This is a genomic window from Nonomuraea rhodomycinica, from assembly GCF_013363995.1.
Lineage (GTDB): Bacteria > Actinomycetota > Actinomycetes > Streptosporangiales > Streptosporangiaceae > Nonomuraea > Nonomuraea rhodomycinica.
On sequence record NZ_JABWGO010000021.1, the window covers coordinates 1 to 56,618 of the forward strand.

The following is a 56,618-nucleotide window of genomic DNA, read 5'->3' on the forward strand; positions in this document are numbered from 1 at the left end:
CGTCGGCGTCCACGACCTCGAAGGCCCGCACGCTGTCGGAGGCGAAGCCGTAGCGGCGGCTGAACCAGCCGACCCCACCGCCCAGGGTGTAGCCGGTCACGCTGACCCCCGGCGCGCTGCCCGCCAGACCCGCCAGGCCCAGCGGACCGGCCGCCGCCAGCACCTCCCCCCACCGCACACCCGCGCCCACCCGGACCACGCGCTCGTCGGCGCGTACCTCCACCTCGTTCAGCAGGCCGGTACGCAGCAGGATCAACCCGTCCACATCACCGGAGGCGCCATGCCCGCTCGGCTGCGCGCTCACCGTCAGACCCGCCCGCCGCGCGTAGCGCACGAGCGCCGCCACGTCCTCGGCGTCCGCCGCCTCCGCCACGGCAGCCACCGGCTGCCTGACGGTCAGGTTCCACGGGGTGGCCGCCTGTTCGAAGCCGTCGTCGTCGGGCAGGAGCACGCGCCCCTTGAGGACACCGCGCAGATCGTTGATCGTCATCGTCGTCTCCCTTATTTCGAGTACTCATGAATGCGTGGCGTCGCCGGTGCCATCACCGTTCGTCGTCGTCGACGAAGTGGTTGTCGTGGGCTTGGTGAAACCGGCTCTGGTCCCGCTCGTTCACGGTGGCGAGCCGCGCGAAGTACTCCTCCCGGGGCACGCCCGGTGAGAGCGCCATGAGGAGGGTGGCAGGTTCGGCGCGCTGCTTCCGGAGCGCGTGCACCTCACCCCGCGCGGCGTGCGCGGTGTCGCCGGGCCGCAGGGTGCACCACACCCGCCCGTCGAAGTAGTCCACTTCACCGTCCTCGACGACGAAGGTCTCGCTGAAGGTCGTGTGGAAGTGCGGGGCGGGTCCACGGCTGGAGGGCGACATGCGCCACCGGTAGATGCTCACCGTCCCGTTGGTCTCCGCCGGGCCGGCGAGGACTTCGATGGTCGATCCGCCGGTGCCCAGCCGGATCGTTCGGTTCTGCCGGGCTCGCTCGGGCCGTTCGCGGGAGCAGTCCATCGGCTTCGTGTCCGTCATGGCCCGAGTCTCGGGGCACTGCCGCTCCGCTCGCGCTCATTTCGGCGGTGGCCTAACAATAGGGAGGTGATCCGCTACCGATTGGGCGCTGGTGCCGCGAGCGTGCGATGGGCGATGTCGCCGATCCACGAGGTGGTCAGCCTTGCCCGGTTGTTGACCGAGCCGCAGCGTCACCCGGTGTTCCACCAGTGGCTCCGCCGTCGCCGGCACCGCCTCGCGGACCTGGATCTGAGCGCGCTCACGGTGTTCATGGCCGATGGCGCGTATCGACCCGACTTCCTCGACCCGTCGCCGATGTCCAGTGAGCCGACCTTCGAGGAGGGCATGGACGCCCTCCTCTCCACCCCGGCGGACCAGGTCCACGCCGAGCTGGTCGACGCCACGATCGGACATGGGGCGGAGGCAGGCCGCCGGCTGCTCGACGACCCCGACCGAGCCAGGCTGGAGGCCGCCGACGCGGCGCGCCGCCTGTGGAAAGCGGCCATGGAGCCGGAGTGGCCGTCCATGCGGCAGGCGCTGCGTGCCGAGATGCTCGACCGGGCCATCCAGGTCAACCGCGAGGGGCTGCGCGCCGTCCTTCCGCGTCTGCACCACTCCGCGGCGTGCGAAGGCGACACCGTCACCGTCGAGTCGGCCGTCGACATCGACGTCGACTGCCCCGAGGGACTCATCATCGTTCCGTCGCTGTTCATCACCGACCGCGTGCAGTGCACCACCTCGGAGCACTGGACTCCGGCGATCTATTACCCGGCGTCCGGGCGGTACCTCTGGGCGGCCCCTCCCACGCCGAGGTCCCTTGACCGGCTGCTGGGAACGACGCGATCGAGGATCCTGGCCGCGCTCACCACTCCGCTGCAGACGACCGTCGTGGCCGGGCTGGTGAACGTCACCGCCCCGACGGCCAGCGAACACCTGGCGATCCTGCGGGACGCCGGGTTGATCGACAGCAGCCGGGCCGGTCGCACGGCCACGCACGAGCTGACCACGGCTGGACGTGCTCTCCTGGAGGCGGCCGCGCCGCGACCATGACCGGCCTGGGAGCGGGTCACGGACGTGACCGCCCCGGGCCGCCGCGGTCCGTGACGGCGTCCGCGACGGCGTCCGCGGTGGTGCCGGTCTCGGCCAGGCCGAGGCGGACGGCCTGGTCGGCGGCGGCGGCGCGGCTGGGCGCGCCCAGCTTGGCGAGGATCGCCGAGACGTGGTGGCCGGCCGTCTTGACGGAGATGAAGAGCCTGGCGGCGATCTCGGCGTTGGTGTGCCGGGCGCACAGCAGGGCGAGCACCTCGCGCTCGCGCCGGGTCAGCCCGCAGGGATGCTCCCGCGTGGCCGCGCGCGGCCCGGCCGGCAGCGAACGCACGCCGAGCCCGCGCAGCCGCCGCCTGACGATGCGCGCCGCGGGCAGGGCGCCGAGGTCGGTCAGGACGCGCAGGGCCTCGCGCAGCTCCGGCTCGCCGCTCGCGCCGGACAGGGCCAGCGCGGCGTCGTAGCCGCAGCCCAGCTCGTTCCAGGCCCGCGCCGCCCCGGCCGGGTCGCCGTCGAGCTCCAGCCGGTACGGCCGCGGGAACGCCCCTCGCGGAGTGCGCGGGGAGCCGGTGCGCAGCAGCCAGACCGCGACCGCGCCACGGTCCCAGGCGTCGCAGGAGGCGGCCACGTCGTGGGCCAGCTCCGCCTCGCGCCGGGCCTGGCCCGTCCTGCCCTCCAGCCAGTACGCCTCGGCGCGGGTCAGCCGTACCGGCACGATCTGCTGCGGCTCGCCGGTGCGGTCGGCCAGCTCGGCCGCCTCGTCGAGGTGCCGCCACAGGCCCGCTTCGCCGCGGCGGGCCAGGACCGAGCCGATCCGGCGCATCGTGCACATGCGGTTGGACGGGGAACGGCCCACCGTGGCCAGGATGGCGGCGCTGACGGCCAGCGACTCCTTCCAGCGTCCGGTGCGCTCCATGACGGTGGCGTGCTCGCCGCGCAGGCAGGTGCCGTAGGTGGGCAGGTCGTGCTCGTCGCAGTAGGCGATGCCCTCGGCCGCGCACCGTTCCGCCTCGGCGAAGCGGCGCCGGCCGCTGTGCAGGGCGACCAGGTTGGCGTACGCGCGGCCCGCCTGGTCCTGGTGGCGGCCGGCCAGGGCGACCTCGAGCGCGCGGCGCATCTGCTCCTCCCAGGCGCCGCCGCGTAGCCAGGCGCACGCGGCCCGGGTGTTGAGGGCGTCGCTGAGCACGTCGGTGGCGCCGAGCCGCTCGGCCAGTTCCTGGGCGCGCAGCGCCAGGGGCTCGGCCAGGTGGTGCTCGTAGCGCAGCATCCGGTGGTTGGCCAGGGTGGCGTACGCCCAAGCCAGCTCGATGCCGTCGCCGAGTGGTTCCAGGACCGCCACGGCGGCCTCGGCGGCGCCGACCTCGCCGTGGCACAGGTTCCACTTGATGCGTGACAGCCGGCGCAGCGCGGTGCCCTCCCGCAGCCGCTCGCCCGCCCGGCGCCACTGCGCCAGCGCCCGCTCGCACGCCTCGGCCGCGTCCTGCCACTGGTCGAGCAGGGCCGCCTCGTCGGCCAGCTCTTCGCACAGCTCGGCCACGGTCGCGGCGTCGGCCTCGTCGGCGAAGCGCAGCGCTCTGCGGTACTGCGCCGCCGCCTCGCGGTGGGAGGCCAGCCAGGCGGCGCGGCGGGCGGCGGCGGGCGCGTGGCGCAGGACCGCGGCGGCGTCGCCGGCCGCCTCGGCGTGGAAGGCCATCCGGGCGTCGTCGTCACAGCCCAGCGCGGCCAGCGCCGCCAGGAGCAGGCCGTGGGTGACGCGTCCGCGGCGGGCGGGCAGCGCCCCCTCCACCGCCAGCCGGGCGATCTCGTGGCGGAAACGCAGCCATTCGCCGTCGCCGGTGACCAGCCCGCACGCCAGCAGCTCGTCCACGGCCGGGACCGGGCACGGGGTCACCGCCTCCAGCAGCCGCCACTCCACCCGGGTGCCCGTCAGCGCCGCGACGTCGAGCACCTGGCGGGCCGCGCCGCTCAGGCGCGCGGCGCGCGCCAGCACCGCGTCCCGGGCCGAGCCGGGAACCCCGTGCAGGCCGGCCTGGACGACCTCCGTCACGTAGAACGGGTTGCCGCCGGTCAGCCGGTGCAGCGCGCCGGCGTCGGCGTCGCTGCCGCCGGCCAGCTCACGTACCGCCCGGGTGGACAGAGGGGCCAGGCCGATGCGCCTGGTCGTGCGCTGCGAGGCCAGGTCGCCCAGCGTGACGCGCAGCGGGTCGGCGGCCGAGAGACCGTCGTCGCGGTAGGTGGCCAGCAGCAGCAGCGCGCTGCCGCGCAGCCGCCGGCCGAGGAAGCGCAGCAGGTCGAGAGTGGCCTCGTCGGCCCAGTGCACGTCCTCCACCACGACCACGTCCAGGCTCGCCGGGTCGGCGACCTCGCGCAGCAGCCCCCGGAACAGCTCCTCGCGTCCGGCGCCGGCCCGGCACAGCTCCAGCAGCGGGCCGCCGAGCTGCTCGGCCACGTCGAACAGCGGCCCCAGCGGGCGTGGGGTGAACAGCCCGTCACAGGCCCCCCACGACCAGCGCGCCGCCGGCAGGTCCTGCTGGAACCGCTCGACCAGCGCCGACTTGCCGACCCCGGCCTCACCCGCGACCAGGACCAGCCGCCCCTCGCCCCGCCGGGCCTCGGCCGCGTACTCGGCCAGCGACGCCAACGACGTCTCCCGCTCCAGCAAGCGCATCCCCGTAGTATCCGCCACCGCCGGGCGGCTGGTAAGGGATCTCCTCGACGGGGCGGTGGCCGTGTGCCGGCCCGCCGGACGGCGCGTCAGAGCGCCGGTGCGGCGGCGCGTACGAAGTCGGTCAGCGGCTGGGGCGTGACCTGCGGGTACCTGGCGTTGTCGAGGGTGTCGAACTTGCCCTTGCCGCTCACCATGCACCACTGGTACTGCAGCGCCACGTAGTCGAACGGGTTCTGAGTGAGCGCCGCCCGACGGGTGATCTCCGCGCGCAGGTCGTCGGCGGTGCCGAGGTGGCGCAGCCGCAGGGTACGACCGGAGCCGCGCTGGACCGCGTCGTGGAACTGGCGCATCGACAGGACCTCACCGGCGAAGCGCAGCGTGCCGGTGGCGGCCGGGTCGAGGGCGACGGCAGCGGTGTAGGCGGCGGTGTCGGCCACCGAGGTCAGATCGAGCGGCTGGTCGGGGTCTCCCCAGTGGGACAGGGTGCCCTGCTCCCAGTCGATGAGCCCCATGAAGCCGGTCATCACCTCGTAGAAGGCCCCGTTGAGCACGGAGACCACCTCGAGGCGGGTGCCGGCGGACGCGGCGGCGGCCTGCCGGCGCCAGTCGATCATGAAGTTGTCGCCGTCGTCGAGCTTGGTCACGTCGACGGCGAAGTCGGACGGGATGAACCGCTGGGCGCCGGCCTTCTCCGCGGCGCGCACGAGGTTGGCCTGCCCGTCCACGATCACTTCGGGGCCGCCCTGCACGGCCGAGATCACGGTGGTGGCGTCGCCGACGGCCTCGGCCAGCCGCTCGGCCGGATCGGTGATGTCGCCCTCGACCAGCTCCAGGCCGTCGGCCCGCAGGGCGGTCAGTGCGCGCTTGCGTTCCTCGCCGGCGCCGGGCCGCACCAGGGCCCGCACGGGGGCGTCCTGGTCGAGAAGGGCTCGGACGATCCGGCCGCCGAGCAGTCCGGTGGCGCCGGCCACGAAGATCTTGGGGAGAGAGGACATGGTGTGTGCACTCCTTGCCGGAGGTCGAAGGGATATGGCCCGCGGGTCCCCGTGACGGGGACGCAGGGGTGTTTCGGGGAGGGAATCAGGGGATGAGCAGGGTCTTGCCGACGGTGCCGCGCGCCTCGATGGCGGCATGCGCGTCGGCTGCCCGCTCCAGCGGGAAGCTCTGGCCGATCACCGGCGTGAGGTGCCCGGCCGCGGCCAGCTCCAGGACCTCGTTCACCAGGGTGCGGGCGAGGGCGGGCCTGCCCCAGATGAGGCCCGCGCTGAACCCGGTCAGGGTCAGGCCCCGGCCGGCCAGTTCCATGGGCCCGACCTCCAGCGGCGTGCCGCTGGAGAAGCCGAACACGATCTGGCGTCCGCTGCCCGGTGTGAGCAGCTCGAACGACGCGCGTCCGAGCGCTCCGCCGACATGGTCGAAGACCACGTCGATCGAGCCGCCCACGGCGTCACGGGCCCGGGCCGTCCAGTCGGGCAGCGTGTAGTCCACCACGTGGTCGGCACGCAGCCTGCCGAGCAGGGAGAGCTTGTGCTCCCCGCGCGCCGCCGCGACGACCGTCGCCCCGGCCCGTTTGAGCAACTGCACCAGAACCGTGCCGACGGCTCCCGCGGCCGCCAGCACCAGGACCCGGTCACCGGCGCTCACGCGGGCCACCCTGACCAGGCCCTGGGCCGTGACGCCGTACCGGTAGAGGGCGACGGCCTCGGGCAGGCCGATGCCGTCGGCGAGCGGGACGAGGGTGGCGGCGGGGACGACGGCGGTCTCGGCGTACCCGCCCAGGCCCGTGGTGCTGGCCAGGACCCGCGCGCCGATCAGGGCGGTGTCACCGCCGGGACCGACCTCGGCGACCAGTCCGGCGACCTCCTTGCCGAGGATCACCGGCAGCGGCGCGCCGCCGAGCGCGCCGCGCATCGTCCCCGCCCGGACCTGCGTCTCCAGGAACTGGACGCCGACCGCGGCCACCCGCACCGCGACCTCGCCCGCCGCCGGCCTCGGTGTGGGCACGTCGGCGACCCGCAGCCGGTCCGGTGGCCCGAATTCGGGCAGCACGACAGCACGCATGGGACATCACATCCTTGGTGAAGAGACAGGGGTGGGGTGGGCGCGGCGATGGGACACGCGGACGGCCGCGCCGCGTCCGGGCACGCGAGGACCGGGAACGGCGGGAACCACGGCAGCCCTGGCCGGGGCCGGTGGCAGTCGGCCGCCGCGGGCGGTAGGGGCGGCGAGGTGCGGAGGACGGCAGGCGGCGCCTGACGTCTGCCCGTCCGCGTGGAGCCGGGTAGGTGGATGGACTTGGGTGGGCGGACTTGGGTGGGCGGACTTGGGTGGACGGAGCCCTAGGTCCCGGCGCGGGCGGCGGCGGAACCGTGGGGTCTCGTCACCCCTTCTTGATCGCTTCGCTGAGCGCGCCGAGGCTCGCGGCCAGTTGCTCGACCTCGGCCGCCTCCCAGTCCGCCAGCAGGGCGGCGACGGCGGCCGCGCGCGCCTTCCACAGCTGGCTGATGGCCAGTCTCCCGGCCCGGGTGACGCTCACCAGTTGGGCGCGGGCATCGGCCGGGTCGGGCCGGCGTTCGATGAATCCGCGCGCTTCCAGGCGTTTGGCCGGAGGTGACAGGGTGGACTTGTCCACCTCCATCAGCTCGGCCAGGGCCGACAGCCGCACCGGCGCGTGCAGCGACACCTGGGCCAGCAGGGTGTAGTCCCCCAAGGACAGCTCCAGCCCCGAGGACGCCATGATCTTACGCCGCGTGGCCGGGGAGAACATCCAGTTGCCGACGGTGGCCAGCGCCGCCGCCACTCCGTCGACGGCCTCACGCCGCGGGCGATCGAGGCCGTCGTTGCCGGCCGGCTCTTGTCCCATCCTCGCACCACTCCCGAATGGTTGGTTGTGCCAAACCAACTATCCCGCATCGGGAGACTCGATGCAAGTGCATGCACCAATCACTCCCGTGACGTCGTTCACGAAGCGAGGGTGACCTCGGCCAGCTCACGCCAGTCGCTCCGCCGCCCCTCGCCGGTCGCCTCGGCGAACGCGGCCTCGCCGAGGCGCTCGCGCGCCCGCTCGGCGATCCTGGCGACGTCCGGCTGCGAACGGTCCGGCGTGCCGCGTACGACGTCGCTGGCCGCGAGCAGCCGTACGGCCTGCTCGTGGTGGCCCTGGCGCAGCGCCAGATCGGCGATCCCGACCAGCACACCGGCGAGCGCCGGCGGATAACCGTGATCCACGGCGGCGCGGAACGCCTCGGCCCGGTACCCGCGCGACTCCTCCAGATCGTCGGCGAGGTAGCCGCGCAGGTCCATGGTCTCGGCGCGCACGGAGCCGACTCTTTGCGCGTCCTCCAGCACCGCCCGCGCCGTGGCCAGGAACTCGCGCGCCTGGCCCGGCTCGCCGCGCCAGCGCGCCAGCCCCGCCTTGCGCAGCGCCAGCTCGGCCAGCGAGTCCGGCCAGACGATGCCGCCCGCGTACCGCTGCGCCTCGGCCATGGCGCGGGCGCTGGCTCGCTCGTCGCCCGCCAGCCAGTACAGCTGAGCCAGCCGCGCCCGCACGCTGACCACGTCCTCGGTCGCGCCGACCTCGGTCAGCGCCACGGCGGCCTCCTCGTAGTGCTCGCACGCGCGGGCGAACGCGCCGCGCATGGCCAGCCGGTCGGCCAGGAAGGTCAGCGCGTACGAGATCCCCATCCGGTCGCCGATCGCGCGGAACTGCGCGAGGGCGATCTCGGCGTCGGCGTCGACGTCGGTCTCGTCGGCGCCGAGGGTGAGCCGCAGCCGGCCGCGGGTCAGCCTCGCCTGCGCGCGGACCCACGGATCGCCGTCGGCGATGAGCGGCTCACAGGCGGACAGGAAGTCCATCGGGCCCTGCAGTGTCCGCTCCAGCAGCTCCACGAACCCGAGCAGCGGGCGGCGGGACGCGCTGTGCCGGGCGAGCCGGTGCGCCTCCTGGATCCACTCGCGCGCCTGGTACTGGTCGCCGCCGATCCCGGAGGTCAGGAAGATCGTCACTATGAGGTACGCCATCGCCCGCACGTCGTCGGCGACCTCGCCGTCCAGCGACGCCGCCGCGATGGCCAGCTCGGCGCCCTCGGCCCGGTGCCCGCTGAGGTACCAGAACCAGCCCGCGGCCGCGACCAGCCGCATCGCCTCCTGGGCCCGTCCCTCGGCGATCGCCCAGCGCAGGGCCGCGCCGATGTTGTCGTACTCGGCCTCCAGCGCCGACAGCCAGGTCAGCTGCTCGGCCCGGCGCAGGTGCGGCTCGGCCTGCTCGGCCAGCTCGGTGAAGAAGGCCAGGTGGGCCCGGCGCGCCGTCTCGCTCTCCCCGGCCTCGGCGAGCCGCTGCGCCGCGTACTCCCTGATGGTGTTGAGCATGCGGTAGCGCGGCGCGCCCTCGCCGTCGGCGAACAGCAGCGACTTCTCGACCAGCGCGGTGAGCACGTCGAACACCTGCTCCCCCGCGCGCGCCTCGTCCCCGCAGACCCGTTCGGCCGCCTCCAGGCTCGCCCCGCCGGAGAAGACCGACAGCCGCCGCAGCACGCCGCGTTCGGCCTCGCTCAGCAGGTCCCAGCTCCAGTCCACGACCGCGCGCAGCGTCTTGTGGTGCGCGAGCGCCGTGCGGCTGCCCCCGGTCAGCAGCCGGAAGCGGTCATCGAGCCGGCGGGCCAGCTGATCGACGGACATGGTGCGCAGCCGTGCCGCGGCCAGTTCGATCGCCAGCGGGACGCCGTCGAGCGCCCGGCAGATCCGGGCCATGGCCGCCAAGGTGTCCGCGTCGAAGCCGATGTCCTTGCGCACCAGCTCGGCGCGGTCGCGCAGCAGCCGCATCGCGGGTGAGGAGCCGGCCTCGTCGGGACCGGCTCCCGCCGCGGGCAGCGCGAGGGGCTCGACCGCCCACAGCACTTCGCCGGTGATGCCGAGCGGTTCCCTGCTCGTGGCCAGGATCCGCAGCCTGCGGCACTCCCCCAGCAGCCGGTCGGCGAACGCCGCGGCCTCCTCGATCACGTGCTCGCAGTTGTCCAGGATCAGCAGCATCGTGCGGTCGCGGACCGCGGCGATGAGCCGGTCCATCGGCTCCCCGCCCCGCGCGCCGCCGAGCAGCCCCTGGTCGCGCAGGCCGATCGCGGTCAGCGCGGCCTGCGCGAGCTCACCGCCGGCCCGCACCGAGGCCAGCTCGACCAGCCACGCCCCGTCGGGCAGCTCGGTGAGCATGGTGCGCGCGGTCTCGGTGGCCAGCCGCGTCTTGCCGGAGCCGCCCGGCCCGGTCAGGGTGACCAGCCGGTGCCCGACGGCAAGGACGGCGACCGCGGCGACGTCGTCGTCCTTGCCGACGAAACTCGTCAGCGCGGCGCGCAGGTTCGTCCTGCGGGTGTCGGCCCGCTCGCCCAGCTCGCCCCGCAGCAGCGCGGTGTGCAGCGCGGACAGCTCGGCCGACGGATCTGCGCCCAGCTCCTCGGCGAGGCGCTCGCGCGTGCGCTGGTAGAGGGTCAACGCCTCGTTCCCGCGTCCCGCCTCGGCCAGCGCCCGCATCAGCGCCGCCACGAACCCCTCCCGCAGCGGATGCGTGGCGACCAGCTCGGTCAGCTCGGAGACCAGCTCCGAGCCGCGGCCGAGGCGGATGTCGGCATCCACCCGGTCCCCGAGGGCGGCGAGGTGGAGGTCGTCCAGCCGCGTCACGACGGCGTCGAAGGCGTCGCTGCCCTGCAGGGCGATGTCGGCCATGGCCGTGCCGCGCCACAGGGCCAGGGCCGCGCGCAGCAGGTCCGCCCGCGCCTCCGGCTCGGCGGCGCGGGCCTGAGCGACCAACTGCTCGAAGCGGGACACGTCCACGGCGTCGGGGGCCGCGGCCAGCCGGTAGCCGCCGGAGTCCGCCTCGATCACACCGTCCGGCAGGGCCCTGCGCAGCCGGGACACCAGCGCCTGCAGGGCGTTCACCTCGTCCGAGGGCGGCTGCTCCCCCCAGATCCAGTCCACCAGGCGCGCACGTGTGACGACGCGGCCCGGTTCGAGGGCGAGGGCGGCCAGCAGCGCGCGCAGCCGAACGCCGGGAATCTCCACCAGGGCCCCGTCGTGGTTCCTGACCTCGAACGGTCCGAGCAATCCGACTCTCACAGCAGCAATTGTGCCGTGGCGCCGGCGGCTCCCGGGACGGCCCGAGGAGCCGCGCTCACCGGCCCTTCGTGCCGCGTGGCGACCTGGGCGGCACGGGGCGGGGGTTGTGGCAGATCCCCTTGCCGCCCTGGAACTGCGGGGTCTTCCTGGATGCCCTCGGGGGCGTGATGCGCAGGTTCATGCGCGCTCCTCTCTGTCGGTGATGTTCTGTCCGTCTTGCGACACCACTGAATTTATGACAGACATAAGAATGTGTCAACACGAATCTTGGGTCGAACCTACAGAATTTTGCTACTCCCGGCGTCGTAGTCGGCGAGGTCACTGATCCCGCGGCGGTAGCGGCAGGAGACTCCACCCGCAGGACGCCCCGGAGGCCGCACCCGCACGACGATGGCCGTCATGACACCCCCACCCGGCCGGCCGGCCCCCCACGGCACAGCCCCCCAGACCCCGATCGACCTGTTCGCCTCGTTCATCCACCTGGGCCAGGACGGCACGATCCACACCGGCGGACGGTCCGGCGACCCCGACACCGGAGGCTGGCGGGTTTCCACCTTCCACGCCAGGACCGACGCCGACGTCCACGCCGGCCACTGGCAGGTCCACCCCGAGGCCGAGCAGGTCGTGTGCTGCCTCATCGGCAAGATGCGCCTCTATCTGCGGCCGCGGGGACCGGGCCGGCGGGAGGAGGAGGTCACGCTGACGGCCGGGACCGCGGCCGTCGTCCCGCGCGGACGATGGCACCGCTTGGAGCTGGACACCCCCTGCACCATCATGACCGTCACCCAGCCGCGCGGCAGCCGCCTGGAAGGCCCCCCGCTCGGGTCCGCGTCACCAGCCGCAAGGTGACGCCGTGTGACTGCCGTTGTGCGGTTTGGCCACGGACTCCTTGAGGTGCGGGCATGCGACGCGAATGGGAGATAGAGGACCTGATCGAGTGCTGGAAGCTGGATGAGGAGGAGTTCGCGCTGCTGGCGAACGAATCCGGGGCGACGCGGCTCGGCTTCGGTCTGGTGCGGAAGGTCTTCGAGCTGGAATCCAGGTTCCCTCGCCGGGAGGACATTCCTCGCCCAGCGGTGAGCCAGGTAGGTGATGGCGGCGCGGTTGCGGTTCCAGGTGGCCGGCGCGCTCTCGCCCCACAGGTCGGTGAGCGCGGCGCCGATCTCGGCGTCGGTGATGTCGGCGAGCGGCCGGTCGCAGCCGAGCCGCGCGATGGTGCGGTCGATGGCCGAGGCGTAGGCGCGGTGGGTGTGGGGGTTGGCGGTGCGCGGGGTGGCGAGGAAGGCGTCGGCGGCTGCGGCGAGGGTGACGTCCCCGCCCCGTAGCGCGGTGACCTTCGGGGCGGCGCTCATGCCGGCTGCCGGGCGGCGGCTGCGGCGATGTACCGGATAACGTGCCGGAGTCGCACACCACTCCGGTGAAGAGTCGCCCTGGTCGCCGCACCGCCGTGATCGCTCATGTACGTGATAACACCCCAGATGTTCGCGATCGCGGCACTGACCGCTCTCGGAGTTGAGGAACCTGCGGACAGCCGTTGGCGCTGAGAATGATCTTGACCTCTGAGCAGTGTTAATCGTCCCCGGCGAGGTTCTCGATTCCTCACGTTGTTGTGCCTGTTACCTGGTGATACGCGGTGGGTTTACGTTCTTAGGTCATGCCTGCGGAGTTCTTGTCTGATGAGCAGAGGGGCCGCGTACGGGAGCTTCGAGGAGCTGCCGTCGTCGGATCTGGAGAAGTTCTTCTTCTTGGACGCGTTCGATCGGAACGTGATCGCTCAGTCGCGTCAGGACGCGCATCGTCTGGGGGTGGCGATCCAGATCGGGACGCTGCGGTACAAGGGGTTGTTCTTGGAGGATCCGCTGGCAGTGCCGTGGCCGGTGGTGGACTACCTGGCGGAGCAGTTGGGGATCGCGGATCCGTCACAGGTGAAGCGGTACGGGGTGCGGCCGAAGACGGCGTATGAGCACGCGTGGATGATCCGTGACGCCTACGGCTACTGCGTGTTCGGGGATCGGGAGACGTGGGAGGCGCGGAAGCGGGCGAAGGGGTTCTTGACGTTCTTGCATGGTCGGGCGTGGACGCACGCGGAGGGGCCGACGGCGTTGTTCGACCAGTCGGTGGCGTGGTTGCGGCGCAACCGGATGCTGTAGCCGGGGGTGAGGGTGCTGGAGCGGCTGATCGACACGGTGCGGGAGCAAGCGGATGAGCCTCTGTTCGCGACGGTGGCGCGGCAGGCGTCCCGTGCGGATTCGGGTCTTCCGCGGGCGCTGATGGGGCTGCTGGAGGTTCCGGACGGGTCGCGGTTTTCGGAGTTGGAGCGGTTGCGGCAGGCGCCGAAGCGGCAGTCGGGCGCGGAGCTGGTGCGGGCGTTGAAGCGGGTGGATGACATCGCCCGGTACGGGCTGGGCCGGGTGGAGGTGTCGAAGGTGCCGATCCGGCGGATGAAGACCCTTGCCCGGTACGGGGCGGGTAGTAAGGCTCCGCTGCCGGCCAAGCTGTTGGAGCGCGGCGGACAGCGACGCTGGTGGCGGTGACCCGGTCGTTGGAGGCCGAGGCCATCGACGACTCCTTCGATCTGTTCGCGCTGCTGATGGCCACCCGGTTGATCAGCCCGGCGCGCCGCAAATGGTCGAGGCGGACGCGGATCTGGATCCGGCGGCGCTGTGGACGGCGGTCACCGACCAGGCCGGCGCGACCAAGGAGCAGGTGCTGGCGGCGCTGGACTCCGTCGAGGAGCTGGTCCCTGATGATGACGGCGCGGCGGAGGCCGCGATGCGGGCGGCGTTGGTCGACAAGTACAACACCGTCCGCCCCTTCCTGAAGCTGCTGGGCGAGTCGCAGGCGCTGGGCGCCGCGGCGGGAGGCCGGAAGATCCTGGCGGCGGTGCGGCGGCTTCCGGAACTGGCCCGCCGGCACGTGTCCCGCAAGCCCCTGCTGTCCCAGGAGATCGACACCTTGCTGGTGACGCCGGCGTGGAAGCGGGCGGTGTTCGCCAACCCCGACCTCCCGCAGGGCGCGGTGGACCGTGACGCCTACGTGGTGTGCGTGCTGGAGGCACTGCATCGGGCGCTGGGGGTGCGGGATGTGTTCGCGACGCCGTCACTGCGGTGGGCCGACCCGCGCGCACATCTGCTGAACGGACGGACGTGGGAGGCGATCAGCGAAGACGTGCTGGCATCGCTGTCGCTGACCGACCCGGTCAACGACCATCTGGACGGCAAGCTGCTGGCGTTGGACGCGGCCTGGAAGCAGATGAAGGCGCGGCTGGAGGAGGCGGGCGAGGACGCCCGGATGCGGGTGATCACGCCCGCCGACGGGCGGGCCCGGTTGTCGGTGGACAAGCTCGGCGCGCTTGGGGAGAGCCCGTCCCTGGTGTGGCTGCGCGGCGCGTGCCAGGCGATGCTGCCGAGGATCGACCTGCCCGAACTGCTGCTGGAGGTCCATGCCTGGACCGGGTTCCTGGACGCGTACGTGCATCTGGCCGACATCTCGACTCGGATGCACGGCCTGCCCCGCTCGCTGGTGGCGTTGCTGGTCGCCGAGGCCTGCAACGTCGGCATGGTCCCGGTGATCAAGGACGGGGACGAGGCCCTCACTCGCGGCCGCCTGTCACACGTCGACCAGAACTACGCGCGGACCGACACCCACGCGGCGGCGAACGCGATCCTCATCGAGCACCAGCGGTCCATCACGATCGTGGCGCAGTGGGGCGGCGGGCTTCTGGCCTCGGTCGACGGGCTACGGTTCGTCGTCCCGGTCCAGACCGTCAACGCCTGCCCCTCGCTGCCGGCCCGAAGCCGGAGGTTGTCACGACTGACCAGGCGTCGGATTCGGACATGGTGTTCGGGATCTTCTCCATGCCCGGCTACCGGTTCGCGCCCGCTTCGCCGACCTGGGTGACCAGCGGTTCTGGCGAGCCGACCTCCCCAGCACCTGCGGCACCCCGAGCGCGGGCAGCGGGCCGGACGAGAGCGCGGTGAGCGATTACGGGCCGCTGGAGGCGATCGCCCGCAACAAGATCAACCGGAAGAAGATCCAGACGCAGTGGTCGGACATGGTCCGCGTCGCGGGGTCGCTGGTCACCAACCAGGTCCGGGCCTACGACCTGCTGCGCATGTTCTCCCGAAACGGGAACCCGACCCCGCTCGGGCAGGCGTTCGCCGAGTACGGCCGCATCGACAAGACCCTGCACCTGCTGTCGATTCTCGACCCGATCGACGACCAGATCCGCCAGCCCTACCGTGATGGCCAGGAGGACCAGTTGGCCGCGCTCGGCCTGGTCGTGAACGCCGTCGCCCTGTGGAACACCCGCTACCTGTCCGCCGCGGTCGACCAGCTCCGCGCTCAGGGCGTCCCGGTCAAGGACGAGGACGTCGCCCGGCTCAGCCCGCTCGGCCACGCCCACATCAACTTCCTCGGCCGCTACGCCATCACCGCCTCCGCGCCCGCCCAGGGTTTGCGTGAACTCGGCCCAATGCCCGAGGCGCATGATGGCGGCGGCGTGTAGCCGGACACCCCTGCGTTCCAAGCGCGACATCTGTGCCGGACATTGCCCGGGGCTCAGCGCCGAGGCACCGCGGTCTCGGCTTCGGCCCTGTTCCGGCGGATCTCGTCGTGATGGTCAGATGCCCAGCCGATCAGTTGTTTGACGATGTCGAGCAGGCTGCGGCTCAGCGGGGTGAGCGCGTATTCCACCCGGGGTGGGACCTCGGCGTAGGCGGTTCGGGTGACCAGGCCGTCCTGGTGGAGCTGGCGCAGGGTGTGGCTGAGCATCCGCTGGGAGATGCCGGGGACGTCGTGCTGCAGGTCGCTGTAGCGCAGCGGGCCGTCCTCCAGGAGCGCGATGATCAGCGTGCTCCATTTGTCGCCGACGCGGTCCAAGATCTCGCGAATGAAGGCCATCTGCTCGGCCGGGATCGCCGCGCAGGGCCCCCGGCTGGCGGCGGGTTCGGTTCCGGCTGCCTGGTCCATTACGCACATTCCTCTCCGTGACGCACAGCAAAGTGCCTTTTGTAAGCCCCTCCATACTGTCCTAATCTGCCGTTACACACAAAAAGTAGGAAGTGTGGCGCACGGAAAGTAGGAATTGGAGGATTCGTGAAGGTCGAGATCTGGGCCGAGATCACCTGCCCTTGGTGCGGGCTGGGCAGCCACCGGCTGGACCGGGCCGTGGAGCGGTTCGAGCACGGCGACCAGGTGGAGGTGATCCACCACTCCTTCCCGCTCAGCTCCGGCTTCCCCACCGACCGGCTGCTGACCGTCCGGGAGGCGTTGGCGAGCAAGCACGGCATCAGCGGCCGGCAGGCCGAGGTGTCCACGCGGAAGATCGAGACGCTGGCCGCGGGCGAGGGCCTGGCCCCCTACCGGGTGCTGGACAACCACGTCGGCAACACCCTCCTGGCGCACGAGTTCCTCGCCCACGCCACCGCGAAGGGCAAGAACCGGCAGGCGTGGGACGCGATCTTCGCCGCCTACTTCGGGAAGGCCGATCCTGTGTTCGGCCTGGACGACCTGCTCCGCCTCGGGGACGAGCTGGGCCTGGACCGCGAGCAGACCCGCCAGGCGCTCACCGAGCGCCGCTACCGCCGGCAGGTCCAGCAGGACGCCGCCCGCGGCCAGCGCCTGGGCGCGACCGGCGCCCCGTTCATCGTCGTGGACGGCCGCTACGGCGTCCCCGGCGCAGGCGAGACCGACATCCTGCTGGAGGTGCTGCGCACCGCCTGGGACGAAACCCACCCGCTCACCCCGGTGACCGGCGGCGACATCCCGGCGTGCGGCCCGGACGGCTGCGCCGTCCCGCCTCGCCCCTGACCGGCACCCCCTCACCCGCAGGCCCACTTCACTTCGAAAGGATCCGACTGCCATGTCGTACCTGCTGCACATCGACTCCTCCTCGCTTGGCGAGGGTTCGGTCTCCCGCGAGGTCGCCCAGACCTTCCGGGACGCCTGGAAGGGCGAGGTGATCCACCGCGACCTCGCCGCCGCGCCGATCCCGCACCTGAGCGCCGTCGGGATCTCCGCCCGGATCACCGACCCCGCCCAGCACACCACCGAGCAGGCCGAGGCCGCCGCCCTCCAGGACGAGCTGATCGAGGAGTTCCTCGGCGCGGACGCCTACCTGTTCACCGTGCCGATGTACAACCTGACGATGCCGTCGGTGTTCAAGGCGTGGCTGGACCAGGTCATCGTCGCCGGCCGCACCCTCAGCCACGCCGGGCCCTCGCCCGTTCAGGGCCGTCCAGCGGTGCTGATCTCCGCGCGCGGCGGCGGGTACGGGCCCGGCGCTCCCAAGCACGGCCTGGACTACGTGGTTCCCGCGCTGGAAGCGGTCCTGGGCCACGACGACCTGCTCGGCCTGGACGTCACGACCGTGACGCCGGAGCTGACCATGGCCCCGCACGCGCCCGTCCTGGCGCCGCTGCTCCCGCTGCACGAGGCGTCCATGGCCAACGCCCACGCCCGGGTCCGTGACCTCGCCATGACCATCGCGACTCCCCACGCCGCCTGACCTGTTCACTTAGGGTGATCTCCCATGTCTGGACTGCTGATTCTCGGCGGCAGCGGCCGCACCGGCATCCACGTGCTCCGGCAGGCGGCCGCGCGCGGCCACCACGTGCGCGCGCTGGTCCGCAACCCCGACGCCGTCCACGCCCCAGCCGGGGTCGACCTGATCCAGGGGACGCCCGCTGACATCGCCGATCTCCGCAAGGCCGCCCATGGCACCGAGGCGGTGATCGTCGCGCTCAACAACTCCCGCGCCTCCGACAACCCCTGGTCCAAGCCGGTCAGCCCGCCAGGATTCATGACCGACGCGATCGGCAACGCCCTCGCGGTGATGGGCGAGCTGGGCATCCGGCGGATCGTCGTCACCTCCACCCAGGGCGCAGGCGACGACTGGAACCATCTCAACCCAGTGGTGAGGGCCGCCATCAGCCTGTCCAACCTCAAGGCCGGTTTCAACGACCACCATGGCGTCGACCGGGAGATCCGGGCCTCTGGCACCGACTGGACCCTCGCCCGCGCCATGGCCCTGTCCGACAAACCCGCCGCCGGGCCGGTCCGCGCCGCCGAACGCGGCACCATGAAACCCGCCGCACGCATCAACCGCGGCGACCTTGCCGACTTCCTGCTGGACGTCGTCGAGCAGGGCACCTGGATCCGCAAGGCACCGCTCGTCTGGAACACGACAGGCTGACACGCCACCCGTCTGCGGCTGTCCAATGAGCGACCCCGAGTGTCGTCCGGCGCGGAGGCTTCGTTTCCCGGTTATCTGGCAACTCGGCGGATGGGGGGTCGGCGCGATGGATCCAGTCATCGCTGAGCAGCTCGGCCGCACACACCCGCTTGCCCGCCACCTCGATGACTTCCTCACCGACCTGGCCAACGCCGGCGCCTCCGTCCACACCCGGCGCGCCTACCGGCGACCTGATCGCTTGCGCCGCCCACCACGGCGAGGAGATCGGCGCACTGACCGCCGCGCCGATCCGGGCCTTCCTGGCGCTCGCCGACCTGTCGCCGGCCAGCCGCAAGCGCAAGCGCGCCGCCGTCGCCTCCTTCGCCAAGTGGGCGGTCCGCCACGACCTCCTGGCCGCCAACCCGATGGACCGCATCGACACGGTCAAGGTGCCGAAGAGCCTGCCCCGCCCGGCCGTGGCCGCCGACGTGGCTAAAGTGCTGGCGGTGATCTGCTCGCGGCGGCCGCGTAAGGACCTGCCGCTGGACCGGCTGCGGGATCGGGTGCTGTTCGAGACCGCCTATGTGTGCGGCGCACGCGCCTCGGAGGTGTGCGGCCTGTACGTCGAAGACCTGGACCTGCGCCTGGACGACGAACACGTCCGCATCCACGGCAAGGGCGGCAGCGTCCGCACCGTCCTGCTCGACGACCGCGGCTACGTCACCCTGCTCAAGCTCTACCTGACCCGCGCCGGCTACACCGCCGGGCCACTGTTCCGCGCCTCCATCAACGGTGGCGGCGGGCCGCTGTCCTACGACGCCGCCCACCACCGCTGGCAGACCTACTGCGCCGCCGCCGGTGTCGAGATCGACATCCACCAGCTGCGTCATGCCCACGCCACCGAGCTCATCAACGCCGGGGTGTCCATCGAGGCCGTGCGCCGCCGCCTCGGTCACGCCTCCACCGAAACCACGCAGCTGTACGCCCTGCTGGCCGACGAGATCGGCGACGCAGAAATCCGCGCCGCCCGCAGACGCCGTGACCGTCGCTGAATCTCACACCAACCCAAGATCAGTCTCAGCGCCAACGGCTGTCCGCAGGTTCCTCAACCCCGGCTCTGGGCAAGCTGCCGGGTCCGTTGCTCGTGTCAAGGAGTTGTTGGTATCGCCGAATCGCCTTGTTATGGCTGCCGTGAGCGCACTTGTCCACCTCGACGGCCAGGCGCTTGGATCGGAAAGGGTGATCTTCTGCGGTACGGGCTGATGGTGGATTTCGGAGGTCGCGTCACTGGTCCCGCCGCGTGTCCGTTTGTCATGTGCGGGTCGTGTCGGCCTGCGCCGGCACAGAGAGGAGTAGCAACCCATGACCGCGCTGACCTACACCGTTCTCACCGATCCTGCGTCGTTGGAGGCCTCGGAGAACAACAGGACCCCGTCCAAGGGGACGGTGTATCTGGTCATCACCAACAACACGAAAAGGCCGGTGAACTGGTCCGAGATCGAGGTGACGGTGCCGGTCGGCACCGCCGTCGACGCCCTCACCCCGAATACCAGCGGCATCAACCCCACCGGCGTATACACCGATACCACGACAAACGTCCAGACCCCGGTGGCCTTCGGTCCGAACGGCACTAACAGCTTCCATGCCACCGCCAGCGGCCGTAGTGACACTTTCTACGTCGGCGACTGCATGATCCTGACACTGGCCGATGTCACCCTCACCGTTGGCGCCGGGCCGGTGGTGTTGCCGGTCGCCGAGACCCTCGTTCGGGCGAGCGCTCCGGCTTCGCCCACCTACGCGGCGGTGGCGGTGGTGAAGACCACTCCCCAGCCGATCCCCGCGCCGCATAGCTTCCGCTCGGACAAAGAGATGCTGGACACCGGAGACAGCCTCACACTGCGCTGGGACGGGTCCGACGAGTTCAACTACCAGATCTCCTACCCGAACGGGTCGTCGGGCACCATCGCAAAGCCCCCCACGGGCGCCTCGTATTCCTGGTCACCGCCGGCCGCCCCGACGCGGGCCACCACCTACACCCTCAAGGCGACCTCCCGCACCACCCCTGCACAGGAACACTTTCTCACCACGACCGTTCAAGTGCGTCATCCCGTCCTGGAAACCCTCACTGTCGCCACCCTCACCGCCACCGACATCACCACTGCCACCCTCAGTACGGCCACCCTCACCGCCACCACCGGCATCGACACACCCTGGGTCCAGGGAACGACGAAGGCGACCAAGGGCCAGCTCACCTTCACCGGCACCGGGGTAAAGGTCTACGACAACACCGGCGGGCAGGGAACCGTGACCGCCGAGAAAGCCGACCTCACAGGGATCAACACCGATTGGGTGCAGGGCAAGGGCACCAACGACGGGTGGATCGGCTTCCGCAAGGAAGGACTCACCGTCCATCGGGAGAACGGATCGAACCAGGGGACGGTGTACGCCGACAAGGCCGAACTCAACGGCATCAACACCAAATGGGTACAAGGCAAGGCCACCACGGATGGGTGGATCGAGTTCCCGGCCGCCGGGGTGAATGTGTTCGAAGGCGCCGGAAACCGTCAGTGGGGAACCGTCGCAGCCGGCAAGGCCGACCTGAACGACCTGATCACCCGCCGAGCTCAGGTCAAGGACCGCCTCACCCTCCAGGGCGGGCTGACCGTCGACTCCGTCTTGGAGACCCAAGACGGACCACCGCGGCTGATCGTCCACGGCCAGCTGGACGCCGAGGGAGAGGTGAACGCCAAACGGAAGGTCGATGTCGGCGGCGACCTGTCTGTCAACGGCGATGTCCGCCCCATGAAGAACCTGACAGTCGCAGGCCTGGTAACCGCGACAGACTTGACGATCGAGGACAAGCTGACGACCGTCGACGCCAAGCGCAAACTGGTCGTCCACGGGCCTGCGGTCTTCAATGGGAAGGTGGAGGCCAACCGGGAGATGGTGATCCGCGGTCCCGCCGAGAGCATCATGCACATCGACGCGGAGAAGGTGCTGGTCAGGACCGACCTACAAGTCGTCCACGGCCTCCTCTATTCGAATATCGCGAAGACCTCTGTCCCCAAACAGAACCCTTGAGGACTGGCGCACCTCCGCACAGGGACTCGCGGATGGGCCACCCTCGCAGAGGCCCTCGTTGCCTACGGCAAAGCCGGCATCAGGGGAACACGCCGCTCGGCGTTATCAGGCCAGCGAGCGCCGGACTCATCCCCGATCGTCCAGGCCGAAAACCGGCCTCGACAGGAGCCCCGGTCGCCTGCTGTGAACGGGGGCGACTCCCTACTTTGAGGCTCATCGCACAGACTCGAGCGGAAACCTTGATCACGCGTTCGTACTCCTAGAAGATGACAAATACTGGATCGCCTGGCATGGGCTGGGTTGCAACTGGAGGGACTGTGCATGGGCGAGTGGCAGCGCTATGTGGACGACAATCTGATCGGCTCCGGTAAGGTCGACCGGGCGGCAATCACCAGGCTGGACGGCGAAATCTTGGCTGCGTCCGAGGGGTACAAGCTCAGTGCCGCCGAGCAGAGTCAGCTCAGCAAGGAGTGCAGGGCCGTGTTCAGCGGCGGAGAGGGCCAGGTCGGCGGTCTTGTGCTGGCCGGCACCAAGTTCTTCACCATCGGGCGCGATGAGCGCTCCCTCTTCCTCAGGTCCGATCTCAAACACGCCGGTGCGATCGTGGCGCAGACGAACCAGTGCATCATCGTCGCGGAGTATGACTTCCCGCTCCAAGTGACGGAAGTGGTTCCCGTCGTCGAGTCTCTTGCCGACGAACTGATCAACGCCGCGTACTGATCACCGGAGTGGCCCCGGGGCGACTCTCTACTTTGGGGCTCATCGCACCGACCCGAGAGGAGGACCGTCAAGGGTTGAGCAGGAAGGTGGTGCCGGCCTCGGTGACCAAGGTCGGGCGCAGCGGCCGCCAGCCGTCGTCGAGCTTGGCGAGTTCGCCTTCGATGTCGACCTCGATGAAGCCGAAGAAGTTGATGTTTTCACGGTGGCCAGGCGCGATGAACGACAGCAGTTCGTCGGAGACTTCGCGGCCCTGGGCGCGCAGTTCCTTGATCCCCATCGCGTAGTACTCGGTCGTCCAGGTGATCACTGCGTTGGTCAGGATCGTGAGGCACCAGGCCTGTTCGGTTTGATCCTGCAGGTGTGGGCGGACGATCGCGCCTTGCTGAGCGTGGTGCAGATCGCGACGCAGGGCGTGCAGGCTCTCGCCCTTGTTGAGCTGGCGTGAAATCTTCCGCCTGTGGACCGGGTCCGACAAGTAGCGAGCAGCGTGAATGGTTCGCCGCATGCGGCCCCACTCCTTGACCGCCGCCAAGAAAGTGTTCTGGCGGGAGGCGGCCGACCACTTGCCGACGACCAGGGACGCGCTCGCCTCACCGAACTTCAGCGATCCGGCCATCCGCAGCAGGTCATCCCAGCACTCGGTGATGAGGTCTTCGTTCCACCGGTCGGCCAGTAGCGGCCCGGCGTGAGGAAACAGGGCGTTGGTCGCTGCAGGGGTGTCGACCCTCAGGAGCGTGATCCGGCCCAGGTCTCGCACCCGGGGCGTCAGAACCCTGCCGACCAGGTCGAACAGGCCGAAGTTGACCAGCGTGGCACCGTGATTATCTGTCGCGTGCTCGTGGATCGGCAGATCGGTCTCGTTCCCTAGCAATTCGTCGAGGGTGTAGTGGCCCTCGCGGGTGGTGGGGATGATCTGCTTGGTCCCGTACGTCCACCATTGATCGGAGACGTGGGTGTAGGTCGACAACACCTTCCCGCCGTGGATGTTCATGTCCCGGGCCGTCAAGCTCCTGCCGCGCACAGGGAAGCGCTGCCCGTCGGAGGTGGACATGGTGCCGCCCCCGAACTTCTTGGCCAGCTCCAGCTTGTAGTGGTGGTTGACCAGCACCGTGTTCGCCTCGCGCAGCGTCTCCTCCCGCACGTACCACTCTTGGGTCCAGGCGAGGGTGTCGTAGGAGACACCGCACGCCTCGGACATGCGGGTGAGCCCGAGGTTGGTGGCCCCCGCGATCAAGACCGCGAGGATGTTGCGCTTCTGCTCGATCGACAGCTTGGTCTTGCGGCCGCCGGCATGGGTGAAGCAGTCCAGGAAGTGGGTGCGGGCGTCCAGCTCGATCAGCAGCGAGGCGATCGGCACGAACGGCAGCATCCCCGACAACTCCTCCCGCAGCGCCTTGGCCTCGGCCGGGATGTCCTCCGCCGACAGCGGCGGAATGACGAGCTGCCGGGATCGGCATACCGCCGAGACCCGGGAACGAACACATCCCCCGAGCGGAGCCCATCCCGCAGCGCCAGCACCAGGCACAGCTCCCAGTAGTGCCGGAACGCCGTCTCATCACCTGACGTCCGGGCCTTGGCCAAGTAATCGGCGTACCGGGCGGGCACGAACGACGTTGGCGTCCCGGCCGGGACCTTGCGGCCACCGGTCCGGTTCAGCTCCTTCAAACCTCGAGGGCGTCCATCAGATCGGCGGCGCCGGGGCCACCCTGGAAGTCGATCGCCGATAGCACCTTGGGAGTGAACTTGCGCAGGTAGGTGTAGGAGGCCTCCAGCGCGGCCAGGCGGCCGTGGTCGCGCGGCAACGGCTTCCAGCTGATCGCGGAGCTTGTCCATCCCGATGCGCTCTCGCAAGATCCCGCCCACCTGCTCATCCGAGACCCCGGGTCGACCAGGATAGGGGGGATCACATTTATCAGCAGTTGGCGAGCCTCGCCCTTCTTGGCCCGCTCCGCCAAGGCCTCATCCGTTTTGGTCTTGGCGTGCGACTCGCGTGCCGACACCGCCTGATCGAACAGCGCGATGACCTCGTCCATCTGATCGACTGAGGACTGAGCGACCAGCGCGAGCAGGATCGGGTAGCGGCGCTCCTCGCGCCGTGCCAGCCCCTGAACCGTTGAGCGGCGGCCCACCGTGGCGAGGAACCGGCGCCGCTCCCGCGGCAGCATCGACAGATCCAGGTGGTGCGCATCCATCGCCCGCAGATACAGCAACTTGTCAATGGAGACGCCGATCGCCAGTGGCGTTGCCTCCACCGCCGACGTCGTCAACCACCGCAGCCGCGGCATCCCGATCTCCGGATCATGCACCAGCAGCCGGTCCAGATCCGCCCGCATCGGCCGTGTCAGCAGGTGCTCGACTCTTTGAGTGGTCAACGCCCCTGCGGCAGAACGGGCCGCGGTCACCAGTTCCATCAGTGTGACGACCCCGGGCCGTACCACCTGCGCGCTGATCAGATGCTCCACCGCCTGCTAGGCCGGTCCAGTAGGAACTGCTCCAGCTCTTTCCACTGAATGCTGCCCGGTGAGGGGTTCTTCCACGTCAGGTACTTCATCACCAGCTTCAGGTGATCACTGCGGGTCTGCGGACGTTTCTTCGTGGCTCGCGCGTACTGTTCCAACATCCCTGGGAACACTCTGCCCTGCTAACCGCACCAACGCAGCCCGCGGAACCTCCTGGAGGTTGTCGGGGATGTATCCGAGCCACGGCAGCGTGCACAGTTGTACGACAAGCCCCAAGCGCGCTTACGGTCCCCGACCCGGCGCATCCAGGAACGCGTGCTCACGCGACGTCAACGTGAAGTACTTGATCAGCTCCTCGCGCCCGATGTCCGGGAACGACCGAAGACGCTCCAACTGCTCAACAGATCATCCAGTTTGTGAACGAACCCGCAGGTCAGACCTTAATCCGTTGGATTTCCGCCGTTTGCTACGGGGAGCCCGCGTCAACGGTCCACCGACCCGACCCCGTGCTCATGCCTCCACAGTCATAACGCCATAGCAATGTTTATCTTGGACAAGATAGCTCCAGAGCCATAGCTTCGGGGGGTGAGAAGCCAAGGTTCCACCGCACGAGGAAAGGCCGGGATGACGATGTCCACGCAGCGCGAGGTTGACGAGGCCGAGATCCGCCGGTTGATCGGCAAGATCGTCGAAGGGCTCCAGGACAAGGATCTGGAGGGTCTGCGGCGGCTCTACGCGACGGACATCGTGTCCTTCGACATCGAGCCGCCGCTCCAGCACGTGGGGGTCGAGGCGAAGCTCAAGAACTGGGCGCCCGTGTTCGCCTTCTTCGAGCAGGTGCGGTACGAGGTTCGCGACCTGACGCTCACCGTGGGCGACGACCTGGCGTTCGGGCACGCCTTCGCCCGTCTCAGCGGCACGCTGAAGAACGGCACGGCGACCAGCGGCATGTGGGTCAGGGTCACGTACTGCCTGCGGAAGATCGAGGGCACCTGGTTGATCGCGCACGACCAGGTCTCGGTGCCGCTCGACATCGCCAGCGGCAAGGGAGTCGTCGACCTCCAGCCCTGAGCCCGCCACCCCGCTCCCCCGCTCCCCCCGCGCCGCGTCGCCGCGGCACCGCGTCCATGGAGAAAGCCATGAACTCCACCGAGGTCGCCTTCACCGTCCGCCACCTCGTGATCAGCAAGACGCGCGGCCGGTTCACCAGCTACGACGTCACGCTCGTCACCGCGCCGATCGCGCCGAGCCGCAGCCGGTGAAGCCCCTCGGGGCGCGGCTCCCGGCGGCGCGTCCTCAGCGCTTCTCCTGCGGTTCGCCGGTGATCCAGTTCCAGTTGGCGATCGTGGCGCGCATCAGGCGGGCGGCGGTGGACAGGTGGCCGCCGGTGCCCCAGTACAGGGTGACCGCGCGCCGGCAGTCAGGGTTGTCGACGGGAACCCAGACGCCGGCGACCCGCGCGGGGCTCATCCGGGCGAAGGCGGGCACGAGACCGACGCCGAGCCCCGCGCTGATCAGGGCCGCGATGGCGCTGGGCTCGTCGACCTCGCAGACGATCTTCGGGGTGTGGTCGCGCGCGGCGAACAGCCGGTCCAGGAGGCGGCGTTGCCAGTGCCCCTTGCGGGCGCTGACGAAGGGCAGGTCGACGAGCTCGTCGATGCTCACCGACGTACGGCCCGACAACGGGTGGTCGACCGGCGTGCCCAGCCCGACCGGCTCGTCGAGCAGCTGGACCGCCTCCAGTCCCTCGGCGGAGATCGGCTGCGAGGCCACGCACAGGTCGACGTCCTGGGCCCGCAGGTGACGGCCCATGTCCTCGGCCGCCATCCAGCGCAGCTCGATCTCGATGGTCGGGTGAGCCCGTTTGAAGGCCGCCAGCGGCCCGGTGAGCGTGAGGAACGTCTCCGACGCGAGCCGTACGGTGCCCACGCCCTCGCTGACCGCCTCGGCGACGGCTCGCCGCCCCGCGTCCAGCTCTCCCAGGGAGCGTTCGACGTGGTCGCGGAAGAGCCTGCCCGCGTCGTTCAGCCGCAGCCGACCGCTCCGCTCGAACAGCGGCGTGCCCAGCTCGCTCTCCAGGCGGGCGATGGTACGGCTCAGCGACGGCTGGGCGACGCGCAGCTCCTCGGCCGCTCCGCTGAGGTGTTCCAGCCGCGCCACCACCAGGAACTGCCTGAGCGAGTTCAACTCCATCACGCCTCCAGAGGCATAGCGCCACAGCGATATGAATCTTAGAGGAGATAACTCATAAGCCATGAAGGCGCCGGAAGTGCGGGACCGCTACAGCAGGGTTCCTCCTGAGGCGTCCAGCCAGTGGCCGGTCACCCAGCGGCTGTCGTCGGAGGCCAGGAAGGCCACCGCGTCGGCCACGTCCTCGGGGGTGCCCACGCGTCCCAGGGGAGACAGGGACGACAGCCAGGCCAGCGCGTCCCCGACGAGCCTGCCCTGGTGCATGTCGGTGTCGATGACGCCGGGCGCCACGGTGTTGACGGTGATCGCGCGTGGGCCGAGCTGCTTGGCAAGCGTCGAGGTGAGCACGTCGAGCGCGCCCTTGGACATGGCGTAGCTGATGGACTGCGGCATGGCCGAGCCGCGGGTCAGCATCGTGGAGATGTTGACGATCCGGCCGCCGTCGCGCAGCCGGGGCAGTGCGAGCTGGGTGATGAAGAACGGGGCGGTGGCGTTGATCGCGAAGATCCGCTCGTACTGCTGTCTGGTGACGTGCTCGATGCCGGGCTCGTCGTTGAGGATGCCCGCGTTGTTGACCAGGATGTCCAGCTCGTCGGCGTGTGCGTCGAAGGCGGCCCACAGGCGTTCGGCATCGCCGGGTGCGCCGAGTTCGGCCTGCAGGCAGAAGGCCTGCCCGCCTGCCGCCTGGATCGCGGCGACGGTGTCCTTGGCGGCGTGTTCGTTGCTGCCGTAGTGGACGGCGACGCGGGCGCCGTCGCGCGCCAGGCGCTGGGCGATGGCGCGGCCGATTCCCCGGCTCGCGCCGGTGACGAGGGCGGTCTTGCCGTGCAGAGTGTGCATGATGCCTTCCAGCTGTGTCTGGTGGGATGAAGTGTGCGCGCTGATGTTGGAGACTGGCCGCGGGCGATCCGCCGGGCAGGTGGTCTCGCGAGGGTCCTCGCGGGGGGGGCCGCAGCCGGGCCCGTACGGGCGCCAGGCTGGGCGCACGCAAGTCGAACAGGGACACGGGACGCCTTCGAGCGGACGGCGCGCGGCGGGCTGTCGCCTCGGAGAGTTCAGGACATCGGTTCCCCGAAGGGGTCAATGCCGAGGCCGGTCCTCCGGGGTGTCCGGCTGGAGGAAGTCGAGGGTGGCCAGTTCGTTCACAGTCGCTTGAAGCTGGGCGATGCGGGCCTGGCCGATCAGGACGAGCTGTTCACCTGCGCTGACCCACTGGTCGAGATCGCGTGAGAGGGGCGGGATGCCGGCGAGGATGTCGGCGCTCTCCTTGAGCGTGATCCCCACCCGTTGCGCGGCGAGGGCGAGTTTGATCCGGCAGATCGTGTCGACGGTGAAGCGGCGGGCGTTGCCGCTGCTCCGGTAACCGCTGACGACACCGTAGCGCTCGTAGAAGCGGACGGCGTTGGCCGTCACCCCGGCGGCCCTGGCCACCTGACCGACCGTCAGCAAGGCCTGGCTCGTCTCGAAGCCGCGGTGGTCGGTGCTGGTCATGGCACACCTCCCGCCTTCGCCGATGAGTCTCGCCGGTCCAGTATCCCCGAGGTCCGCCCCGGGGAGCGCAGCCGTACGACCAGGGCGAGCGACATGACGACGAGGGCCGCCACCTGGATGATCCGCTGGGCGTCCACGACGGTGACCACCTGAGCTGTCTTGCGTCATGGCACCGACGCTAGAAGTTCGCCTATGGGCGAACTCAAGTCCATCGGTGGCCGGCAGCCATCTCCGCATCTCCCTCGCCCGTCGCGGTGCGCGCCACAGAGCCACGAGGCAAGGCGGGCGAACGAACAGTCACGCCAAGGAGGGCGGGTGGGGTCGGCTTGGCGTGACTGGTCGTTCCAGAGCTGCTGGCCGGGTGTTGCCCAGGTGGTCGCTCGTGAAGACGGGCGGCCGCGACGACGGCCCCGCCGATGGCCGGCAGCGTGGTCTATTTCGGCGCGTGGAAGCCGCCGATCTCCTGCTCGAGCAGTTCGGCCAGCCGCAGCGGGGTGCGGTCCTCGAACATCGGACCGATGAGCTGCACCCCCACCGGCAGGCCCTCGGGGGACCGGCCCGTTGGTACGGCGGTGGCGGGCAGGCCGGGCATGGTGGCCAGGCCAGCCCAGACGAGCTGGTCGAAGTACGGGTACTCGACGCCGTCGATGTCGATGCGCCGTTCCAACGGATTGGGGTTGTGGTCGTGCGGGAACGCGGGCGTCGGCGTGATCGGGCACACCACGGCGTCGAACTCGGCGAACAGCTGCCGCCAGCCGTGGCGGTGGACCTCGCGGCGGTTGTTCGCGTCCATCCAGTCGCGGTGGCTGAACACCATGGCGCGCAGCCGCACGGCGTCAAGACTCTGGTCGTCCGCGCCCAGTCCGGCGGCGCGGGCCCGCAGCTGCTCCTCCGAGTCGATGGGAAAACGCGCAACGGAGCCTGAAATCAGCAACTGCATGTAGAGCGTCGCGGCTTCGGTCAGATCGGGCAGCAGCGGACTGTGCCGTTCGACGCGGGCGCCGCCGTCGACGAGCGCGGCGGCCACCCGGTTCACGCCCGCCCGCACGGCGGACCCGGTCGCGATGAGCGGATGCTCGTCGAGGACCAGGACCCGGAAATCGCCGAGCCGCTCGTGACGGGCGGGCGGCAGCGCCAGACGGTGCGCCACACCGTACGTCAGCGGGTCCGGTCCGGCCATGACGTCGAGCAGGAGCGTGAGGTCGCGGGCGGTGCGCGCCATCGGACCGACGACGGCGAGGTCGAGGTCGACCGGCAATGCCGGCTCGGACGGCGCGACCATGCCGCGGTTGGCCGCCAGCCCGAGCGTCGGCTTGTGCGCGTAGACGCCGCAGAAATGCGCGGGGGTGCGCAGCGAGCCGGCGATGTCGGAGCCGATGGACAGCGCGCCGAACCCGGACGCCAGGGCCGCCGCCGACCCGCCGGAGGATCCGCCCGACGTGCGACCGTGATCCCACGGGTTGGTGGTGGTGCCGTAGATCTCGTTGAAGCTCTGGATGTCCTGCAGCCCCAACGGCACGTTCGTCTTGCCGAGCACCACCGCGCCCGCGTCCTTGAGTCGCGACACCTGTACCGCGTCCTCGGCCGGCATGTGGTTCCGGTGCGGCGGCATGCCCCAGGTCGTGGGCAGCCCGGCGACGTCGTACGACTCCTTGACCGTCACCGGAATGCCGAGCAGCGGCCGGTCCTCGCCGCGGGCGCGCGCCCGGTCGGCAGCGCGTGCGGCGGCCCGGGCACGGTCGAAGTCCGGCACACAGATCGCGTTGATCGCTTCGTCGTCCCGCTCGATACGGGCGATCGTCTCGTCGGTCAGTTCCACGGAGGTCACTTCACCGGCGCGCAATGCGGCTGCGAGGTCCTCGGCCGCCTGAAAACTCCATTCCATGGAGGTTGACTCTAAGGGCGTTCCGTAAATGCTTGTCCCCACACGCGTCGCCCGCGTTCACCCGGAAAGTCGAAACAGCCATCTTCACTGGCCGAAGCCATGCACCCTTTATGCAGTCAAAGATGTTTCACCGCAGGTCAGAGTGGTTGGCGGCAGATGGAATCCACTGGCAAGGGCATGAAATGCCGCTTCGCGCAACGAGACAGACATCTCAATCATCATCATGGATCTATCCGGCCACCGACTATGCGCTGGACTGGTGGCCATAGCGTGCGGGGATTGTCAAGTAAGCGGGATAAGTCATTGTGAAGTGGTTCTATCGAGATGGCTCGAGTCGGGCGCCGCTCGACGAGCGGCGCCCGATCCCGCGTTCACCCGCTACCCGAAGGTCGCGTGGCTACGGATGGCCGGGCAGGTCCGCCAGGCGCCACGTCGGGCCGGCCGAACACGACACCTGCTCGACGACGGCTCCGGCGGCGGTGCTCCCGTCCGCGACCCCGACGCACTTGTAGGTGCGGACGGACACCAGCTGATGTCCCTGACCCGAGGGGCGCAGCTCGAACCGCTGGTCGGTGCTGTCGAGGGCGCACGTCCGCCGTACCAGGGCGCTCCCGCTCCCCGTCGTGAGGCACAGCGTCCCGGAGGAGTCGACGATCTGGTAGATCTTGGGCGCCGCGCGCCGGAACAGCAACCGCTGGTCCGCCCCGCTGCCGCACACCGCCTGGACGAACTGAGCGCCGCCGCTCGGAGCGGCCAGGCACTTGCCGGAGTGGCTCGCGACGGCGGTGGAGGTGAAGTTCCGGTCCGCCAGGACGGCCTGCATCTGGTCGTAGGCGGGCTTCCTGGCCAGGGCCGCGTCCAGCGGGTGGGCCGCGCCCCAGCCGGGAACCACGGCCGGCACCCAGGAGTACCTGTCGGTCAGGCTCCAGACCGTCAGCGACACGCAGCGGGCGACGGCGACGCACGCCGCGGTGACGCGGCGGTAGATCTCGGCCTGGGCGGCCAGCTTGCGCTCGTCCACCGGCAGCTTGAGCCGGACGTCCAGCTCCGTGACGGCCACGTCGACCCCGAGCCCCGCGAACAGCTCCAAGGTGCTCCTGAGCTGCGTCGGCGGGATCGTCTCCGGTGTCGGGTCCTTGATCAGGGAGTGGGTCTGGAACCCGACGCCGTCGATCGGCACGCCCTGGGCCCGCAGGTCGCGTACGAGGTTGTAGAGGGCGGTCCGCTTGGGGTTGCTCCACTCGGCGTTGTAGTCGTTGATGTAGAGCTTGGCGGAGGGGTCGGCGGCCCTGGCCCACCGGAAGGCGTCGGCGATGTAGCCGGGGCCCAGGCGCTTGAGCCAGATGGTCTGCTTGAGGGTTCCGTCCTCGGCGAGGACCTCGTTGACGACGTCCCAAACGGCGACGCGTCCGGCGTAGCGCTTGACGGTGGTCTCGACATGCCGCTGGAGCGCGGCGCGCAGTTCCTGGTCGCTGAGCGAGCCGTCGCTGACCCAGGTGGGCAGGGCGCTGTGCCAGACCAAGGTGTGACCGCGGACCATCTGGTTGTTCTGCTGGGCGAAGGACACGACGGCGTCCGCCTTGCCCCAGGTGTACACGCCCGGTTCGGGCTCCAGGTTGACCCATTTCATGGCGGTCTCGGGCGTCACGCTGTTGAACTCGTACCGGAGCTTGTCGCGGTAGCCGTTGTCGCTGTCCAGGCCGCGGTCGTTGACCGCCGCCCCGACGCGCAGGTTGCGGGCCGCCGCCAGGGTGCGCAGGGTCACCTCGGCCGCGGTGGCGGGGGTGACGGCCGTCGCCACGGCGGCGAGCAGGACGGTGCTCACGGCGACGAGGGAGACAAATAGGCGTTTCATATCTTCTTTCGCAATTGAGGGCGAGTGGGATGCTCGGTGCGTGGGTCAAAGCGGTCGTGGGGCAGGCGATCGTGGGTCAACCGGTCGGGGAGGTCCTCGCCCGGCGGTGGCGCGGGCGGCGGAGCAGGAAGAAGGCGCCGAGCCAGCAGCCGAGCCCGAACACGGCGCCGGCGCCGCCCGCCGCCAGGTACACCGGGTCGACGGGAGGATGATCGACCCGGTCGTCCACGGGCTCCATGGCGAAACGCTCGCCGCCCTCCCAAGGCGCGGCGGCCGTCTCGGCGGGTCTGGTGCGGGCCGCGGCGCGTACCGCGGCCTCGGCGTCGATCAGGCCGTGGCCCAGGAAGGGGGTGTAACCCCGCGAGGGCTTGATCGCCGTGTCGACGAGGATGCGGCGCACCTGACGCGGGCTCAGGCCGGGGGCGCGCGACACCATCAGGGCCACCGCCCCCGCGGCGAGCGCGCAGGCCGGAGAGGTGCCGTTCACCAGGCGGTACCCTCCCGTGTTCGAGGCGCTGGCGATGTCGACGCCCGGAGCGGCGATCGTCGTGTACGTGTGCACCTGCGAGAACTCCGCCCGCCTGCCGTCCGGGCCCATCGCGGCGACGGCGATGACACCGGGATAGGCGGCCGGGTAGGACACGACGTTGTTGGCATCGGGGTCGGCGAGGTCGCTCGACCCTCCGTTGCCGGAGCTGGCGAGCAGGACCACGCCCTTGCCCACGGCGTGGCCGACGGCGGCGGCGACGTCCTCCTCGTACGGCTGGAAGGCGCCCCATTCGTCGGTGCCGAGCGACATCGAGATCACCTTGGCGCCGTGGGCCACCGCGTACCGGATGCCCCTGGCCAGTGCCTGCTGCGACTTCTTGACCTCCGGGGCGATCTCGCGGGTCCTGGCCCACTTCTTCACGGCCTCGTCGAACCTGTCCCTCGCCGGGTCCTCGCGGTCCCAGATGACCCGGACCGACAGCACCCGGGCGCGCGGCGCCACGGACAGCACGTCGGAGGCCATCGCGGTGCCGTGCGCCCCCCAGTACGGCTGCCCCGGCCGGGCGCCGCCGCCGATGAGGTCGGGACCGGTGCTCACCCGTCCCCGGAAGGCGGGATGGCCGGCCACCACGCCGCTGTCGAGCACCGCGACCGTGACGCCCTCGCCCTCGGCCATCGTCCGCGCGGCCGGCACGCGCATGGCCGCGAGGTGCCAGTCGCGGCCCGCGCCGGCCTGGGCGGGCCGCGCGGCGAGGAGGAGCAGGACGGCGGCCACGCCCACGATCTTGCCTGCCGGTCTCACGAGCGGACCTTGCCGATCTCGTCCGAGAGCCGCAGGACGACGCTCTCGGCCAGGCCCACGGACGTCTCGGCCCAGGGTGAGCGGTCCTGCTGCTGCTGAATCTCCCCGCGCCCCCAGGGCGGGGGGAGCCGGCCGGGCCGGCGGCCGTCGACGGGGCCGGAGGTGACCGCGACCAGCAGCGGCGTGTCCGGGTCGGGCACCGCCCAGGCGCCGCTGCCCGCGCGGGCGCCGTCGGCCCAGGCGAGGCCGGGCGCGCTCAGGACGCGGACGCCGTAGTCGCGTTCGTCCCGCCGGCTCTCGCGCAGGACGCTGTCGAGGTCGTCGGTGTCGTCGCGCTCGCCGAAGGCGACGATGGCGATCGTCGCGGCGCTTCCCCCGGTGTCGTCCACGTAGCTGGCGCGTACCGCCGCCACGCAGCCCCGCGCGCCCGCCTCGCGGGCCAGGTCACCGGAGAGCGCCTTGCCGCAGGAGGTCTCCGGCGAGACCGCGGCGCGGGTCCACCCCCGTCCGGCGCCCGGCCCGGCCTCGCGCGCGCCGGGGTCCGGCAGGCCGATCGTGGCGGGGAACAGCGTCTCCACCGGCAGGTTGCGCCACAGGTTGCGCAGGTACCGCTTGCTGGGGATCTGCTGGCGGCTGTCGGCGACCGCGTGCGCGACCAAGCCGCCACCCGCCAGGACGGCGGGCAGGCCGAGGCAGACGGCGACGACGCCCGCCACGACCCGCCACGCCTTCCTCCCGGGCCGCGGCCGAAGGGGCGCGCCGTGCTGCGGCGGCGGCCCCTGCCAGGGCTGCGGCCGCAGGGGCGTGCCGTGCTGCGGTGGCGGCGCCTGCCAGGGCTGCGGGTGTCCCTGCGCGGGCGGGCGCCCTTGCGAGGGGTGGACCATCGTGGCTCCTGTCGGATCATGGTGACGAGCGGTGGAGGTCCGTCTCCCCCACCGGGTTCGTCACGCTAGGGCGTGCGATCCTCGATCCGCCCTCGTCCGGTCCTCGATCCGTACGCACCGGCGGACCCGCCGGATGTCTACACTTGCGCTCGCAGATCAAGGGGGAACGCGTGATGGCCACGGCCTGGTTCGGCATCTTGGGGCCGATGGACGTCAGGGTGGACGGCCGCCCGGTGGCGCTGCACGGGCCGCGGCAGGAACGGACGCTCGCGGCGCTGCTGCTCGACGCCGACCGGGTCGTCACCGTGGACCAGCTCGTGGACGTCGTGTGGGAGGAGCCGCCCGCCTCGGCCCGGCGGCAGATCCAGGACCTGGTCACGCGGCTGCGCCGGACGCTGGTCGACGCCGGCGCCCCCGCCGACCTGATCACCACCCGGCGGGCGGGCTACCTGCTGCGACCCGGCGAACGCGGCCTGGACGCCCGCGCCTTCGAGAGCGCGGCCGCGCTGGCGCGCCGGACGGCCCGCCAGGACCCGGCCGGGGCCGTCGCCGGTTACCGCGAGGCGCTGTCGTTGTGGCGCGGCGCCTTCCTGGCCGGCATCAGCGGCCGGACCTTCGAGGCCGCGGCCAGGATCTGGCAGGAGCGGCGGATCGCCGCCGTGGAGGAGTGCCTGGCGCTGGAGCTCTCGCTGGGCCGCCATCACGAGGTCACCGCCGAGGCCCTGGAGCTGGTGGAGCAGCATCCCTTCCGGGAGTCCCTGGTCGAGCTCCTGATGCGCGCGTTGCACGGCGCCGGCAGGCTGGCCGACGCGTTGGACGTCTACCGGCTCCTGCGGAAGCGGCTGGCCGACGAACTGGGGCTCGACCCGGGTCCCGGCCTGCGAGGGCTGCACGACACGCTGCTGCGCTCCCAGGCCGAGCCCGCCGTCGCCTCCGTCCGCGCCGCCGGGCCCGTCGCGGCGATGCTGCCCCCGGACGTGTACGGCTTCACCGGCCGCGACCGTGAACTGGCCAGGCTCGACGCCCTGCTCGCCACGGCCGCCGAGCAGCCCACGGCGCTGGTCATCGCCGCCGTGACGGGCGCCCCGGGCGTGGGCAAGACCGCGCTCGCCGTGCACTGGGCCCACCGCGTACGCGACCGGTTCCCCGACGGCCAGCTCTACGTGAACCTGCGCGGCTTCGACCAGAGCGGCCGGCCGATGACCCCGGTCGAGGCCATGCGCGCCTTCCTGGACGCCCTGGGAGTGGCGGCCGACCGCGTCCCCGCCGCGATCGAGGCCCAGACCGGGCTGTACCGCAGCCTGCTGGCCGGGCGCAGGATGCTGGTCGTGCTGGACAACGCGCGCGACGCCGAGCAGGTCCGTCCACTGCTGCCCGGCGCGCCCGGCTGCCTGGTGCTGGTGACCAGCCGCGACCAGCTCCCCGGCCTGATCGCCGCCGAGGGCGCCCACCCGCTCCGTCTCGACCTGCTGTCCGACACCGAGGCGCGGGACCTGCTCGCCCGCCGGCTGGGCGGCGAACGGGTGGCCGCGGACCCCGGCGCGACAGCGGAGATCATCGAACGGTGCGCGCGGCTGCCGCTGGCGCTGGCCGTCATCGCGGCCCGGGCGGCCACGCACCCCGACTTCCCGCTGGCCGCCATCGCCGGCGAGCTGCCCGCCGTGCACGACAACCTGGACGCCTTCCACGCCGGTGGTCCCGGCACGCAGGTGCGTTGTGTGTTCTCCTGGTCGCACCAGGCGCTGAGCGCCGAGGCGGCGCGCGTGTTCCGGCTGCTCGGCCTGCATCCCGGGCCCGATCTCGGCGTGCCGTCCGCGGCCGCGCTGGCGGGCCTGCCGGTCGAGCGGGCACGCCCGCTGATGGCCGAGCTGTGCCGCGCCCACCTCCTCACCCAGCCCTCCCCCGGCCGCTACACCTTCCACGACCTGCTGCGCGCCCACGCCGTCGAACTCACCCAGGCGTTCACCCCGGAGGCCGAACGCCGCGCCGCGGAGCACCGGCTGCTGGAACACTACCTGCGCACCGCCCACGCGGCGGCGCTGCTGCTGAACCCGCACCGCCACCCGGTCCTCCCTGCGCCATCAGGGGCGGAGGCGGCCGGTGAGCGGCCGCGTGACCGCGAGACGGCGCTGGCCTGGTTCACCGCCGAGTCGGCGGTGCTCGTCGCCGCGATCGCCCAGGCCGCCGACCACGGGTTCGACAGTCACGCCTGGCAGCTCGCCTGGGCCGTCGCGGACTTCCTCGACCGTCGCGGGATGCGGCACGAGCACCTCGCCGTCCACACCACCGCGCTGGCCGCCGCGCGACGAGCCGGCGACCTGCGCGGGATGGCCTGCGCTCACGGCCACCTCGGCCGGGCCGGCGCCGCGGCCGACCGCCTCGAGGAGGCCCGCAGCCACTTCGAGCTCGCCCTCGACCTGCACCAGCGGCTCGGGGACCTTCTCGGGCAGGCCGGCGCGTGCGACGGTCTCGGCCACGTCTGCCATCGCCTCGGCCGCCACGAGGAGGCCGCCTCCTGGTACGAGCGCGCCGCCGAGCTGCACCAGGAGCACTCTCAGCGCGGAGGCCGGCGGTAGCGAGGGTGACGGCCGGCGCATTCTTCTTCGAAGAAGTCCGGGAGGCGGTGTCGGATCGGGGTGGTGGCGTTCGTCGCAGGGTTGAGGCCGCCCGCAAGGGGGCGGCGCCAAGGCGAAGGAACCACGGCCATGAAGCTGACGACCATGACTCAGGTCACCGTCGATGGAGTGATGCAGGGAAACGGCGCCGCGTCGGACGACCGCACGAACGGATTCGAGCGCGGCGGATGGGCCCTGGGGAAGGGTGACGACGAGACCAGGACGTTCATCACGCGGACCTACCAGCGCGCCGAGGCGTTCCTGTTCGGCCGCCGCACCTATGAGCTGTTCGCCGGCTCCTGGGGATCGAGCGACCAGATGCGCGCACATCCCATCGGCGTGGCCCTGAACCAGGCCCCCAAGTACGTCGCCTCGACCACGCTCACCGCGCCGCGCTGGGAGGAGACGACCGTTCTGCTCGGTGACCTCGCGGCGGCCATCCGTGAGCTGCAGGCCAAGCCCGGAGGTGAGCTGCAGGTGCACGGCAGTGGCATCCTGACCCAGTGGCTGCTGGCGAACGACCTGGTCGACGAGATGACTCTGATCGTGATCCCGGTGATCCTCGGCCAGGGCGCGAGACTGTTCCCGGAGACCGGCCCGGATCTCGCGCTTGACCTGGTCGAGTCGCGGGTGGACGCAAAGGGGGTGACGATCCAGGTCTACCGGCCGGCCGGGCGCCCGCGGTATGCGACGGCCTGACGTCCCTTGACACCACAGGAGATGATCTTCAGATGCGCTATCTGGTTTCCGTGATCGACGACAAGAGCAATCCCGGCAGCACGGACAGGCAGCCTGCCATCAGCGCGTTCAACGAACGCCTGATCGCCGAGGGCTACTGGGTCTTCGCGGGCGGCCTGGCGGACACCGACGCGGCCACGGTCGTCGACAACCGGGGCGAGCAGGCGGTGTTCAGCGACGGGCCTTTCGTGGAGTCGAAGGAGTACCTCGCCGGCGTCTGGGTGTGGGAGGCCCCGGATCTGGACGTGGCGCTCAAGCTCGCCGCCGAGGCGTCGAAGGTCTGCGACCGGAAGATCGAGGTGCGGCCGTTCCTGTGAGCGACGTGGAGCAGGCGATCACCCGGGCCCACCACGACGAGTGGGCGCGGGTGGTGGCCGCCCTGACCAGGCGCTTCGGTGACCTCGACATCGCCGAGGAGGCGGCGGCCGAGGCCTTCGCGACCGCCGTCGAGCGGTGGCGGGCCGACGGCCTGCCGCCCAACCCCGGCGCGTGGCTGACCACCACCGCCAACCGCAAGGCCATCGACCGGATCCGGCGCGAGAACAAACGCGACGACAAGCACAAGGAGGCCCTGATGCTGCACGTCGACGACCCGCCCGAGCCGCTGGGCGCCATCGACGACGACCGGCTCCGGCTGATCTTCACCTGCTGCCACCCGGCGCTGGCGGTGGAGGCGCGCGTGGCGTTGACGCTGCGCATGGTCGGCGGTCTGACCGTGCCCGAGATCGCCCGTGCCTTCCTGGTGCGGGGCACCACCATGGAGCAGCGCATCACCCGGGCGAAGGCCAAGATCAAGGCGGCGGGCATCCCCTATCGGATGCCGTCGGCCGACGATCTGCCGGCTCGTGTCTCCGGCGTCCTGGCCGTCCTGTTCCTCGTCTTCAACGAGGGCTACCTGGCCAGCGGCCCCGGCACCGATCCCGTACGGCACGACCTGACCACCGAGGCGATCCGGCTCACCCGCCTGATCCGCGCGCTCCTGCCGCGGGACGGAGAGGTGGCCGGCCTGCTGGCGCTGATGCTGCTCATCGAGGCCCGCCGCCCCGCCCGGGTCTCGGCCGGCGGCGAACTGGTCCCGCTGGCCGAGCAGGACCGCGCCGCCTGGGACACGGAACTGATCGCCGAAGGTCATCGGCTGGTGCGCGAGCGCCTGGCCGCCGCCGCTGCCGGGGTGGCTCCGGGCCGCTACCAGATCCTCGCCGCGATCAACGCGGTGCACACCTCCGCCCGCGACATCCGCGACACCGACTGGTCGCAGGTCCTCGCCCTCTACGACCAGCTCGTCCGCCTCGACCCCTCGCCGATCATCGCCCTCAACCGGGCCGTCGCCGTGGCCGAGCTCGACGGGCCGGAGGTGGCGCTGGCCGTCGTCGACCGCCTCGAAGAGGCGCTGGCCGGCTATCACGCCTACCACGCCGCCCGCGCCGACCTGCTGCGCCGGCTGGGGCGAAGCCGGCAGTCACGCGCGGCCTACGACCGGGCGATCGAGCTGGCCGGCAACACCGGCGAGACCGCCTACCTCACCCGCCGCCGCGACCAGCTGCGGTAGCGCCCGCGGCGGCGCGGCGTCCGGGGGCGCGGCGTTCGGGAGGCGCTGCGTAGTACTGGCAGGGCCAGCTACGCCCTTGGTGATCGGCTGGGGCAAGAGCAGACTTGGGGCATGGGCAACAACGACCTGGGCGACTTCCTGCGGGCCCGCCGTGCCGGACTCACGCCGGATGAGATCGGCCTGCCGGTCGAGTTCGGCGCCGGTCGCCGGGTCGCCGGTCTGCGGCGCAGTGAGGTCGCGCAGCTGGCCGGGGTGAGTACCGAGTACTACACCCGTCTGGAACAGGGCCGCGCCCGGCAGCCGTCCGAACAGGTGCTGCACGCCCTGTGCGACGCGCTGCGCTTCGATGACGTCGAGCGGCGGCATCTGTTCGCCCTCGCGGGCACCACAGCCGGGCGCAAGGACCAGGGCGAGCACGCGTCACGGCTGCGACCGGCGCTGCGGCAGGTGCTGGAGTCGATGGATCTGGCTGCTGCGTTCGTCAGCGACCGGAACCTCACCGTCGCCGGCGGGAACACGTTGTGGGCGTTGCTGTTTCCCGAGGTGGCCGAGCTGCCGCGCCGGGAACGCAGCATGGCGCGCTGGACGCTGCTGGACCCGCGTGCTCGCCTGGTGTGGCGCGACTGGGAACGCGTCGCCCGCGACTACGTGCACGGGTTGCGGCTGGCCGCCGCCGCCCAGCCGCGCAACCAGCGCATCGCCAACCTGATCGGTGAGCTGATGATGCGCTCACCCGAGTTCCCGGCGTGGTGGTCGGAACACCGCGTCCAGGAACGCAGCACCGGCCTCAAACGCCTCCACCACCCTGTCGCCGGTGACCTGGAACTGCAGTACGAGATCTTCACCTCGGTCGCCGACCCGGGCCAGACGCTCGTCGTCTACTGCGCGCCGTCCGGCTCGCCCTCTCAGGAGCGCCTGCGACTGCTGGCCAGCTGGGGCAGCGAACCCGCCACCGCGACCACCCGGGACACCGCCGCCGAGTTCTGACCGGCGCCCCGAACCGGGCGATCCAGCACCGAAACCACCCAGACACGACCCCGCCGTACCCGCGGGGTCGATGCCGCCGTGCCCACGCACGCCGGCGGCCTGACACTCCTCCACGAAGGGACACCCGTAGTGAGCAAGACATTCCTGATCACCGGCGTCAGCACCGGCCTCGGACTGGCCATCGCCCGACGCGCCCTGGCGGCCGGGCACCGGGTCGCGGGCACCGTGCGCACCGAGCGGCACGCGGCCGCCTTCCGGGCGCTGGACCCCGACCGGGCCCGGGCCTTCATCCTCGACCTGTCCGACGCGGACCGGATCGAGCCCACGGTGCGGGCCGCCGAAGCGGAACTGGGCCCGATCGACGTGCTCGTGGCCAACGCCGGCTACGGGCTCGAAGGCACCTTCGAGGAGTCGTCGATGGCCGATCTGCGCCTCCAGTTCGAGGTCAACGTCTTCGGCACGGTGGCGACCGTGAAAGCCGTCCTGCCCGGCATGCGGGAACGGCGCGGCGGCCACATCTTCGTCATCACCTCGATGGGCGGGCACACCACCTTCCCGGGACTGGCGTTCTACGAAGGCAGTAAGCACGCCTTGGAAGGCATCACCGACGCTCTCGCCCAAGAGGTCGCCCAGTTCGGCGTGCGGGTCACCGCCGTGGCTCCCGGCGCGTTCAAGACCGACTGGGCGGGCCGGTCACTGGTACGCGCACCCCGCAGCATCGCCGACTACGACGCGCTGTTCGACCCGATCCGGACGCGCCGCCAGGCGCTCGCGGGTCAGGGCATCGGTGACCCCGATCGCGCGGGCGACGCCATCCTGACCCTCCTGGACGCGGAGCAGCCACCCGTGCACGTCCTGCTCGGCTCGGACGCGCTACGCCTGGTCAGCGCCGGCCGCCGGCGCGTCCAGGACGACTTCGACGCCTGGGAGGAACTCAGCCGCTCCACCGACTCCGCCGAAGGCGGGGTGACAGTCGCCTGACACCGGACGACTCACCGAGACAGCCGCGCGACTCGGTGGCGACGGCGGAGGCGGACAGGAGCGTCGCGGCGGCGAGGCCGCCCCACAGGGCTGCCGAGCCGCGAGCGGCGAGAGCGGTGATGACCGCCGGGGAGACGGCGAGCCCGAAGCCCGTGGAGAGCTGGAAGCGGGCGAGGGCGCGTCCCAGGAGACGGGCCGGGGCCAGGGCGGTGACGAGCGCGGTGGCGCTGCCGGCATAGATGATCTCGCCGATGGTGCAGACCACGGACACCATGGCGACGGCCGGGGCGCCCCAGCCGTGTCCCAGCGAGGTGGCCGCGAGGAAGCCGAGGTAGGACGCGGCGAGTACCACGCCGGCGAGAGCCAGCACGGTCCGCCGGGCGAAGCGGGACATCAGGACCGTGATCGGAACCTGCAGGGTGACCACCAGCACCGTGTTGGCCACGAAGACGGCCGCCGGCCACACCGGGGCCGCGTGCAGCTGGGTCACCAGGACCAGCGGGAGCGCGATCTCGGGAACGTTGAGGCAGAAGACGTAGACCACGTTGGCGGCCAGCAGCGCGCGCATCCGGGGCGCGGGCCCGCCGGGCCCGTCCTCGGCCGGGGTGGTTGCCGGATGCGCGCGCAGGCGGACCGACCACGCCAGGGCCGCCGCGGCGAGATAGGCCGGCCCGGTGACAGCCGCCAGCGCCTGCAATGCGGTGGTGCCGCCCGCCAGGCACGCGGTGGCGAGGAGCGCGCCCACGCCCAGGCCGGCGTTGCGCAGGGCGCGGCCTGCCGAGAGGGCGGCGTCGCGCTCCCGGCCGTGCGCGACCGTCGCCACGAGAGCCGCGTGGGCGGCCGGCCATGCCTGGTTGCCGATGCCGAGGAAGAGCGCCGCCGTCGCGAACAGCCAGACGTTCCCCGCCGGGGTGGCCTGCAGCAGCGCCACGCCCAGCACCCGCACCAGCATCGACGCCGCCACGACCGTGCTGCGTGCGCCCCGGTCCAGCCACCGGCCCACCGCGGGCATGCACACCAGACCCACGACGACGCCGGCCGTCATGGCGATGCCGGTGGCCGGCGCGGACAGCCCCAGCACCGTCACCCCGTAGAGCAGCAGGAAGGGCCGCAGCAGGCCGGTGCCGAGCGCGTCCACGCCCAGGGCGACGGCATAGCGGGGGCCTCCGGAGGCACGGACGAGGGCGCGGGGCCGGATCTCGGTGGTGGTTGCCATGGCGTCAACTGTGCGTTCGGCCGCCGTACCGACCGCGTCGGTTGACCGACACCGTCAACCGACGCGGTCGCCGGCCGTCCGAGCAGCGATGATGTGGGGATGACGTTGAGGATCGACATCGGCGGCCTGCCGTCCGGGCGGCTGCGGTTCGCCGCCTCCCCGCTGGCCGAGCTGACCGCGATGCTGCACGTGCTGGCCGAACCAGGGCATCACCCGCGGTTCGCCGGCTGGGCCGGGGACGTCTGGGCCGGGCTGCGGCCGGAGCTGGCCGAGCGGCTGCGGGAGGCGGAGTTCCTCTGGCGTTCCTCACGAGCCGACTTCCTAGTCCCCGCCCGTCCCCGGCCGACCCTCGCCGAGGAGCTGGACGATGTCGACCGGATCGACGACGAGACCTATGTGACCGCCGCCCTCATCACCACGTGCGGCAGCAACCGGGTCCACTTCGCCGCGCCGTCGCCGCTCACCGACGCGACGGCGCGCGAACGGGCCCTGGACCTGGCCCAGGCCCGCGGCGCGCTCCAGGAGGCCTTCGCGGAGCGGCTGCTCGCGGACCCGGCCGCCGTGCGGGCGCGGGTGCGCCGCACCCTCGAACTCTGCGCCGAGGCCTTCTTCGACGCCGCCTGGACGGGCGTCGCCGGGCAGCTCGCCGGCGACCTGCGCGTGAAGAACGACCTGCTGAAGCGCCAGGGCCTCGCGACGGCACTCGCGTCGATCTCCAGCGCCGTCACCCTGGCGCCGGACGGCACCTGCATCGTCGTGGACAAGCTGCAGGACAATGCGACCGCCGCCCACGGTGCCGGCGTCACCTTCCTCCCCAGCGTCTTCGGCCGCCCGCACCTGGTGGTGGTCCACGCGCCCGGGTGGCAGCCGGTGGTGCAGTACCCCGTGGCCGAGGCGGATCCATCGGAGCCGGTGTCGCTGGAGACGGTCACGCTACGGCTGGAGGCACTGGCGCATCCGGTGCGGCTGCGGCTGTTGCGCACCCTGGCCCGCGGCCCGCACACCACCGGTGAGCTGGCCCACGCCTGGGAACTCTCACCCCCGGAGGTCTCCCGTCACCTCGCTGTCCTGCGCCGCGCGGGCCTGCTCACGGCCCGGCGGCAGGGTCGTTACGTCCGTCACTCCCTCAACGTCCCCGATCTGACGGCGCTGGGCGCCGACCTGCTGGCGGCCGTACTGCGCTGAGGCCGCCGAGCAGGAGCCCATGCCGACATCAGTGCTAGGGCCGGTACGGTTCGGCGAACAACTGCGCGACCAGCTCACCGCGGCTGGAGATCCCCGCCTTGCCGAAGACGGCCTTGAGGTGACCGCGAACGGTGTGAGGAGAGATGAACAGGGCCGCGGCGATCTCGGCGGTGGACAGGCCCCGTGCCACGAGCTGAGCGACCTCGAACTCCCGGGGCGTCAGCCCGTACGCCTGCGCGACGATGACCGCCAGATCGGCGTGGGGCGCGGGCTCGATGACGAGCGCCGTCGGACCCGGCCGCCCGCCGGGGCCGCTCAGGCATGAGGCGTGGCAGGTCAGCCACCGCTGGTCGCGGGTTCGGATGCGAACCCTGGCGCTGCCTCGATCGTGGCCTCGGGCGACGGCCCGCGCCTGCAGGGTCGTGCCGATCAGCCAGATGGGCAGCCGCAGCCCGAGCGCCGTGGGCATGGACGGCCCGTCCGGCAGCAGCGCGAGATAGCGCCGAGCCTCCTCGTTGATCGACGTGGCCTCGCCGTGCTCGTCGAACAGCAGCAGGCCAGGGGCGGACGCGCCGGGCCCGCCGTCCGACGCGGAGGGACGGGCGAAACGGCGCAGCCGGTCGGCGAGCGGTCCGGACAGGTCGGCCAGCAACGCGATCTCGTGCGTGCCGAACGCCGGCCCTCCCCGCATGCGGAACAGGCTCACCGCCCCCCACGGCCGGTCGCCGATCCGCAGCACGGCCCGCAGCTCGTCGTCCACCCCCTGGTGGCCGAGCAGACGGCGGTAGCGGGCGCTGCGGGCGGGCAGGTCGCCGGTGGCCGCGCGCAGACCGGCCACGGGGACGGCCGCGCGGGCGAGGTCACGGAACGGCAGGACGTTCTCCTCCAGGAGCTCGCTCTCCCAGTACGCCGCGCATCCTTCGCCCGAGCCGAGATTCTCCACCAGCATGGGGGCGGTGACCAGGCCCGTTTCCGGGTCGGTGGCCGTCCACACCGCGGCGTCGAACGGCATGTGCCGCCGCAGGCCGGCCGAGGCGCCGCTGAAGAGCTCCAGCGCGTCGGCGGCCCGCGCGGCGGCCGACAGGATCTCGGTGTGGCGGGGCGGCTGGGTCATCGACCTTCCTTCAGATGCCGGCATGTGCCAAGGGTGGACGCGGGTCAGCTTGCCCGCTCGTCCGGTCTTCGCCAATCCCCCGTTTGAGGGGGTCGTCTCTCGCCGATCCCCCGCAAGCGGGGAATGGAGCGCGGTCACGGCGTCCACGAGGCTCGAAACGACCTTCTGGACGAACAGGGAGAAACGTCGTTGCGTATCGCGATCGTCGGAGCCGGCGCCGCAGCCGTCGGCCTGCTGGACGCGCTGGCCACCAGCGAGGCGGAGATCGGGGCCGGAGAGGTCACCGTGTTCGAGCCGTCCGCGCACCTGTGGCGGGGACGCCCGTACGGGCCGGATCTCGACAGTGTTCTGGTCAACGCCCCGCCCGCCATCATGTCGATCCGTCATCCGGACCCCGGGCACTACGCCGCCTGGCTGGGCCCGGAGCGCGCCGCCGCCCACCTGGACGACCTGCTGGGGCAACCGCTGGTGCCGCGCGCGCTCTTCGGCGCGTACCTGGCCGACACCGCCGAGGCGGCGCTGGCCGCGCTGCGCGAGCGCGGGTGGCGGACGCGGGTCGCCGCCGCCCGGGTCGTCGCGGCGGCCCGCTCCGGTGACGGCCTCCGGCTGACGCTGCGCACCGAGGACGGGCACGACCATCCGGCCGACCGGGTGGCTCTGTGCGTGGGCGGCGGGACGCCGCGGGACCACTACGGCCTGGGCGGCGCTCCAGGGTTCGTGGGTGATCCGTATCCGCTGGCGTCCACGCTCGGCCAGGTCCCGGCCACGGCCGACGTCGCGGTGATCGGCAGCGGGCTGACCGCCGTGGACGTGGTGGTGTCACTCGCCGCGCGCGGCCACGCCGGCCGGATCACGCTGGTGTCGCGCAGCGGCATGCTGCCCCACGTCTGGCAGCGTCCCCTCGGCCACCGGCCCGTGCACGTGACCGTCGAGCGGGTGGAGGCACTGTGCCGCGAGCACGGCGGCGTCACCCTCGACGGCCTCGCCGGGCTGCTCCGCGCCGAGCTGGCCGAGGTGGGCGAGGACTTCGCGCGCTTCGCGGCCGAGTTGCTGGCCGCGGGGTCGGAGGAGCCGGTAGGGCGGTTGCGGCGGCAACTGGCCGCCGTCGACGACCCGCGGATCGGGCGGCGGGTGCTGCAGGAGACCGCGCACACCGTCGGCCCGTACGCCTGGCGGCTGCTGCCCGAGCCCGACCGCGAACGGCTGCGCGGGCACTTCCGTCTGGCCACCAGCGCGGCTTCGCCCATGGTGCCGGTGAACGCCGCCGCCCTGCTGCGGCTGTTCGAATGCGGGCAGCTCACCATGGTGGCAGGCGTACGCAAGATCGAGGCTGTGGAGGGAGGGTTCCGGGTCAGCGGCGACGACGGCGACCTGGACGCCGGCGTCGTCGTCAACGCCGTGAACCCGCCGCCCCGGGCGCTGCCCCGCGCGGCCCAGCCGCTGGTCACGTGCCTGCTCGCCGACGGGCTGGCCGCGCTGCACCCGTCGGGCGGGCTGGTCCCCGCCGACCCGCGCCTGCACGTGGTGGGCGACCTGGCCGGCGGCGGTCCGTTCATCACCTCGGGCATCCCGGGAGTGGCCGCGGCGGGCGCCCGTACCGTCCGCGGCCTGCTGGGGGTCTCTGAACTGGATTGATGCGGTCTTCTATGGCCAAGGTCTCGATCCGCTTGCGGTGTTGACCATGAGCGGCGACAGGCCGGAGTTCGGGTACGCCGGAGCGGTCGCCCGTTGTGGACGGCGCCAATGCGGAATCCCAGCATCCGTCGTCCCCGTCGTCCTGGTGCGGACGCGGACGCGGTAGACGGTGGCGCGACCGATGGAGCTGGCGGGCGGTGAGCTTGGATTGTTCGCCCTTCGCACTTCATGGTGGCTGGCAACATCCGTCACTGCAGGTAGCCGTGTCAGCGATCGGCGGGTGCTCCTCCTACTGGTTGTCGTCGAGGAGTTGTCGTGTGCGGGTGAGGAATGCCTGCCGGACCTCCTCCGGGTGCAGGATCTGGAGTGGTCGGCCGAGGCTGAGCAGGTAGCGGGCCAGGCCGTCGGCGTCCGGCCCGCCGATGTCGATGATCGTCGCGTCATCGCCGTCCGGGCGGTGGACGCCGACCGTTGGTGGCACCAGCCTGCGGGCCTCATCGGCCGGTACGGCCAGGCGGATGGTCACCCGCACCGGGTAGGGCCTCAGCGCGATGCCCGTGCTGACCATCTGTGCCGGATCCGGCGGGTCGGGCAGGGCAGCGGCCTGCCCGGTGGCTGTGGCATCGATGATGCGATCGGTACGGAAGGTCCGCCAGTCCTGCCGCGTCACGTCGTAGGCGAGGAGATACCAGCGGCGGCCGGTGTAGATGAGCCGGTAGGGGTCCACTCGGCGGGTGGACGGCGTTCCGGCCTGGTCGCGGTAGGTCACCTGGATGCGTTCACCTCGCCGGCACGCGGTGGCCAGGTCGAGCAGCAGCGCGGGGGCGATCTGGCTGTCGTCGGGTCGTGCGGTGTGGGTGAACGCGGCGTCCAGCTCGCCGAGCCGGTGGGCGATCCTGGCCGGCAGCACCTGGCGTAGCTTCAGCAGCGCCGACAGGGCTGCCTGGTCGCTGCCGGAGACTCCGCTGAAGGCGGCGGTGCGCAGCCCGACAGCGACCGCCAGGGCCTCCTCCTCGTCAAGGATCAGTGGCGGAATGCTGGTTCCGGGCCCGAGGTGGTAACCGCCCCAAGGGCCCATCTCCGATTCGATGCCGTAGCCGAGTTCACGTAGCCGGGCGATGTCCCGGCGAACCGTCCGTTCGGTGATCTCCAGTTGGGTGGCCAGCTCAGCGCACGTCCAGGACCGCCGCGTTGACAGCAAAGACAGCAGCCGCAGCAGCCGCGCCGAGGTGTTGACCATGGCTGACAGTCTGCTCGATGACCAGGACCGTTCCTGACCGGGTCATACCGTAACGTCGCCGGCATGTCCGAGAACTCCTCGGCCGAAGAGTCCATGACGACGATGACCTCCGCCAAGGTGCGTCAGATGACGGAACCGGACGGGCCGAGGTAACCGATGAAGGAGCAACGCTGATGGAAGCACGCATGAAGAGCGTGGCTAATGCCGACGTGATCACAGCGATCCAGCATCTGCAGAAGGCGATTCACGCCGGTGGCGTCGACCCGCTCGTGCTCGAACTGGTCCATCTTCGGGCCAGCCAGATCAACGGCTGCAGCCCGTGTGTGTTCGCCGGCGTCCAGACGGCGAAGAAGCACGGAGAGACCGACGAGCGGCTGCACAGCGTGGTCACCTGGCGCGAGACCCCGTTCTTCGCCGAGGAGGAGCGGGCAGCGCTCGCGCTGACCGAGGCCGCCACCCGGATCCAGGACGGCGCGCCGGGCGTGACCGACGAGATCTGGGACGCCGCTGCCACCCACTTCGACGAGAAGCAGATGTCCGCGATCATCTTGAACATCGCGATCACCAACTTCTTCAACCGGATCAACCACACGATCCGGGAGCAGGCCGGCAAGGCCTGGTAGAGGCGGGCGGCCGTCAGCCGTCCAGAGGCCACGGTGGCGACGTGGCGGAGGACGAGATCGGCCGGCTCCACCGCTTGCCGATCCAGCGCCGCTTCCGGCAGGCCCCCGTCCTGGGCTCTCCCCTTCGGGTGACCGCCGACAACCATCCCTTAGATGATCATCAGGGGCACATGACGATGAGCAACGAACTACTGGAACTGACCGTTGCCGATGCCCGAGCCTGGCGGGAGTGGCTCAGCGGGCACCACGACAGCTCGGCAGGGGTGTGGCTGGTCCTCGCCAAGCAGAACACGACCCGGCCCACCAGCCTGACCTACGATGAGGCGCTTGACGAAGCCCTGTGCCACGGCTGGATCGATGGTCGGCTACGACGGCGGGATGAGATCACCTTCTGCCGGCGCTTCACCCCTCGCGGAAGGCGAAGTCCCTGGTCAGCGCGGAACGTTTCCATCGTCACCCGTCTGATCAGTGAGGGCCGGATGCATCCGGCCGGAATGACCGAGGTCGAACGCGCCAAGGCCGACGGCCGCTGGGACACGGCCTACGCGGGACAAGCCGGCATCGAGGTACCAGCCGACCTGGCCGCCGCATTGGCCGCGAAGCCCCAGGCACTAGCGATGTTCGACATCCTCACCTCCCAGAACCGCTACGCCGTTCTCTATCGGATCACGAACGCCAAACGCGCCGAGACCCGAGCCCGCCGTATCACCCAGTTCGTGGACATGCTGGCCCGCGGCGAGACGATCCACCCGCAAAAACGCGTCCTCGGCAGTTGAACGCCGGACCGCTCGTCCTCTGCCCGTCTCGCTCCTCCAAGCCCCCGCACACGGCGGCGCGGCGTTCGGCCCGAGCCGGATCCTTACCCAGCCTCCACGAACCTGTCATGGGCGCAGGCTCGGCGAGCCGGCCATCCGCAGTCAACGGCACGGTTCCCTCCGGAGGCCCACCGCCCGCCGTACGCACGATCGAGGTCACCCACCGCCGCCCTTCTCCCCCAAGCCGGCCTCGCTCCTCGATCCGCCTAGCGCCTTCCCGAATACCTCGAATCGAGTTGCATCTTTTCGAGGTATTGGGTTGAATCCTGCACCATGGACAACAGTGAGCGGAACGCAGACGACGGTGTCATGGCGGGATCAACGGCGCCGGGACAGATCGAGACGTTCAGGTACGGGCCGCATCCCGACCAGATCGCCGACGTCACGCTGCCGACGCGCGCCACCGGTGCGGCACCGCTGGTGATGCTGTTGCACGGCGGCTTCTGGCGGGCCGCCCACGACCGGCTGCACGTACGCGTGGTGGCCGATGCCCTCACGTCCGAGGGATACGCCGTGGCCAACGTCGAGTACCGGCGGGTCGGCGGCGGTGGCGGCTGGCCGGCCACGTTCATGGACGTCGCGCAGGCGGCCGACACGCTCCCCGCCCTGATCGAGCGGAGCCGGCCGGGCCGCCTCGACCTCGACCGGACCGTCTATCTCGGGCACTCGGCGGGCGGGCAGCTCGCTGTCTGGGCCGCGCTCCGCGACCGCCTCCCCCAGGCCGCGCCCGGGCGCACCGCCGTCCCGCCGCGGGTGGCCGGCGTGGTCGCGCTGGCTCCGGTCGTGGACCTGGCCGGAACGTACGCGCTGGGTGACGGAGGCGGTCCCGTGGCCGATCTGCTCGGCGGCGGCCCCGGCGACGTGCCCGAGCGGTACGCGGCGGCCGACCCGGCCGCGCTCGGCGCTTCGCCGGCCCCGGTCATCGTCGTCCACGGCGACCTGGACGAGGTGCTGCCGGTGGACCTCTCCCGCCGCTACCACGCCTCGTGCGGGGGAAAGCTGATCGAGGTCCCCGGCGCGGGCCACTTCGACCTCATCGACCCCCGCTCGGCCGCCTGGCCGTCCGTCCTGGAGGCGCTGCGCCTGCTGGCGAACGCGTGACCCGGGCGCTCCTGAGGAGAACTGTCCGGGGGGACAGCGCCACGTCCTGGTAGCGCCTCCACCATGAAGCGCGCTGACAGATGTCTTGACCGAAGCCGCGGGGCTTCGCCTTGCGGTCACCCGCCCGATGTCCCGAGGAGACCGCCATGCACGACCACCGCAAGCGGCGCGACCGTACGGCACACCCTTCTCGTCCGTTGGCCTGGTGTGCCCGGAGGTGTGTGCGGTGACGTCGGTGGAGCGGACCGCGTATCAGGCCATCCAGGTCGACACTGCGCATCACCGTGATCCAGCAGCAGACGCAGTCGGCAAACGGCAACAGTGAGATCGGGCCGAGGCAGTGTGTGCGATCGCGCTGTCCCTATTCTGCGGGGATGCGCGCATGGATCATTGTTTTGGCTCTTGGTTTGACCGCCTGCTCCGCGGTTGGATCCGGCTCTCGGAGTCAATCGGCCTCACCGACGCCGGGCTGTCCGGCGCAGGCGCAGGCGCCACGCCTCGCGCCCAAGGACGGCTGGCGGCTGGCCGAGGCCCTCCCCGACGAATACCTTACCGACGTGGCGGTGTCGAAGGACGGGTCGGTGTGGACGGTGGGGGGCCGCCACCTGCCCGGCCCCCCAGAAGTCGTGGACGGCTGCGAGTACAAGACGATCGCGGGCAGTGAGACAGTGGTCAGGCGCATGGATGCGGCCGGATGGCGGGAACTGCCCCTGCCTCGCTGTGCCTACGACCTGAGGATGGTGGACATCTCCCCCGAAGGGGACGTGTGGGTGCTCGGCTGGGCGAAGACCAGCTAGGACAGGTCCGGCAAGGGCACCGACCGCTCCTGCGTGGCCCGATGGACCATCAACGGCTGGAAAGAGCACACGCTCGCCAACGAGGTCGTCGACCTGGCCGCCGCCGGCGACGAGTCCTGGACCGTCATGGACGACAGCGTCTACCAGCTCGCCAGGAAGCATCGGCTCACCACGCGACCGCGGGCGATCGACGCCCTGGGACCCGATCAGGTATGGGTGGCCGGCGACGGGCTACGTCTGTCGCGCTGGGACGGCGGCCGGTGGCACACCGTCCCCTCGCCCCGGATCAACCTGCGCGACGAGGTCAAGCCCAAGGTACTGGGCGACGTCATGGTCGACGACCTGTGCGTGCTCGGGCCACATGATGTCTGGATGAGTGCCACCGTCACGGCGCACAGCTTCGGCGCCATATGGACGAACGCCCCGATGGGTTCCGCGCCACACGAAGATCCCGCACCATCGCCGGCGACGCCAACTCCGGCCCCCTCGCCGTCACTTGTACCGCAAGACGAACGACCAGGAGGATAGACGTTCAAAATCCCCAGAGGGGGCTGAAGGTAGCCCACTACCGCCGGTTCCGGCCCGAGGTGTCGTGGCCAAGCTCGAGCAGTTCTTCCGGCTGGACGCCAAGGCGCTGCAGGCGCTGGCGAGTAAGCGCGGTCCGGCGACGAAGCTTGGGTGGGCGGTGCAGTGGAGCATCGTGCGGATGCTCGGCACCTTCCTTGCCGAAGGCCGCCATGTCGTCGTCGAACATCTTGGGGCGGCCGCCGTGGCGGCCGCGCTCGCGCGCCGAGGCCTGGCCCTCCAGCGACTTCTCCCGGATGTACTCGCGTTCGGACTCGGCCATCCCGGCGAGGAACGCGAACAGCGCGGCCGCGCCGCGGCCCAGGCGCTTCATCACGGGCACCGTGAAAATCACCCGCTGGTGCGGGACGGCCGCCTTGATGGTGCGGGCGAAGTCCATCGCCTTGGTGAACTCCGGCTGCTCCTTGATGCGGGTGCTGATCTTCTCCGAGAAGACCGGCTCGCAGCCCGCTGCCGCCAGGGCGTCGAGTTGGCTCTGCAGCTCCTGCTGTTCGGTGGGCATCGGGCGTAGCCGACCCGGGTCGGTCTGGCCCCGGCGTCTGCGAGGGCGGCCTCGCGTGCGGGGCCCGCGCTCCAGGCCCGGCCCGGACCGCGATCGACGGGCGTGCGCACCTCCAGCTCGGCCCGTAGCTGGGGTGCCAGCATGAAGCGCGGCGTGTGGTACTTCGGCGCGACCTTCCCACGCGGGTCCGGCAGGCGCTGCCCGCCGGTGCCTGGCACATGGGACAGTCGAACGCCTCGACCGCGGCGGCCGGGTCGGCAAGATCACTCAAATGTCAGAACTCCTCATTTCTGAGAACGAGATCAGCCTGGCGCGCATCCGTGCGGCGCTCGTTGGGTACCGCTCTCCACTTGCCAGCCATTAAACATACGTTTAAGCTCCTAAACATGTGTTCAGCATCGTCGGACTTGACCGCCCAGGCCAAGATCCGCAACGCGGCCATCGCACACTTCGCCCGGGACGGCTTCCAGAAGACCAACCTGCGCGCCATCGCAGCCACCGCCGGAGTGAGCCCCGGCCTGGTCATCCATCACTTCGGCAGTAAGGAAAAGCTTCGGAGCGTCTGTGACGACCATGTCCTGCGCATCTTGATCCAGCGGGCCGACAACGCCCGGCCCAGCGGCATGCAGGACCTCTTTCGCGAATACCTGTCCAACCCGGAGGAATACCGCCTCCAGGTGCAGTACATGCTGCGCGCGATCGAGGAGGACACCCCCGCCGCGGCCACGTTCGTCGACACGCTGGTGGCGGAGTCCGAGGAGATCCTGCGGGCCGGTATCGCCGACGGCTCGATGCGACCGTCCTCGGACGTGCGGGCGCTGGCGGTGCTGACCGTGCTCAACAGCGTGGCCACGCTGACCATGCCGCCGCCCCTGGCGCGGGCGCTGGGCTACGAGCGGTTCGGCCCCGACGTGCTGCGCCGCCTCGCGCTGCCCACGTTGGAGCTCTACACCCACGGGCTGTTCACCAACGACACCGCGCTGAAGGCAGCCCGGACCGCGCTGGACGAGTCACCACAGAAAAGGGACTGACACGATGGCCATCACCCTCCCCGACCTCACCCCGCTGGAGAACACGCTCTGGCTGACCCTGGCCGGCAAGGCGCTCGACTACCAGGCCAAACACTCGATCCTGCACGACAAGACCGCATACGACATCGTCAGGAAGCTCGACTACGACGCCGGGCAGTTCAAGCTCTCCGCCAGCCCCGTCGTGGGCATCGCGCACCGCTCCCTGGTCATGGACAACATCGTGCGCCAGTTCATCGCCAAAAATCCCGACGCCGTCGGGCTCGACCTGGGCGCCGGGCTCGACACCCGCGTCTACCGCGTCGACCCGCCCACCACCGTCGAGTGGTACGACGTCGACCTGCCCGGCGTGGCCAAGACCAGGCAACTAGTGCTCCCCGACCGCCCCCACTCCCACACCATCGGCTCCGACCTCAACGACCCCCGATGGCTCAGCGAAGTCCCCGCCGACCGCCCCGCCGTGATCGTCGCCGACGGCCTGATCGGGTTCCTGTCCAAGGAGGAACTGGCCACCCTCCTCGACCGCCTCATCCGCCACTTCCCCACAGGTGAGATCTGCTTCAACGGCTACACGCGCTTTCACGTCTGGGCCGCCAGGAAGTACCCCGGCACCCAGTCCGTCGCCCCCTACCTGAGATCTCCCGGCTTCGACACCCCGCAGGACATCGAGCGCCTGGAACCCCGCCTGAAGCTGGTACGCGAGATCTTCCTGGGCCGCGAGCCCGAAGTCGCCGACTATCCGTGGACGACCCGCCTGGCCAGCTTCCTGACCGCCTGGAGCACCTCCATCTCGCGCAAGGGCACCGCCATCCAGCACTACCGCTTCTAGGGACTCCAGAGGCACCGAGGTGACCGCCGAGGACCGGCGGCTGCTGGAGGATCGTGTGCGCTTCCCGGCGGGCTCAGTCGGGTCGGGGCAGGGCGCGGTGCTGGTCTTGCGATCAGTCCGTTTCCCTGACCCACCCGCCTAACCAGGCATGTATGTTTCCAGGCACCGAGCTCTCCGCGGGTCTTGCCGGGGGTCGACCGCCTGCGGTGGTGGTGTCCACGGCGTCGGAATCGTGGTTCCGCGACAGCCGCTGACGCGAACTTCTCCCCCGAAGGCCCCCCATCAGCGGTCTCATCGCGGCCACAGCACCGAACTGTGGGCGCCGGATGAGGGTCGGAAGGACAAGTAGCGGCGGACCGGCGGCACAGCTGAGGGGACCCGCATGCCTCAGGGGCGGCGCGGTTCTATCGGGGGCGGACGTTGTGGTTGCGGGCGAACAGGTTGCCCGGGTCGTAGTGACGCTTGACCGCGGCGAGCCGCTCGTACGTCGGCACCGGATAGACCGCCGCGACGTCCTCCTCCGTGGCCGAGGCGAGGAAGTTGGCGTAAGCGCCGTCGACGTGGGGCGCGAGCCTGGCCCACAGCGCGTCCAGCGCGGGCCGGGCCGCCTCCACGACCGGCGCCGGGCCCAGGGCGGTGGTCACGACCATCAGCTCCGCCGCGCGGTGCGCGTAGGCGGTGGCGTCGCCGGCGACCCGGGACACCGCGCCGCCGACGCTGCGCACGGAGAGGAACGGCGACCCGTGCGACGCGCCCGCCTCGGCGAGGATCCGCAGGGCCGCGGGCACCGAGTCCCGGCCGACGAAGCCGCTCCGGTTCACCAGCCGGATGCCGGGCGGCGGGACCGCCCCCTCCACGAGCACGTCCGCGTAGGGGCGCGGCGCCACGTCGTCGTCGATCACCGTGCCGAGCCGGCGGATGGGGTCGACGGCCCGCGCCGCGAGCTCGGGATCGTCGCCGTCGAAGGCGACCTGGATCTCGACCGGCGCCTCGGGGCCGCCGGCGAAGGGGTTGGCGAAGTTGACGATGGAGGTGAGCTCCTCCGGGGCGGTGCGCATGTGCTCGGCCCAGCCCTGGAGCACGGCGGCCGCCTGCGCGGCGGGGAAGGCGATCGTGCCGTAGAAGACGTCGGTCGTCGGGTGCGCGGCGAAGACGAAGGCGGTCACGATCCCGAAGTTGCCGCCGCCGCCGCGGATCGCCCAGAACAGCTCCGGGTTGTCCTGCGCGTCGGCCCGCACGAGCTCGCCGCCGGCGGTGACCACCTCGGCGGCGACCACGTTGTCCAGCGCCAGGCCGTACTTGCGCACCTTCCAGCCGATGCCGCCGGTCAACGTCAGCCCGCCGACACCGACGCTCCTGGTGTCGCCCGAGGAGATCGCCAGGCCGTGCGGGGCCAGGGCGTCCGCGACCTGTCCCCAGGTGGCGCCGCCGCCGATCCGCACCAGATGGCGTTCCTTGTCGGTGACCTCCACGCTCGCCAGCAGGCCGAGGTCGATCACGATCCCGCCGTCGTTGGTGCCGAACCCCGCGAAGGCGTGGCCGCCGCCGCGCACGGACAGCACCAGCCCCGCCTCGGCGGCGAACCGGGCGGCCGCCCGCACGTCCTCGACGTTCCTGGGCCGCAGTACGAAGGCCGGGCTGCCGGCCACCAGCACCGTGCGGCCGGCGGCCTCGTACCCCGCCGCCCCCGGTTCGATGATGTCGCCGCCGAAGTCGCGGCGAAGGGTCTCAAGCGCTGTCCTCATGGCATCCCCTGGTGTTCTCGCGTATCGCACTGGACGACCACAAGATGCCGGCGGCCCGGTCGTTGTGACAGCGCGCCCGGGTGACCTGCGCCACACGCCGCGCCGCGGTGGGGTCAGTGGCCGCCGAGGGCGCGCCAGACCAGGGCCGCGGTCCGCTCGGGCCAGCGGGGCGGAGGGGCGGGCTCGGCCAGCGCCCGGCCGTACCAGCTGCCCGTGCACATGGTGACGGCGATCTCCAGATCGGCGTCGGCGTCGATGAGGCCCGCCTCCTGCGCCGACCGGAGGATGGCGAGGATACGGCGGCGGCGCGGGGCGATCACCCGGGCGCGGTACCGGGCGAGCACCTCGGGCTCGGTGGTCTCCTGCAGCATGGTGCCGACCAGCGAGAGCCTGCCCGGCCGGGAGACGCCCCGCTGGAAGTCCTCCAGTTCGGCGACCAGCGCGGCGTACGGGTCGGCCGGCGGGGTCGCCTGCTGCTCCTCGGTCATGCTCGCCACCGCGGCGGCGGCCAGCTCGGCCTTGCCCGGCCACCTGCGGTACAGGGCCGGGCGGGTGGTGCCCGCCTCCTGCGCGACGGCGGCCAGCGACATCCGCTCGTAGCCGTAGGCGGCCAGGTGCCTGCGGGCGACCGCCAGGATCCGCTCGTCGATGGTGGCGTCGCGCGTTCGCCCGGTCTTCCGTGTCATGATCCCGCCTGTTTCATTACAATGCTGTAATGTAACGAAAGTCTTTTCCGACCTCACTCTACAAAGGAGTCACCCTCGTGGTCGTCGAATACATCCGCTACACCGTTCCCGCCGACCGGGCCGAGGAGTTCGAGCAGGCGTACCGCACCGCGTCGAGCGTGCTCGACGACGACCCGCACTGCCTGAGCTACGAGGTCGCCCGTGGCGTCGAGGAGCCCGAGCACTACACGGTGCGCATCGAGTGGGACTCCGTCGAGGGCCACGAGCAGGGCTTCCGCCGCAGCCCCCGGTTCGCCGAGTTCTTCGCCGCCGTGAAGCCCTTCTTCGGCGACATCCAGGAGATGAAGCACTACGACGCCAGATTCGGCAGCCGATGACCATCGCCGAGCTGCTGGCGCGCGCCCGCCTGCTCAACCGGGACCTCGCGCCCGGCGATCCCCTCGCCGACACCGTGATCCGGCCCCTGGCCGCGGCGGCCACCGAAGCCGAAGCCGAAGACGCAGCCGGAGCCGAAGACGCAGCCGGAGCCGGAGCGGGAAGCGGGCCAGAGGCCGCCGAGGACGGCGCCCCCGCCGAGCGCCTGTGGGAGCTGGCCAAGGACGCCACGCGGCTGCGCGCCAGGCCCGGCGCGCACGAGGGCCTGATCGAGGCCACCGCCGCGTTGCAGCACCTGGCCTGCCTGTCCGCCGAGGACGCCGATGTCCTGCGACGGCGGATCGCCGAGCTCGCCGGCATCCAGGGCGCGCTCGAAGCGGGGATCGACGTCGCGACCGACGGACCCTACCTGGTCACCAACGTCTCGCGG

54 protein-coding genes and 1 pseudogene (1 of these 55 running past the window's edge) are annotated in these 56,618 nt (G+C 71.3%); 30 read left to right on the forward strand and 25 right to left on the reverse strand.

What is annotated here, in order from left to right:
• A partial coding sequence (locus HT134_RS43085) for an FAD-binding oxidoreductase (RefSeq protein ID WP_175606290.1) occupies positions 1–490 on the reverse strand: 490 nt, incomplete at its 3' end.
• 52 nt (positions 491–542) lie between these two features.
• Complete coding sequence (locus tag HT134_RS43090) at positions 543–1,016, reverse strand: cupin domain-containing protein (RefSeq protein ID WP_175606291.1); 474 nt, start codon at positions 1,014–1,016, stop codon at positions 543–545.
• Positions 1,017–1,118: 102 nt separating this feature from the next.
• On the opposite strand from HT134_RS43090, the gene HT134_RS43095 reads away from it, so the two are divergent.
• Entirely contained in the window at positions 1,119–2,045 is a 927-nt protein-coding gene (locus HT134_RS43095; RefSeq protein ID WP_217709072.1) for an ArsR/SmtB family transcription factor, read from the forward strand.
• A gap of 16 nt (positions 2,046–2,061) precedes the next feature.
• Here the strand turns inward: HT134_RS43095 and HT134_RS47415 are convergent, their stop codons facing one another.
• The 6 genes from HT134_RS47415 to HT134_RS47420 form a co-directional block, all read right to left on the reverse strand.
• A complete protein-coding gene (locus HT134_RS47415) occupies positions 2,062–4,707 on the reverse strand; it encodes an AAA family ATPase (protein ID WP_175606293.1) in 2,646 nt (881 codons plus the stop codon).
• A gap of 86 nt (positions 4,708–4,793) precedes the next feature.
• Positions 4,794–5,702, reverse strand: coding sequence for an NmrA family NAD(P)-binding protein (locus HT134_RS43105; protein ID WP_175606294.1), 909 nt, complete (start codon positions 5,700–5,702; stop codon positions 4,794–4,796).
• An 85-nt stretch (positions 5,703–5,787) separates the two neighbouring features.
• Positions 5,788–6,768 (reverse strand): zinc-binding dehydrogenase, encoded by a 981-nt coding sequence (locus HT134_RS43110; RefSeq protein ID WP_175606295.1) that lies wholly within the window; start codon positions 6,766–6,768, stop codon positions 5,788–5,790.
• Between the two features lie 319 nt (positions 6,769–7,087).
• Positions 7,088–7,570: a MarR family winged helix-turn-helix transcriptional regulator gene (locus tag HT134_RS43115; RefSeq protein ID WP_175606296.1), complete on the reverse strand. Its 483-nt coding sequence runs from the start codon at positions 7,568–7,570 to the stop codon at positions 7,088–7,090.
• A gap of 98 nt (positions 7,571–7,668) precedes the next feature.
• Positions 7,669–10,812, reverse strand: coding sequence for an AfsR/SARP family transcriptional regulator (locus tag HT134_RS43120; RefSeq protein WP_175606297.1), 3,144 nt, complete (start codon positions 10,810–10,812; stop codon positions 7,669–7,671).
• A 55-nt stretch (positions 10,813–10,867) separates the two neighbouring features.
• A complete protein-coding gene (locus HT134_RS47420; protein ID WP_281387911.1) occupies positions 10,868–10,993 on the reverse strand; it encodes a hypothetical protein in 126 nt (41 codons plus the stop codon).
• Positions 10,994–11,211: 218 nt separating this feature from the next.
• On the opposite strand from HT134_RS47420, the gene HT134_RS43125 reads away from it, so the two are divergent.
• The 3 genes and pseudogenes from HT134_RS43125 (at position 11,212) to HT134_RS43135 (ending at position 15,319) form a co-directional block, all read left to right on the forward strand.
• The gene (locus HT134_RS43125) at positions 11,212–11,661 is read left to right on the forward strand and encodes a cupin domain-containing protein (RefSeq protein ID WP_175606298.1); all 450 of its coding nucleotides are present in this window, start codon (positions 11,212–11,214) and stop codon (positions 11,659–11,661) included.
• Between the two features lie 53 nt (positions 11,662–11,714).
• Positions 11,715–12,137 (forward strand): hypothetical protein, encoded by a 423-nt coding sequence (locus HT134_RS43130; protein WP_175606299.1) that lies wholly within the window; start codon positions 11,715–11,717, stop codon positions 12,135–12,137.
• Positions 12,138–12,466: 329 nt separating this feature from the next.
• Positions 12,467–15,319: pseudogene (locus tag HT134_RS43135) on the forward strand (Tn3 family transposase).
• Between the two features lie 53 nt (positions 15,320–15,372).
• On the opposite strand, the gene HT134_RS43140 reads toward HT134_RS43135, so the two are convergent.
• Positions 15,373–15,783: a winged helix-turn-helix transcriptional regulator gene (locus tag HT134_RS43140; RefSeq protein ID WP_217709073.1), complete on the reverse strand. Its 411-nt coding sequence runs from the start codon at positions 15,781–15,783 to the stop codon at positions 15,373–15,375.
• Positions 15,784–15,909: 126 nt separating this feature from the next.
• On the opposite strand from HT134_RS43140, the gene HT134_RS43145 reads away from it, so the two are divergent.
• The 6 genes from HT134_RS43145 to HT134_RS43170 all read left to right on the forward strand — a co-directional run bounded on the left by HT134_RS43145 (position 15,910) and on the right by HT134_RS43170 (position 21,787).
• The gene (locus HT134_RS43145; RefSeq protein WP_175606301.1) at positions 15,910–16,623 is read left to right on the forward strand and encodes a DsbA family oxidoreductase; all 714 of its coding nucleotides are present in this window, start codon (positions 15,910–15,912) and stop codon (positions 16,621–16,623) included.
• A gap of 52 nt (positions 16,624–16,675) precedes the next feature.
• A complete protein-coding gene (locus HT134_RS43150) occupies positions 16,676–17,320 on the forward strand; it encodes an FMN-dependent NADH-azoreductase (RefSeq protein ID WP_175606302.1) in 645 nt (214 codons plus the stop codon).
• A 24-nt stretch (positions 17,321–17,344) separates the two neighbouring features.
• The gene (locus HT134_RS43155) at positions 17,345–18,007 is read left to right on the forward strand and encodes an NAD(P)-dependent oxidoreductase (protein ID WP_175606303.1); all 663 of its coding nucleotides are present in this window, start codon (positions 17,345–17,347) and stop codon (positions 18,005–18,007) included.
• Positions 18,008–18,171: 164 nt separating this feature from the next.
• Complete coding sequence (locus HT134_RS43160; protein WP_217709074.1) at positions 18,172–19,038, forward strand: tyrosine-type recombinase/integrase; 867 nt, start codon at positions 18,172–18,174, stop codon at positions 19,036–19,038.
• 310 nt (positions 19,039–19,348) lie between these two features.
• Positions 19,349–21,067 carry a polymer-forming cytoskeletal protein gene (locus HT134_RS43165; protein ID WP_175606304.1) on the forward strand — a complete coding sequence of 573 codons (1,719 nt, stop codon included), beginning with the start codon at positions 19,349–19,351 and terminating at the stop codon, positions 21,065–21,067.
• Between the two features lie 321 nt (positions 21,068–21,388).
• A complete protein-coding gene (locus HT134_RS43170) occupies positions 21,389–21,787 on the forward strand; it encodes a profilin (protein WP_175606305.1) in 399 nt (132 codons plus the stop codon).
• 67 nt (positions 21,788–21,854) lie between these two features.
• Here HT134_RS43170 and HT134_RS45045 read toward each other — a convergent pair whose 3' ends face one another.
• The 3 genes from HT134_RS45045 to HT134_RS48265 all read right to left on the reverse strand — a co-directional run bounded on the left by HT134_RS45045 (position 21,855) and on the right by HT134_RS48265 (position 24,522).
• Positions 21,855–23,156, reverse strand: a complete 1,302-nt coding sequence (locus HT134_RS45045) for a Tn3 family transposase (RefSeq protein WP_217709075.1) — start codon at positions 23,154–23,156, stop codon at positions 21,855–21,857.
• 292 nt (positions 23,157–23,448) lie between these two features.
• Positions 23,449–24,249, reverse strand: coding sequence for a hypothetical protein (locus HT134_RS45050; RefSeq protein ID WP_217709076.1), 801 nt, complete (start codon positions 24,247–24,249; stop codon positions 23,449–23,451).
• Between the two features lie 105 nt (positions 24,250–24,354).
• Positions 24,355–24,522, reverse strand: a complete 168-nt coding sequence (locus tag HT134_RS48265) for a hypothetical protein (RefSeq protein WP_376768150.1) — start codon at positions 24,520–24,522, stop codon at positions 24,355–24,357.
• A gap of 348 nt (positions 24,523–24,870) precedes the next feature.
• On the opposite strand from HT134_RS48265, the gene HT134_RS43180 reads away from it, so the two are divergent.
• Positions 24,871–25,317, forward strand: a complete 447-nt coding sequence (locus HT134_RS43180; RefSeq protein WP_246366567.1) for a YybH family protein — start codon at positions 24,871–24,873, stop codon at positions 25,315–25,317.
• 68 nt (positions 25,318–25,385) lie between these two features.
• A complete protein-coding gene (locus tag HT134_RS47425) occupies positions 25,386–25,508 on the forward strand; it encodes a YceI family protein (RefSeq protein ID WP_175606306.1) in 123 nt (40 codons plus the stop codon).
• A 34-nt stretch (positions 25,509–25,542) separates the two neighbouring features.
• On the opposite strand, the gene HT134_RS43190 is transcribed toward HT134_RS47425, so the two are convergent.
• The 8 genes from HT134_RS43190 to HT134_RS43225 all read right to left on the reverse strand — a co-directional run bounded on the left by HT134_RS43190 (position 25,543) and on the right by HT134_RS43225 (position 33,842).
• On the reverse strand, positions 25,543–26,439 hold the full coding sequence (locus tag HT134_RS43190) for a LysR family transcriptional regulator (protein WP_175606307.1): 897 nt from the start codon (positions 26,437–26,439) through the stop codon (positions 25,543–25,545).
• A gap of 87 nt (positions 26,440–26,526) precedes the next feature.
• The gene (locus tag HT134_RS43195; RefSeq protein ID WP_175606308.1) at positions 26,527–27,276 is read right to left on the reverse strand and encodes an SDR family oxidoreductase; all 750 of its coding nucleotides are present in this window, start codon (positions 27,274–27,276) and stop codon (positions 26,527–26,529) included.
• A 240-nt stretch (positions 27,277–27,516) separates the two neighbouring features.
• The gene (locus HT134_RS43200; protein ID WP_175606309.1) at positions 27,517–27,927 is read right to left on the reverse strand and encodes a MerR family transcriptional regulator; all 411 of its coding nucleotides are present in this window, start codon (positions 27,925–27,927) and stop codon (positions 27,517–27,519) included.
• Entirely contained in the window at positions 27,924–28,076 is a 153-nt protein-coding gene (locus HT134_RS43205; RefSeq protein ID WP_175606310.1) for a hypothetical protein, read from the reverse strand. The genes HT134_RS43200 and HT134_RS43205 overlap by 4 nt, the downstream gene beginning before the upstream one ends.
• A 284-nt stretch (positions 28,077–28,360) precedes the next feature.
• Complete coding sequence (locus HT134_RS43210) at positions 28,361–29,812, reverse strand: amidase (protein ID WP_175606335.1); 1,452 nt, start codon at positions 29,810–29,812, stop codon at positions 28,361–28,363.
• Positions 29,813–30,209: 397 nt separating this feature from the next.
• Entirely contained in the window at positions 30,210–31,667 is a 1,458-nt protein-coding gene (locus tag HT134_RS43215) for an endo-1,4-beta-xylanase (RefSeq protein WP_175606311.1), read from the reverse strand.
• Between the two features lie 76 nt (positions 31,668–31,743).
• Entirely contained in the window at positions 31,744–32,958 is a 1,215-nt protein-coding gene (locus HT134_RS43220; protein ID WP_175606312.1) for a S8 family peptidase, read from the reverse strand.
• Complete coding sequence (locus tag HT134_RS43225; protein WP_175606313.1) at positions 32,955–33,842, reverse strand: hypothetical protein; 888 nt, start codon at positions 33,840–33,842, stop codon at positions 32,955–32,957. The genes HT134_RS43220 and HT134_RS43225 overlap by 4 nt, the downstream gene beginning before the upstream one ends.
• 173 nt (positions 33,843–34,015) lie before the next feature.
• Between HT134_RS43225 and HT134_RS43230 the strand changes: the two genes are divergently transcribed.
• From HT134_RS43230 to HT134_RS43255, 6 genes are all read left to right on the forward strand, one after another.
• Positions 34,016–36,418, forward strand: coding sequence for an AfsR/SARP family transcriptional regulator (locus HT134_RS43230; RefSeq protein WP_246366578.1), 2,403 nt, complete (start codon positions 34,016–34,018; stop codon positions 36,416–36,418).
• A gap of 63 nt (positions 36,419–36,481) precedes the next feature.
• On the forward strand, positions 36,482–37,156 hold the full coding sequence (locus tag HT134_RS43235; RefSeq protein WP_312888891.1) for a dihydrofolate reductase family protein: 675 nt from the start codon (positions 36,482–36,484) through the stop codon (positions 37,154–37,156).
• 32 nt (positions 37,157–37,188) lie between these two features.
• Complete coding sequence (locus tag HT134_RS43240) at positions 37,189–37,512, forward strand: YciI family protein (protein WP_175606315.1); 324 nt, start codon at positions 37,189–37,191, stop codon at positions 37,510–37,512.
• On the forward strand, positions 37,509–38,744 hold the full coding sequence (locus HT134_RS43245; protein WP_175606316.1) for an RNA polymerase sigma factor: 1,236 nt from the start codon (positions 37,509–37,511) through the stop codon (positions 38,742–38,744). Before HT134_RS43240 ends, HT134_RS43245 begins: the two co-directional genes overlap by 4 nt.
• A 111-nt stretch (positions 38,745–38,855) precedes the next feature.
• Positions 38,856–39,731: a helix-turn-helix transcriptional regulator gene (locus HT134_RS43250; protein ID WP_175606317.1), complete on the forward strand. Its 876-nt coding sequence runs from the start codon at positions 38,856–38,858 to the stop codon at positions 39,729–39,731.
• Between the two features lie 129 nt (positions 39,732–39,860).
• Positions 39,861–40,712, forward strand: coding sequence for an oxidoreductase (locus HT134_RS43255; protein ID WP_175606318.1), 852 nt, complete (start codon positions 39,861–39,863; stop codon positions 40,710–40,712).
• On the opposite strand, the gene HT134_RS43260 is transcribed toward HT134_RS43255, so the two are convergent.
• Positions 40,666–41,928 carry an MFS transporter gene (locus HT134_RS43260; protein ID WP_217709077.1) on the reverse strand — a complete coding sequence of 421 codons (1,263 nt, stop codon included), beginning with the start codon at positions 41,926–41,928 and terminating at the stop codon, positions 40,666–40,668. The two genes, HT134_RS43255 and HT134_RS43260, sit on opposite strands and share 47 nt — an antisense overlap.
• Positions 41,929–42,027: 99 nt before the next feature.
• Between HT134_RS43260 and HT134_RS43265 the strand changes: the two genes are divergently transcribed.
• Positions 42,028–43,113 (forward strand): helix-turn-helix domain-containing protein, encoded by a 1,086-nt coding sequence (locus tag HT134_RS43265; RefSeq protein WP_175606319.1) that lies wholly within the window; start codon positions 42,028–42,030, stop codon positions 43,111–43,113.
• A 34-nt stretch (positions 43,114–43,147) separates the two neighbouring features.
• Here HT134_RS43265 and HT134_RS43270 read toward each other — a convergent pair whose 3' ends face one another.
• Positions 43,148–44,227 carry a helix-turn-helix transcriptional regulator gene (locus HT134_RS43270; RefSeq protein WP_175606320.1) on the reverse strand — a complete coding sequence of 360 codons (1,080 nt, stop codon included), beginning with the start codon at positions 44,225–44,227 and terminating at the stop codon, positions 43,148–43,150.
• 189 nt (positions 44,228–44,416) lie between these two features.
• On the opposite strand from HT134_RS43270, the gene HT134_RS43275 reads away from it, so the two are divergent.
• A complete protein-coding gene (locus HT134_RS43275) occupies positions 44,417–45,862 on the forward strand; it encodes an FAD/NAD(P)-binding protein (RefSeq protein ID WP_175606321.1) in 1,446 nt (481 codons plus the stop codon).
• Positions 45,863–46,151: 289 nt separating this feature from the next.
• On the opposite strand, the gene HT134_RS43280 is transcribed toward HT134_RS43275, so the two are convergent.
• Positions 46,152–47,102, reverse strand: a complete 951-nt coding sequence (locus HT134_RS43280) for a helix-turn-helix transcriptional regulator (protein WP_175606322.1) — start codon at positions 47,100–47,102, stop codon at positions 46,152–46,154.
• A 173-nt stretch (positions 47,103–47,275) separates the two neighbouring features.
• On the opposite strand from HT134_RS43280, the gene HT134_RS43285 reads away from it, so the two are divergent.
• The 8 genes from HT134_RS43285 to HT134_RS43320 all read left to right on the forward strand — a co-directional run bounded on the left by HT134_RS43285 (position 47,276) and on the right by HT134_RS43320 (position 53,382).
• Positions 47,276–47,725, forward strand: coding sequence for a carboxymuconolactone decarboxylase family protein (locus HT134_RS43285; protein ID WP_175606323.1), 450 nt, complete (start codon positions 47,276–47,278; stop codon positions 47,723–47,725).
• Positions 47,726–47,766: 41 nt separating this feature from the next.
• Positions 47,767–48,501, forward strand: coding sequence for a YdeI/OmpD-associated family protein (locus HT134_RS47970; RefSeq protein WP_217709078.1), 735 nt, complete (start codon positions 47,767–47,769; stop codon positions 48,499–48,501).
• A gap of 348 nt (positions 48,502–48,849) precedes the next feature.
• Positions 48,850–49,641: an alpha/beta hydrolase family protein gene (locus tag HT134_RS43295; protein ID WP_175606324.1), complete on the forward strand. Its 792-nt coding sequence runs from the start codon at positions 48,850–48,852 to the stop codon at positions 49,639–49,641.
• 374 nt (positions 49,642–50,015) lie between these two features.
• Positions 50,016–50,438, forward strand: a complete 423-nt coding sequence (locus tag HT134_RS43300) for a hypothetical protein (protein WP_175606325.1) — start codon at positions 50,016–50,018, stop codon at positions 50,436–50,438.
• Between the two features lie 33 nt (positions 50,439–50,471).
• The gene (locus HT134_RS43305) at positions 50,472–50,966 is read left to right on the forward strand and encodes a hypothetical protein (RefSeq protein ID WP_175606326.1); all 495 of its coding nucleotides are present in this window, start codon (positions 50,472–50,474) and stop codon (positions 50,964–50,966) included.
• A 64-nt stretch (positions 50,967–51,030) separates the two neighbouring features.
• Positions 51,031–51,534 (forward strand): DUF4158 domain-containing protein, encoded by a 504-nt coding sequence (locus tag HT134_RS48270; RefSeq protein WP_376768151.1) that lies wholly within the window; start codon positions 51,031–51,033, stop codon positions 51,532–51,534.
• Positions 51,535–51,932: 398 nt separating this feature from the next.
• A complete protein-coding gene (locus HT134_RS43315; protein ID WP_217709080.1) occupies positions 51,933–52,556 on the forward strand; it encodes a TetR/AcrR family transcriptional regulator in 624 nt (207 codons plus the stop codon).
• Positions 52,557–52,560: 4 nt separating this feature from the next.
• Positions 52,561–53,382, forward strand: a complete 822-nt coding sequence (locus HT134_RS43320; RefSeq protein WP_175606328.1) for a class I SAM-dependent methyltransferase — start codon at positions 52,561–52,563, stop codon at positions 53,380–53,382.
• A gap of 404 nt (positions 53,383–53,786) precedes the next feature.
• Here the strand turns inward: HT134_RS43320 and HT134_RS43325 are convergent, their stop codons facing one another.
• Positions 53,787–55,127 (reverse strand): FAD-binding oxidoreductase, encoded by a 1,341-nt coding sequence (locus tag HT134_RS43325; RefSeq protein WP_175606329.1) that lies wholly within the window; start codon positions 55,125–55,127, stop codon positions 53,787–53,789.
• A gap of 113 nt (positions 55,128–55,240) precedes the next feature.
• Entirely contained in the window at positions 55,241–55,813 is a 573-nt protein-coding gene (locus HT134_RS43330; RefSeq protein ID WP_175606330.1) for a TetR/AcrR family transcriptional regulator, read from the reverse strand.
• Positions 55,814–55,890: 77 nt separating this feature from the next.
• On the opposite strand from HT134_RS43330, the gene HT134_RS43335 reads away from it, so the two are divergent.
• Both HT134_RS43335 and HT134_RS43340 read left to right on the forward strand, forming a co-directional pair.
• Positions 55,891–56,190: an antibiotic biosynthesis monooxygenase family protein gene (locus HT134_RS43335; RefSeq protein ID WP_175606331.1), complete on the forward strand. Its 300-nt coding sequence runs from the start codon at positions 55,891–55,893 to the stop codon at positions 56,188–56,190.
• Positions 56,187–56,618 carry the 5' end (the start) of a CDGSH iron-sulfur domain-containing protein gene (locus HT134_RS43340; protein ID WP_175606332.1) on the forward strand. Its footprint extends 1,290 nt past the window's final position, so only the first 432 of its 1,722 coding nucleotides appear in the window; the start codon lies at positions 56,187–56,189; the stop codon falls past the right edge of the window. Before HT134_RS43335 ends, HT134_RS43340 begins: the two co-directional genes overlap by 4 nt.

Bases quoted from the DNA above. Each gene is read 5' to 3' on its own strand.
- HT134_RS43090 (WP_175606291.1), bottom strand. From the start codon at position 1,016: ATGACGGACACGAAGCCGATGGACTGCTCCCGCGAACGGCCCGAGCGA.
- HT134_RS47415 (WP_175606293.1), bottom strand. From the start codon at position 4,707: ATGCGCTTGCTGGAGCGGGAGACGTCGTTGGCGTCGCTGGCCGAGTAC.
- HT134_RS43105 (WP_175606294.1), bottom strand. From the start codon at position 5,702: ATGTCCTCTCTCCCCAAGATCTTCGTGGCCGGCGCCACCGGACTGCTC.
- HT134_RS43110 (WP_175606295.1), bottom strand. From the start codon at position 6,768: ATGCGTGCTGTCGTGCTGCCCGAATTCGGGCCACCGGACCGGCTGCGG.
- HT134_RS43115 (WP_175606296.1), bottom strand. From the start codon at position 7,570: ATGGGACAAGAGCCGGCCGGCAACGACGGCCTCGATCGCCCGCGGCGT.
- HT134_RS47420 (WP_281387911.1), bottom strand. From the start codon at position 10,993: ATGAACCTGCGCATCACGCCCCCGAGGGCATCCAGGAAGACCCCGCAG.
- HT134_RS43125 (WP_175606298.1), top strand. From the start codon at position 11,212: ATGACACCCCCACCCGGCCGGCCGGCCCCCCACGGCACAGCCCCCCAG.
- HT134_RS43130 (WP_175606299.1), top strand. From the start codon at position 11,715: ATGCGACGCGAATGGGAGATAGAGGACCTGATCGAGTGCTGGAAGCTG.
- HT134_RS43140 (WP_217709073.1), bottom strand. From the start codon at position 15,783: ATGGACCAGGCAGCCGGAACCGAACCCGCCGCCAGCCGGGGGCCCTGC.
- HT134_RS43150 (WP_175606302.1), top strand. From the start codon at position 16,676: ATGTCGTACCTGCTGCACATCGACTCCTCCTCGCTTGGCGAGGGTTCG.
- HT134_RS43155 (WP_175606303.1), top strand. From the start codon at position 17,345: ATGTCTGGACTGCTGATTCTCGGCGGCAGCGGCCGCACCGGCATCCAC.
- HT134_RS43160 (WP_217709074.1), top strand. From the start codon at position 18,172: ATGACTTCCTCACCGACCTGGCCAACGCCGGCGCCTCCGTCCACACCC.
- HT134_RS43165 (WP_175606304.1), top strand. From the start codon at position 19,349: ATGACCGCGCTGACCTACACCGTTCTCACCGATCCTGCGTCGTTGGAG.
- HT134_RS43170 (WP_175606305.1), top strand. From the start codon at position 21,389: ATGGGCGAGTGGCAGCGCTATGTGGACGACAATCTGATCGGCTCCGGT.
- HT134_RS45045 (WP_217709075.1), bottom strand. From the start codon at position 23,156: ATGCTGCCGTTCGTGCCGATCGCCTCGCTGCTGATCGAGCTGGACGCC.
- HT134_RS43180 (WP_246366567.1), top strand. From the start codon at position 24,871: ATGACGATGTCCACGCAGCGCGAGGTTGACGAGGCCGAGATCCGCCGG.
- HT134_RS47425 (WP_175606306.1), top strand. From the start codon at position 25,386: ATGAACTCCACCGAGGTCGCCTTCACCGTCCGCCACCTCGTGATCAGC.
- HT134_RS43190 (WP_175606307.1), bottom strand. From the start codon at position 26,439: ATGGAGTTGAACTCGCTCAGGCAGTTCCTGGTGGTGGCGCGGCTGGAA.
- HT134_RS43195 (WP_175606308.1), bottom strand. From the start codon at position 27,276: ATGCACACTCTGCACGGCAAGACCGCCCTCGTCACCGGCGCGAGCCGG.
- HT134_RS43200 (WP_175606309.1), bottom strand. From the start codon at position 27,927: ATGACCAGCACCGACCACCGCGGCTTCGAGACGAGCCAGGCCTTGCTG.
- HT134_RS43210 (WP_175606335.1), bottom strand. From the start codon at position 29,812: ATGGAATGGAGTTTTCAGGCGGCCGAGGACCTCGCAGCCGCATTGCGC.
- HT134_RS43215 (WP_175606311.1), bottom strand. From the start codon at position 31,667: ATGAAACGCCTATTTGTCTCCCTCGTCGCCGTGAGCACCGTCCTGCTC.
- HT134_RS43225 (WP_175606313.1), bottom strand. From the start codon at position 33,842: ATGGTCCACCCCTCGCAAGGGCGCCCGCCCGCGCAGGGACACCCGCAG.
- HT134_RS43230 (WP_246366578.1), top strand. From the start codon at position 34,016: ATGGCCACGGCCTGGTTCGGCATCTTGGGGCCGATGGACGTCAGGGTG.
- HT134_RS43240 (WP_175606315.1), top strand. From the start codon at position 37,189: ATGCGCTATCTGGTTTCCGTGATCGACGACAAGAGCAATCCCGGCAGC.
- HT134_RS43250 (WP_175606317.1), top strand. From the start codon at position 38,856: ATGGGCAACAACGACCTGGGCGACTTCCTGCGGGCCCGCCGTGCCGGA.
- HT134_RS43260 (WP_217709077.1), bottom strand. From the start codon at position 41,928: ATGGCAACCACCACCGAGATCCGGCCCCGCGCCCTCGTCCGTGCCTCC.
- HT134_RS43265 (WP_175606319.1), top strand. From the start codon at position 42,028: ATGACGTTGAGGATCGACATCGGCGGCCTGCCGTCCGGGCGGCTGCGG.
- HT134_RS43270 (WP_175606320.1), bottom strand. From the start codon at position 44,227: ATGACCCAGCCGCCCCGCCACACCGAGATCCTGTCGGCCGCCGCGCGG.
- HT134_RS43280 (WP_175606322.1), bottom strand. From the start codon at position 47,102: ATGGTCAACACCTCGGCGCGGCTGCTGCGGCTGCTGTCTTTGCTGTCA.
- HT134_RS43285 (WP_175606323.1), top strand. From the start codon at position 47,276: ATGGAAGCACGCATGAAGAGCGTGGCTAATGCCGACGTGATCACAGCG.
- HT134_RS43295 (WP_175606324.1), top strand. From the start codon at position 48,850: ATGGCGGGATCAACGGCGCCGGGACAGATCGAGACGTTCAGGTACGGG.
- HT134_RS43300 (WP_175606325.1), top strand. From the start codon at position 50,016: ATGCGCGCATGGATCATTGTTTTGGCTCTTGGTTTGACCGCCTGCTCC.
- HT134_RS43320 (WP_175606328.1), top strand. From the start codon at position 52,561: ATGGCCATCACCCTCCCCGACCTCACCCCGCTGGAGAACACGCTCTGG.
- HT134_RS43325 (WP_175606329.1), bottom strand. From the start codon at position 55,127: ATGAGGACAGCGCTTGAGACCCTTCGCCGCGACTTCGGCGGCGACATC.
- HT134_RS43330 (WP_175606330.1), bottom strand. From the start codon at position 55,813: ATGACACGGAAGACCGGGCGAACGCGCGACGCCACCATCGACGAGCGG.